Here is a 41,126-nt window from a genome sequence, read left to right as displayed (position 1 = left end):
TTGACCCGCCGCTCGAGTGACCGTTGGTAACTTTCGCCGAACGAACCGTGGTCAACGGACCTTCGGACGCTAGACTGCTTCCTCACGCGCGTCTCCCGGTGGCCGGGTGCGTGCGCCGTCGGGGGGCGGATGCACCCGGCCCCGGTCCTTCGCCTTCCTCGCTTCGATGACGACGTCCACCGCGCGCACCGGGTCGACGAGCGACGGCACCGGCACGTCGTCGATCTCCCGGCGCCACGCGCCCAGGAGCTCGCGCAGCCGGGCGTCGGCGGGATCGCGGCGGTCGATCATCGGTCCTCACAGGTCAGGCGGGGCGGCGCCCCGAGCGGCGGCAACTACTTAGAGTCATCGTCGAAATCGACCTTGCGTTACGGCTCGGCGATCATTCCCACCCGCCGCGGTGACCCCCTCGCGGAGGAGCGGGCAGGGGCGCGCGGACACCTCCACCTGGGGCAGCGGTAGCGTGGAGGCGCCCGTATGCGGCCGCCGGACCCGGCGCCGATCCGTTCTTCCGAGACGAAACCAGGGGACCCGACCATGAGCGGCACCCGGCCGGAGCCCGGCGCCAACCCCGTCGCCCACGCCCTCCAGCTCGCCCGTGAGACGCTGCCGCCGATGCACCCCGCCGGCCGCCCGTTCGTGGCCGGCGGCGTCGCCGCGACGCTGCTCGCCCGCCGGTTCTCCAAGCGCCTCGGGCTCGTCGGCGCGCTGGCGACCGTGGCCACCGCGGCGTTCTTCCGGGAGCCGAAGCGGGTCCCGCCGCCGCGTGACGGCGTCGCGCTCGCCTCGGCCGACGGCATCGTGTCGCTGATCGAGGAAGCCGTGCCGCCCGCCGAGCTCGGCCTGCCCGCCGAGCCGCGGATGCGCGTGTCGGTGTTCCTCTCGGTGTTCGACGTGCACGTCCAGCGCGTGCCGGCGAACGGCGTGATCGAGCGGGTCGCCTACCGGCCGGGCAAGTTCCTGTCCGCGGACCTGGACAAGGCGAGCGACGACAACGAACGCAACTCCGTGCTCATGCGCACCGAAGACGGCCACGAGCTCGTCGTCGTGCAGATCGCCGGGCTGGTCGCCCGCCGCATCCTCTGCGAGATCCGCGAGGGCGACAAGGTCGGCGCCGCTTCGACGTACGGCATCATCCGGTTCGGCTCCCGGGTCGACCTCTACCTCCCGCCGGGCTCGACGGTGCTGGTCAGCAAGGGCCAGCGCACGGTCGGCGGCGAAACGGTCATCGCCGAACTTCCCGCGCTCCCGAAGGGCTGACCGATGGTCCGCGTGACCACCCCGGGCGTCCGGCTGCTGCCGAACGCCATCACCGTGCTGGCGCTGTGCGCGGGCCTGTCGGCCGTGCAGTTCGCGCTGACCAGGAACTACGCGATGGCGATCGCCTCGATCGGCATCGCGGCGGTGCTCGACAGCCTGGACGGCCGGATCGCGCGTCTGCTGGACGCGACGTCGAAGATGGGCGCGGAGCTGGATTCGCTGTCCGACGGCATCTCCTTCGGTGTCGCGCCGGCGCTGGTGATCTACGTGTGGCAGACCGGCGCGGACCGGATCGGCTGGGTCGCGTCGCTGATCTTCGCCGTCTGCATGATCCTGCGGCTGGCGCGGTTCAACACCCTGCTGGACGACACCGAGCAGCCGCCGTACGCGAGCGAGTTCTTCGTCGGCGTCCCGGCGCCCGCGGGCGGCCTGCTGGGGATGCTGCCGCTGGTGGCCTACCTGCAGTGGGGTGAAGGGTGGTGGTCGTCGCAGTACGTCGTGTGGGCGTGGACGGTCGCCATCGCGGCCCTGCTGATCAGCCGCATCCCGACGCTGTCGCTCAAGACGGTCAAGGCGCCGCCGAAGGCGATCGCCCCGCTGCTGCTGGGCGTGGCGTTGTTAGCGGCGGCGATCATCCAGTTCCCGCTGGTCGCCCTGCTCGCGGCCATGGTGCTGTACCTGGCGCACATCCCGTATTCGATCTACCGGCACCGCTGGCTGGCGGCCCACCCGGAGGCCTGGACGGTCCCGCCGAGCGAGCGCCGCGCGATCCGCCGGGCCCGCTCCACCCGCCGCCTCGGCCTGCGCCGCCCGCTGCGCCGCCGCGTCGCGGGCGCCGCGATGCGCGCGGTCCGCCTCCCCCGCGAGACGGCCCGCGTCCCCCGCCTCACCTCCGAAAACGGCAACGGCCAGCGCCGCCGCTCCTGGCGCCGGATCGGCCTCCGCCGCAAGTAGTGTCGCCCCGCCAATCACGCGTGATGCCCCTTCAATCACGCGTGATGCCCGCCCAATCACGCGAGATGCCCCGCCAATCACGCGAGACCCGGCCCGGGTCACGCGAGATCGGGTCCTGATCACCCGAGTCGTCCGGTGATCACCGTGATCCAGCGGGCATCACGCGTGATCCAAGGGGCATCACGCGTGTTTGGAGGGGCATCACGGGGTCTGCGAGAGCGTCGGCTCGCTAGGGTGAACGGCGTGAGCCACCCGCAGATCACGCTGACCGTCCGGCACACCCCGTCCGCGCTGGACACGCGCCGCGGCGTCGTCCGGCTGCACCCCGAAGTCCTCGACGCGCTGGGCCTGCGGGCCTGGGACGCCGTCCACCTCACCGGGGCGCGGGTCAGCGCCGCGCTCGCCGCGCCCGCCGACGAGACCGGGGTGCCCGGGGTGGTGCTCACCGACGACGTCACCATGTCGAACCTCGGCGTCACCGAAGGCTCGGAGGTCGTCGTCGCGCCGGCCGAGGTGGCGGCCGCCAAGACCGTGACCGTCGCCGGGTCGCGGCTGGCCAGCGTCTCGCTGAGCCCGCACGTGCTTCGGCTCGCCCTGATCGGCAAGGTCCTCACCGTCGGGGACGCCGTTTCGCTGCTGCCGCAGGACCTCGCGCCGTCGCCCGGGTCGGACCCGGCCGGCCTGCGCGGCCAGCTGTCGCGCGCGATCGGCGCGACCTGGACGAACGAGCTCCTTACCGTCACCGCCACCGAACCGGCCGGCACCGTCGCCGTCGGACCGTCCACAGTGGTCACCTGGCGCGACGGCGCCCGGCCGGGAACCCCCGGATCCGCCGCGCCCCGGACGGCGACCGCGCTGGTCCGCACCTCCGCCGTGACCGCGGCCGAGGAGTGGATCGACGCCGAGGTCGTCGAGGACGAGGTCGCCGACGCGGTCGAGGAGACCGCCGTCCCGCTGGCCGACCTGATCGGCGCCGAGACCGCCGCGCGCAAGCTCGCCGAGTGGTTCGACCTCGCCTTCCACCGGCCCGAGCTGCTGGCGCGGCTCGGCGCGCCCGCCCACCTTGGCGTCCTGCTGTCCGGCCCGGAAGGCGTCGGCAAGGCGACGCTCGTGCGGTCGGTGGCCCACGACGCCGGCATCAAGACCATCCCGCTGGCCGCGCCCAACCTCGCGGTGCTCGACCCGAACGTCGCCGTGGCCCGCCTGCGCGATGCCATCCGGAGCGCCGAAGGTCCCTCCGTCCTCCTGCTCACCGACGTCGACGCCCTCCTGCCGGCGACGACTCCGCCGCCGGTGGCCACCGTCGTGCTGGAGGAGCTGCGGACGGCGCTGCGGCGCGAGCGCTTCGCCGTCGTCGCGACGACGGCCCGTGCCGAGTCGGCCGACCCGCGGCTGCGCGCCGCCGACCTGCTGGACCGCGAGCTCGGCCTGGGCCTTCCGGACGCGAAAACCCGCCGCGAGCTGCTGAACGTCCTGCTCCGCGACGTCCCGCTCGACACCGGCATCGACTGCGGCGTCCTCGCCGAGCGGACGCCGGGCTTCGTCGCGGCCGACCTGATCGCGCTGCGCCGGGACGCGGCGCTGCGGGCGGCGCTGCGCCAGCGCGACACCGACGAACCGCGCATCTCGCAGCAGGACCTGCTGGACGCGCTGGCCACCGTCCGGCCGGTCTCGATGTCCACTTCGGACAACCTGGCCACCGGCGGGCTGACCCTGGACGACGTCGGGAACATGGTCGACGTCAAGCAGTCCCTCACCGAGGCCGTGCTCTGGCCGCTGCGGTACCCGGACTCGTTCGCCCGGCTCGGCGTCGAACCGCCGCGCGGGGTGCTGCTCTACGGGCCGCCCGGCGGCGGCAAGACGTTCCTCGTGCGGGCGCTGGCCGGCACCGGCGCGCTGAACGTCTTCGCCGTCAAGGGCGCCGAGCTGATGGACAAGTGGGTCGGCGAGTCCGAACGCGCCGTGCGCGAGCTGTTCCGCCGGGCCGCGGAGGCCGCGCCCGCGCTGATCTTTCTGGACGAGATCGACGCGCTGGCCCCGCGCCGCGGCCAGTCGTCCGACTCGGGCGTGGCCGACCGCGTGGTCGCCGCCCTGCTCACCGAGCTCGACGGCGTCGAGCCGATGCGCGAAGTCGTCGTGCTGGGCGCGACGAACCGGCCGGAGCTGGTCGACCCGGCGCTGCTGCGGCCCGGACGGCTCGAGCGCCGCGTCTACGTGCCGCCGCCGGACGCCGAGGCCCGCGCGGCGATCCTCGCGGCGAGCTCGAAGAACACCCCGCTGGCCGACGACGTCGACCTCGCCGCGGTGGCGTCCACTCTGGACGGTTACTCGGCCGCGGACTGCGCGGCGCTGATCCGCGAAGCGGCCCTGACGGCGATGCGCGAGTCCCTGGAGGCCCGCGAAGTCACGGCCGCGCACCTGGAGACGGCCCGGAAGGCGGTCCGGCCGAGCCTCGACCCGGCCCAGCTCGCGACGCTCGAGGCGTACGCGCGGACCCAGGCCGGTGAATGAAGGGGCATCACGCGTGATCAGAGAGGCATCACGCGTGATCGGAGGGGCATGACGCGTGATTGGAGGGGCATCAGCGCGATGCCCGTTCCATCACGCGTGATGCCTGCTCGATCACGCGTGGAGCCCGTCAGCTGCCCTTGTGGGCGCCCTGGTACTCCTTCGTCACTATGACGATCACGCCGGGGCTCGCGCTCTGGATGCCCTCGAACCGGGGCTCGGCCTTGATGCCGAACTCCTGCGCGAGCTGCTTGGCCGCGGCTTCCTCGTCGGTGCCCGGGCGGTAGAACGCCGTCGTCGTCGGGATGACGCCCTGGGAGTAGTTGCCGACCTCGTTGACGTTCCAGCCGCTGCCGCGGAAGTCCTCCGCCGCCCGGTCCGCGAGTCCCTTGATCGTCGAGTTGTTGAACACCCGGACGGTCACCCACTTGTTGGACGCCTGCTGGTCACCACCCGGCTGCCCGGGCTGGCCGGGTTGCCCCGGTTGACCGGGGACGGCCGAAGTCGGCTGGCCGGCCGGTGGCGAACTCGGCGACGGCGGTACCGGCGACGAAGCGCTCGACGAGGTCGACGGCGGTGTGGCCGACGAAGACGAAGACGTCGAAGGCGGCGTCGAGCCGGACGTGCCCGGCTGCGTCGACGTGCCGCTCGGCCCGGCTTCGTTCGACCCGTTGCCCCCGCCCAAGGCGGTGATCCCGCCGATGACGGCGGCGATGATGGCCACCCCGATCAACGCGACGCCCGCGGCCTTCATCGGCCGGGACATTCCCGAAAACACACTCATTTCAGCTCGATCCCCAGTCGCCGGGCGCCTCGCTTGCGCTGGCGCGCGGCGCGGGTCTTGCGCAGCCGCTTCACCAGCATCGGGTCTGCTTCGATCGCCTCGGGCTTCTCCAGCAGCTTGTTGAGCAGCTGGTAGTAGCGCGTCGCGGACAAGTCGAAGCGTTCGCGGATGGCGTTCTCCTTCGCCCCGGCGTGTCGCCACCACTGGCGCTCGAAGGCGAGGATCTCGACCTCGCGTTCGGTCAGGCCGGGCACGGGCTTCGGCGGCGACGGCTGCGGCTCAGCCATCGACTCCGCGGCGTCCATCCGAGTCCCTCTCAATCGGGCGTCATGGCGAATCAGACCTAGCTCTTCCGCGGGCGCCATTCAACCACGGAAGCCACCACCCACGTGGGCATCGACGTCGGCGCGTCACGGTCTGATGCAGGTGTACCAGAGGGGTCCGACTAAACTGGCTCGCCGTGACCATCCACCCCATCGTTATCGCCGGCGAGCCCGTGCTGCACCAGCCGACTCGGGAGATCACCGAGTTCGACGAGAAGCTGCGCACGCTCGTCGACGACATGTTCGAGACGATGTACGCGGCCGAGGGCGTCGGCCTCGCGGCCAACCAGATCGGCCTCGATCTGCGGGTGTTCGTCTACGACTGCCCGGACGACGAGGGCGTGCGGCACAAGGGCGTCGTCGTCAACCCGAAGCTCGAGACGTCGGAGATCCCGGAGACCATGCCGGACCCGGACGACGACTGGGAGGGCTGCCTCTCGGCGCCCGGCGAGTCGTACCCGACGGGCCGCGCGAAGTGGGCGAAGGTGACGGGCTTCGACATCCAGGGCAACCCGATCGAGGTCGAGGGCACCGGCTACTTCGCGCGCTGCCTGCAGCACGAGACCGACCACCTGGACGGGTACATCTACCTCGACCGCCTGGTCGGCCGCCACGCGCGCGCCGCGAAGAAGATGCTCAAGCACAACAAGTGGGGCGTCCCCGGCAACTCGTGGCTGCCGCCGCGGACTCCCGAGGACGACGGCGCCGTCATCTGACCCGAAGGGCCCCTCGCGCACGAGGGGCCCTTCGGCGTTTCAGCAGCCGAGGAAGTGGCAGCGGACCACCTTCGGCGTTTCGAGGACCGAGCCCGCCTTGACGTCCCAGGCGAGCCGGACGTACTGGGCGTGCGTCCAGGCCAGCGGGGTCGCCGACGTCGTGGGCGTGCCGGCCGGGAAGCCCGTCTGCCCGGACGGCGGGTTCTCGTCCCACACCTGCTCCGGCATGGTCTCCGCCGAGCTGCTCACCCGGCCGAGGTCACGCAGCCGCCGCGCGGCCGAGGCCGGGTCGCCGAGCGCCAGTTCGTACTCGCCGCGTTCGCCGGCGAGCAGCGGCCAGAGCCGGCCGAACGTCGTGCGGCTCTCCGCGGGGAACGTGTAGTCCCACGGCGAGCCGTCGGCCTGCTCGCCGTAGCCGTCCTTCGTGTAGCGGTGCCAGAACTGGCCGGTCGGCGTGGTGAAGGCGATGTCGGAGTCGGTCACGCGCACGCTGTTGCGGATCACCGGGTCGTCGGCGCGGTAGACGCCGAGCCGGACCAGGTCGAGGAAGCCCGCGTCGGTGACCGCGCGCTGGTCCATCGTGACGCTCGAGTTGCCGAGGTTGTACGTCGTCCCGGCGTTGGCGTTCGCGTCCTTGGTCAGGCGGACGAAGTACGGGTCCTTCGACAGCGGCCCGTTCGTGGTGACCGTCTGCTTCGGCAGGTCGGCCTTCATCTTGTCGGCCGCGGCGAGGTACCGGGCCGCGTCGGCGGCCGCGCCGTTGTGCGACGCGAGGTCGGCGGCGCAGACGAGCCCGGCGATCACCGAGGCGATGGTCGACGGGGACCACCCGTCCTGCTCCTCCCAGCGCTCCTGCTGGGTGTACGGCGACGGCTGCCCGTTCGGTCCCTTGTACCCGAGGATGAAGTCGGCGGCCTTGCGAACACCGGGCCACAGGTCGTTCCGGCCGAGCTGCTGGGCCAGCACGATCGGGAACGCGGTCTCGTCGAGCTGGATCGACGTCCAGTACGGCACGCCGTCGACCCGGCTGTTCTGCGGCAGGTGCCCGTCGGGCTGCTGCTGCGTGCCGAACATGTAGGTCACGGCGCGGTTCGCGGCGGCCGTGTCGCCGCCGGCGGCCAGGCCGGTGGCGATCTGGTAGAGGTCACGCGGCCAGACCAGGTGGTAGGTGCCGGACGGCGACCACTCGGGGTCGTTGTTCCCGAACCGCCACGGCATGCTCGGCGACGCGATGAAGGCGCCCGGGTGGTGCTTGTCCTCGCTCGCGGCCAGCGTCAGCATCGACGCCTTGTAGAGATCGCGCTCCGCGCCGGTCTTCAGCGACGACGGCGGCTTGCTGATCCCGCGCAGGTACTGCTGCCAGCCGCGGTCGTAGGCGCGCGTGATGTCGCGGACGCCGCGTCGCTGCGACGCCTGCGCGCTCTTCAGCGCGTCGGCGGCCTTCGCGCCCATGCCCAGGGCGAGGGTGACGTGCCGGTCGCGGACGCCGTCGGCGTTCGTCTGCCCGGTCAGCACGACGTTGCCCTTGGTGGCGGTGTCGTAGGAGTTCAGCTTGAAGGTCTTGGTGAGCTGGGTGTTCCCGTCGGACCCGCCCGCGTAGCCGACGCTGGTCTTCGTGAACGCGGGCTTCGCGGTGAGCGCGGCGGCGTTGGTGGCGTCCTGCGCGGTGACGGCGTCGCCCTGGCGCGCGGCCGAGTCGTCCGAACCGTCGTTGGTGAGGTCCGGGTCGGCGACCGCGTAGAGCTGGTAGGGCCGCCCGGTGAGCGACTGGAAGTCGACGTCCACCAGCACCGTCGTAGCGGCCGGGTCGGTGACGTAGGTCTTGCGGAGGCGCCAGCGGTGCTGGTCGTCGGTGATGGTCTGCTCGTAGGTCAGGCTGTCGTCGTCGGTCCGCCGCACCTGCTGCGCCTTCGCGGAGTAGTCCGTGACGGCGAAGCCGCGGCCGTCCGTGACGACGAAGTTCAGCGAGCGGACGCTGGGTGTGGAGAGGTCCGGGTAGTAGACCTCGGACAGCTGGCCGCCTTGGAGGGTGAACCAGACGTTGCTGGACCGGTCGTGCGCGGTGCCGAAGCCGGTCTTGTTCGCGGGCAGCCAGCTGGGATGGGTCCCAGGCGCCCCGGGCGCCTCCCCCTGGGCCGCCGCGGTCGCCGGGATCAGTCCGGTGACGAGCAGCCCGGCGAGAGCGCCGAACATGAGTTTGCGCATATCAACCCCACAGAAGATCGCTTCTGCACCGTTACAGAAGCGACTTGGCAGTCTGCCGCCGATTTCTGCCGGATGCATGGTCCGATCCGGTGAACCACTGACCGTCACTGGTCCGGTGAACCGGTTCACGGACAGCGAACGGACATCCCGCTCGACCCGGCGCAGACTTGTAGTACCTGCAACGCTGTAATCGAGGTGCGCATGGACGACGCGATGGACGCCTACTCACGCGCGGTCAGCACCGTCGCGAAAACCGTCACCCCGCACGTCGCCGGGGTGCAGCTCGCGCGCGGCAGTGGGTCGGCCGTCGTGTTCGCCGATGACGGCCACCTGCTCACCAACGCCCACGTCGTCGGCGATCACCGGCAGGGCCTCGCCACCTTCGCCGACGGCAGCGAAGTGCCCTTCGACGTCGTCGGGGCGGATCCGCTGTCCGATCTCGCCGTGCTGCGGGCGCGCGGGGAGACCCCGCCGGCCGCCCGCCTGGGGGACGCCGACGAGCTCGTCGTCGGGCAGCTCGTCGTCGCCGTCGGGAACCCGCTCGGGTTCTCCGGGACCGTCACCGCCGGGGTCGTCAGCGCGCTCGGGCGGGCGCTGCCGGTGCGGCAGGGGCGCGCCACCCGCGTGATCGAGGACGTCATCCAAACCGACGCGGCGCTCAACCCCGGCAACTCCGGCGGCGCGCTCGCCGACTCCGCCGGGCGGGTCGTCGGCGTCAACACCGCCGTCGCCGGGTTCGGGCTCGGGCTCGCCGTGCCGATCAACGCGACGACGCGGCGGATCATCGACACGCTCGTCGTCGAAGGCCGGGTGCGGCGTGCGTACCTCGGCGTCGTCGGCGTGCCCGCGCCGCTGCCGGACGACGTCGCCGAGCGCACCGGGCAGGACGCCGGGCTGCGGGTGCACGAAGTCGTTCCCGGCGGGCCGGCGGACCGGGCGGGCCTCAAGAAGGGCGATCTCGTGCTCACCGTCGGACGCACCCGCGTCTCGGACGCGCAAGGCATCCAGCGGCAGCTGTTCGCGGAAGTGATCGGCACCGCACTGCCGATCACCGTGCTGCGCAACGGAGCCATGGTCGACGTCTACGCTACACCCGCCGAGTTGGTCGGGTGAGGTGACCGGGCTTGAGTCTCGCGGCCCGGCGTGGCATGGTCGGAGGCACAACACCAACGCGGGAGCTCGCGCCATGGCGGGCTGAGAGGGTGACTTGCGTTTCGCAGGCGTCACCGACCGCATGAACCTGACCGGGTAATGCCGGCGTAGGGAGTGAAAGTCGTTGACGACGCTTGAGAACAATGCTGCCGTAAAGGTCACCACCGGTCCGATCACCGGCTCGCACAAGGCGTACCACCAGACGGAATCCGGCCTCCGCGTCCCCGTCCGGCGGATCGATCTCTCCAACGGTGAACACTTCGACGTCTACGACACCTCGGGCCCGTACACCGATCCCGACGTCGAGATCGACGTCCACAGTGGACTGCACCGGCTGCGGGCCGGGTGGGCCGACGGGCGGGAGCACAACACCCAGCTCGGCTGGGCCAAGCAGGGCGTCATCACGCGGGAGATGGAGTACATCGCCGCCCGCGAGCGGGTTTCCGCGGAGTTCGTGCGCGACGAAGTGGCCCGCGGCCGCGCGGTGATCCCCGCCAACCGCAAGCACCCCGAGACCGAGCCGATGATCATCGGCAAGAACTTCCTCGTGAAGATTAACGCCAACATGGGCAACTCGGCCGTCTGGTCGTCGGTCGAGGAAGAGGTCGACAAGATGGTGTGGGCGACCCGCTGGGGCGCCGACACGATCATGGACCTCTCCACCGGCAAGCGGATCCACGAGACGCGGGAGTGGATCATCCGCAACTCGCCGGTCCCGGTCGGCACCGTGCCGATCTACCAGGCGCTGGAAAAGGTCGACGGCGAACCGGAAAAGCTGTCGTGGGAGGTCTACCGCGACACCATCATCGAGCAGTGCGAGCAGGGTGTCGACTACGTCACCGTGCACGCCGGCGTGCTGCTGCGCTACATCCCGCTGACCGCGCGGCGCGTCACCGGGATCGTCAGCCGCGGCGGGTCGATCATGGCCGCGTGGTGCCTGGCGCACCACCAGGAGTCGTTCCTGTACACGCACTTCGAAGAACTCTGCGAGATCCTGCGCCAGTACGACGTCACGTTCTCCCTCGGCGACGGCCTGCGTCCCGGCTCGATCGCCGACGCCAACGACCGCGCCCAGTTCGCCGAGCTGGAGACCCTCGGCGAGCTGACGCACATCGCGCGCTCGCACGACGTCCAGGTGATGATCGAGGGCCCCGGTCACGTGCCGATGCACAAGATCAAGGAGAACGTGGAGCTCGAGGAAAGGCTCTGCGGCGAGGCGCCGTTCTACACCCTCGGTCCACTCGCGACGGACATCGCGCCGGCGTACGACCACATCACGTCGGCCATCGGCGCGGCGCAGATCGGCTGGTACGGCACGGCGATGCTGTGTTACGTGACACCGAAGGAGCACCTGGGCCTGCCGAACCGCGACGACGTGAAGACCGGCGTCATCACGTACAAGATCGCCGCGCACGCCGCCGACCTGGCCAAGGGGCACAAGTACGCGCAGGAGTGGGACGACGAGCTGTCGAAGGCGCGCTTCGAGTTCCGCTGGAACGACCAGTTCAACCTGTCGCTGGACCCGGACACCGCGCGCTCGTTCCACGACGAGACGCTGCCCGCCGAGCCGGCCAAGACCGCGCACTTCTGCTCGATGTGCGGCCCGAAGTTCTGCTCGATGCGGATCACCCAGGACGTCCGCAAGTACGCCGAAGAACACGGTCTGTCCACTGTGGAGGCCATCGAGGCCGGCATGGCTTCGAAGTCGGCGGAGTTCACCGAGTCCGGCGGCAAGGTCTACCTGCCCGTGGTGCAGCCGTGACACCGAGGACGGCTCTCACCATCGCCGGATCCGACTCCGGCGGTGGTGCGGGCATCCAGGCCGACCTGCGCACGTTCTTCGCCCACGGCGTCCACGGGCTGGTCGCGCTGACGGCCGTCACCGTGCAGAACTCCCTGGGCGTGCAGGGCTTCACGGAGATCCCGGCCGACGTCGTCACCGCGCAGATCAAGGCGGTGGCGTCGGACATGGGCGTCAACGCGGCCAAGACGGGCATGCTCGCCACGGCGGAGATCATCCGCGCGGTCGCGAAGACCCTGGACGAGGTGGAGGTCGGCCCGTTCGTGGTCGACCCGGTCGCGGCGTCGATGACGGGTGACCCGCTGCTGCGAGAGGACGCGCTGGAGGCGATCCGCACAGAACTGTTCCCGCGCGCGACCCTGATCACGCCGAACCTCGACGAGGTCCGGTTGCTGACAGGAGTTCAGGTCGTCGACGCCGCTTCCCAGCGGGCCGCCGCCGAAGCCCTGCTGGAGTTCGGCTCGCGGTGGGTCCTGGTCAAGGGCGGCCACATGCAGGGCACAGCCGAGTGCGTGGACCTGCTCTCGGACGGCCGGGAGTACCTCGAACTGACCGGACCGCGGTACGAGACGGAGAACACCCACGGCGGCGGCGACACGCTGGCGTCGGCGATCACGGCGTCACTCGCGAAGGGCGCCTCGGTGCCGGACGCGGTGGCGGCCGGGAAGAAGTTCATCGAGCGCTGTGTCGCGGAGGGCTATCCGCTGGGCGCGGGGGTGGGGCCGGTTTCGCCGTTCTGGGTCCTGGACAAGAGCTAGCGGACGGGCTGCAGCTCGCGGCCGTCGTACTGCTCGCGGGCCGCGCGGATGCGGTCGAAGTTCGCCTGCGACCACGTGCTCAACGCGATCAGGTGCGCCCCCACCTCCGCGCCCATCTCCGTCAGCGCGTACTCCACCGTCGGCGGGGTTGTCGGGTACACCGTGCGCGTCACGAAGCCGTCGCGCTCCAGCTGGCGCAGGTTCTGGGTCAGCATCTTCTGGCTGATGCCGTCGACCGCGCGGCGCAGCTCGCCGAAGCGGTGCGGGCCGCGGGCGAGCGCGCCCAGCACCAGCGCCGTCCACTTGTTGGCCAGTAGGTCCAGCACGTCACGGCAGGGGCAGTTGCGGAGGTACACATCCCAGGGTCCGCCCTGGTCGCAGGTAGTTTCCATCAGGTACCTACTGTACAAGCAAGTGCCTTCTGGCGAAAAGTGACGAACGCTCCGAGGATGGAGGCGACCCCGAGATCCAAGGAGAGAACCGATGCGCATCGTGACCCAGCAAGCCCTCGGCGGGCCGGAGGTGCTCCAGATCACCGAGGCACCGCGCCCCGAACCCGGGCCGACGGAGGTCCTGGTGCGGGTGGCGGCCGCCGGCATCAACCCGGTCGACTGGAAGGTGCGGCGCGGCGGCGGGTTCCTCGGCGACCCGCCGTTCACCGTCGGCTGGGACGTCGCCGGTGTCGTCGAAGAAGCCGGCTTCGGTGCCACAGGCCTGGACGAGGGCGACGAAGTCCTCGGCATGCCGTGGTTCCCGCGACCGGCCGGCGCCTACGCCGAGTACGTCACCGCGCCCTCGCGGCACTTCGTGCGCAAGCCGGCCGGGCTGTCGTTCGCCGAGGCCGCCGCCCTTCCCCTCGCCGGACTCACCGCGTGGCAGGGCTTGGTCGACGTCGCGAACGTCCACAAGGGACAGCGCGTGTTCGTCGACGCCGCCGCGGGCGGGGTCGGGCACCTCGCCGTGCAGATCGCCAAGGCGCGCGGCGCGCACGTCATCGGCACGGCCAGCGCGGGCAAGCACGAATTCCTGCGCGAGCTGGGTGTCGACGAGCCGATCGACTACCACGACCAGGACGCCACCACGTCCGATGTGGACGTCTACTTCGGACTAGTCGGCGAGGAGAGCGACCTGCGCTGGCTGCCCGCCATCAAGGAAGGCGGCCTGCTGATCGGCGTCCCGAGCGGTGTGGGCGACCGCGTCGAAAAGGCCGCCGAAGCCAGGAACGTCCGGACCAGGCGGATCCTCGTCGAGCCCGACCGCGGCGGGCTGACCGGCCTCGTCGAACTGATCGAAGCCGGTCAGCTGAAGGTCCGCGTCGAGCAGACGTTCCCCCTGGAGGACGTCGCCAAGGCGCACGAGCTGGGTGAATCGGGCCGGGTGTCCGGCAAGCTCGTGCTGACCCTCTAACCGCGGGCGAGCACCTGGGGCAGCACCGTCGTGAGCCCGGTCCAGTCCGCGGTGACCACCGACGCGTGCTGCTTCGCCAACTCGGCGACGCGCTGGTTGGCCTGGTCGACCGTCGGGCTGTGGCTGTCGATGGCCGGCGCGACGTTCTGCGCGTCGGTCATCACCAGGTAGTAGTGGTTGGCGTCGTACCACCACGGCCCGGTCTGGGTCACCCAGGCGTTCGCGTCGCCGTCGAACACGACGAACCACGGCTTGAGGTCGGCGGTGTACTTGTCCCGCGGGTCACCGCCTGCCGCGCCGTGCACGGTCGGGAAGATGTTCGCGTCGCCGAGCTTGCCCGCGTTCTTCAGGCCGGTCAGGTAGCGCGCGTACTCGACGTCGGTCTTCAGCGTGTCGGTCGAGTTCCCCTCCTCCACCGTGCCCGGGATGATCTCGGTGATCACCCGGCCCCGCAACGCGTCCACGGACGGCCAGTTGTCCGCCTTGGCCGCGTCGTCCAGCGTCGCGTAGCCGCCGAGCAGCTCGGCCGGGCGGAAGGCGACGCTGCCGAGGTGCGCCCGGAACGTGGCGTCGAGCTCGTCCGGGCCCATGCCGGTGTTGTCCGAGAAGCCGGTCTTCATCTCGAGCTTGAGCGTGATCGGCGGGTGCCCGGGGTGGGCGGCCAGCCAGATCCGGATGTCGTCGAGGCAGTACTCGAGGTTCTTGTTCTTCCCGCCGGAGTACAGCTGGGCCGCCGACGTCGCGGCGACGCAGTTGTTGTTGTTCCCCAACGGGTTCGAGTGGCTGACCTTCCATTCGTGGGTGAAGAAGTCCGGCCACACGTCGAGCTCGATCAGCGACGAACCGGCGTCGAGCGCCCTGGCCAGGTAGTCGTAGGCCGCCGGGTCGTACGTGTTGTGCACGCCGACGGTGGTGACGTGGGAGAGCTTGGGACTGTCCGCGTTGGCGGCGGTCGCTCCGGAGAGCACGAGCGCGGCCGTGAGGAGTACCACCGAGGAGAGCTTCATCCAGACTCCTTCGAACGTGAGTAACCTTCACAATGTCGCACCGTGGTTGACTGTTGATGAAGCAAAAGAGGCTGATTGGCCTAGACCAGAAGTCGGGAAACCACCATGATTCCTTCGGCGCTCACCATCGCCGGGTCGGACTCCGGCGGCGCCGCCGGGCTGCAGGCGGACCTGCGCACCTTCCTGACCTGCGGGGTGCACGGCCTGGTCGCGGTCACCGCCGTCACCGTGCAGAACACCCTGGGCGTGCACGACCGCGCCGACCTCCCGCCGCACATCGTCGCCGGGCAGATCGAAGCCGTGGCCGCGGACATGGGCGTCGGCGCGGCGAAGACCGGCATGCTGGCCTCGGCCGAGATCATCCACGCCGTCGCCGCGGCCTGCGACAACGCCGAAATCGGGCGGGACGCGAAGATCCCGTTCGTGGTGGACCCGGTCGCGGCGTCGATGCACGGTCACCCGCTGTTCGACGAGGCCGGCCTGCACGCGCTGCGCGACGAGCTGCTGCCGCGCGCGACGGTCCTGACGCCGAACCTCGACGAAGTCCGGCTGCTCACCGGCATGACCGTGACCGACCGCGAGGGCATGCACACCGCGGCGGTGGTGCTGCACCGGATGGGCCCGCGGTACGTCCTGGTCAAGAGCGGCCACCTGCAGGCCGACCCGGAGTGCGTGGACCTCCTGTTCGACGGCTCGACGTTCGTGGAGCTGCCGGGACGGCGCTACGCGACCCCGCACACGCACGGCGCGGGCGACACGATGGCGTCGGCGCTCACCGCGGGCCTGGCCAAGGGCATGTCGGTGGTCGAGGCGGCGCGGTACGGCAAGTGGTTCGTGTCGCACGCCGTCGAGCACGCGTACCCGATGGGTGCGAAGGTCGGCCCGGTCTCGGCCTTCTGGCGGCTGGCTCCCGAGGAGCGCTGACGGTTCAGCCGATCTGCTGGTGGCCGAGCGCGCGCAGCACGTCGGCCAGCCAGACCAGTCCGTACCCGACCACTCGATCGGGGTCATCGGCCATCTCCGTCAGGTGCGCCCACGACTCGCTCAGCCGGCCCACGGTGTGCTCGGTGGGCGCGTGGCCGAGTTCGTGGCGCTGCTCCGGGAGGAGTTCCCAGAACAGGTCGTGGTCGAGCGTCACCGAGCCGCCGTCGCGTTCCGCGTGCGCCAGCAGGAGTTCGGTCACCTCGCGCAGCCGGGCCAGCGGGATTTCGGGGCCTTCACCCATGCGCTTCCCCTCTCTTCTCGCCAGCTATCTTGGCCGCCGAGCGGATTTACCGATCCTTGACCGAAGCGGGGGGTGCCCTTGACCGGGCGCGAGCGGGTGGCGGCGGTCCTGGAGGGCCGCCGCTTCCAGAACTTCATCATCGCCGTCATCGTCTTCAACGCCGTCACCCTCGGCATGGAGACGTCGAGGTCGCTCATGGACGGCTACGGCGGCCTGCTGCACGTCCTCGACCACCTCGCGCTGGGCATCTTCGTCGCCGAGCTGCTGGCGAAGTTCTACGCCTACCGCGGCGGCTTCTTCCGCGACAACTGGAACGTCTTCGACCTGCTGGTGGTCGGCATCGCGGTGATCCCGGCGACCGGGCCCTTCGCGGTGCTGCGGTCGCTGCGCGTGCTCCGGGTGCTGCGGCTGATCTCGGTCGTGCCGTCGATGCGCAAGGTCGTGTCCGGCCTGCTCGCCGCGATCCCCGGCATGGCGTCGATCGCCGCGCTGCTCGCGCTGATCATCTTCGTGGCCGGGGTGATGGCGACGAAGCTGTTCGGCGCCATCGACCCCGGCGACTTCGGCGACCTCGGCACGTCCCTGTTCACCCTGTTCCAGGTGATGACCGGCGAGGCGTGGCCCGACATCGCGAAGACGATCATGGAACAGGCGCCGCTGGCCTGGATCTTCTTCGTCGTCTACATCCTCGTGTCCAGCTTCGCGGTGCTGAACCTCTTCATCGCCGTCGTGGTCAGCGGCATGGAAGACGAGCTGCGCCAGGACATCCGCGAGGAGGAGGCGAAGCAGGCCGAAACGCAGGCCGCCGCCAACCAGGAGATCCTCGAAGAGCTCCGCGCCCTGCGCGCGGAGCTGGCCGAGCTGCGGAAAACGACCGCCTAGCTGGTGGCGATCAGCGCTTCTTCCCGGCCCGGCGACCCATGATGGTCCCCCCGATCACGGCCAGGATGGCGATCACCACGAGCACGCCGCCCATGGGGGTGTCGGGAGACGAGAACACAGCCAGCGTGGAGTCCACGTGTACCTCCCCAGGTGTGCCGGCCGACGGTCGGCCGGCGTGCTGCAGGAGTACCCGATCACCTGGCGCGCCACACCCGGAAGGGGTCCTAGTCGTCCGCGATCAGGGCTTCGAGCGCCGGCAGCGCCGCCAGCAGGGCCTCGCGGTGGTCGGGCGAGAGCCGGTCGAGGCGCCGGTTGAGCTCCTGCACCCGGGTCGACCGGACGCCGGACACCAGCCGCTCGCCCTCCTCGGTCGCCTTCGCCAGCCACGCCCGGCGGTCGACCGGGTCGGACTCGCGGCTGACGTACCCGGATTCGACCAGGGACGCGATGATCCGCGACATGGTCGCGGCGGCGACGCCCTCCCGGGCCGCGAGGTCGCCGAGCCGCAGCTGGCCCGCGTGCACCAGCGTCGCCAGCGCCGAGATGGCGCCGTGGCCCGGCCCGGGCACCCCGGCCTGCCGCAGTGACCGGGAGAGCCTGCCCACGGCGAGGTACAACCTGCCCGAGACGTCCTGGACCGATGTGCTCGTCACGGCTGGCTCCTTCTGCCTCACGCGGGCGCGGGTGCGCCGTAAAGTGCCGTCCACCTTACGGGGCGGAGGTCACGCTCGGTGTTAAGCCACCACAGCGTTATCCCCGGGGCTTCGCCCCGGGCCGGGGGCTCCGCCACCGGACCCCTCAAAAAAACAGCAGTTCACCGGGGTGGGCTCGACGCCTGCGCCCAGAAGCGCTGCGGCACGCGCCCGGCCTCGCGGGCCAGCCGCCCGGCGATGACGCCCGCCCGCATCGCCGCGGCCATCCGCTCGGGATCGGCCGCCCGGGTGACGGCCGTGGAGAGCAGGACGGCGTCGCAGCCGAGCTCCATCGCCAGCGTCGCGTCCGAGGCCGTGCCGATTCCGGCGTCCAGGATCACCGGGACACCCGCCCGCGAAACGATGAGCTCGATGTTGTGCGGATTCCGGATGCCGAGGCCGGTGCCGATCGGCGCGCCCAGCGGCATCACCGCGGCGCAGCCGGCCTCCTCCAGGCGCAGCGCGAGCACCGGGTCGTCGTTCGTGTAGGCGAACACGGTGAACCCGTCGGCGGCCAGCCGTTCGGCGGCGTCGAGGGTCTCGATCGGGTCCGGCAGCAGCGTCCGGTCGTCGGCGTGCACCTCGAGCTTGACGAGGTCGGTCTCCAGCGCCTCACGCGCGAGCTGCGCGGTGAGCACGGCTTCGGCGGCCGTCCGGCAGCCCGCCGTGTTCGGCAGCAGCTCGATGCCGAGCCTCTTCAGGAGTTCGAGGACGCCGGAGCCGCCTTCGGCGTCGGCGCGGCGCATGGCGACGGTGGTCAGCTCGGTGCCGGACGCGACCAGCGCGCGTTCCAGCACGGCGAGGTTGGCCGCGCCGCCGGTGCCGATGATCAGCCGGGACGTCAGCTTGGTCGTGCCGATGACCAGCGGTGCTTCGTCCATTTCAGCCTCCCTGGACCGCGGTGAGCACGTCGAGGACCGCACCCTTGGGCACGGGGGTGGCCGCCCAGTCGGCGCGGCGCACGACGACGCCGTCGACCGCGACGGCGATGCCGGGCCGTTGCCCGCCGGTGGCGTCGAGGACGTCGGCGACGGTCGCGTCGTCCGGGAACGCCGTCCACTCGCCGTTGAGCTTGATTTCCATCACACGGGCTCCTTCTGGTGCAGGCGGGCGGGGGACGCGGCCGCGGTGCCTTCGGGCGGCTCGTCCCCCTCGAGCCAGGCGACCACGGCGTCCGCGGTCACCGGGGCCATCAGCAGGCCGTTGCGGTGGTGCCCGGTCGCGGCGAAGACACCGCCGTCCAAGGCGCCGAGGTACGGCAGCGCGTCCCGGCTGCCGGCCCGCAGGCCGGCGGCGGTTTCGGTCAGCTCGTACTCGGTGATCGCGGGGAAGACGCGTTCGGCGCCTTCGAGCAGCTCGCGCACGCCGCGGGCGGTGACAGCCTGGTCGAAGCCGGCCTCGTACTGCGTGGCGCCGAGGACGAGCTCCTGGTCGCCGCGCGGGACGAGGTAGATCGGCCGGCCCTCGACGACGGCCCGGACGGTGTGCGACGGCGGCGGCAGGCAGCCGCGACGGGGCTTGAGCCGCAGGATTTCGCCCTTGAGCGGGCGCACGGCGCCGGCGAGCCGCGGGTGCAGCCGCCCGGTCCAGGCGCCGGCGGCGAGCACGACGGCTTCGGCGTCCGGGAGTTCCTCGACGCGCTCGCGCACGAACCGGACCTGGTGGTTGACGCAGGCCGCGTACAGCGCGTCGAGCAGTTTCCGGTTGTCCACGGCCAGGTCACCGGGCACGTGGAGTCCACTTCGGACGGAACCGATCCCCGGTTCGAGCCGCTTGGCCTCCCGGCCGGTGAGCCGCTCGGCCGCGCGGCCGAGGGAGTGCAGGTGGCCGGCCAGGATGTCCAGGTAGCCGGCGTCGGCGCTGTCGAAGGCGACGACGAGCGTGCCGTGGCCGGCCAGTCCGGGGTCGACGCCCTCTTTTCGCAGGTCGCGCGCGAAGCCGGGCCACCGGTTGAGCGATTCTTCGCCGAGGCGGAGGACGTCCTCCTCGCCCGGCCAGGCCTCGGTGACCGGGGCGAGCATGCCGCCGGCCAGCCAGGACGCGCCGCCGCGGACGGGCTCGGGGTCGTAGAGGGTGACCCTCCGGCCGGTGCACGCGGCTCGCCACGCCACGGACAGGCCGATCACGCCGCCGCCCACCACTGCCAGGTTCGTCATGGAATCACGCTCCCTGCGCCGGCATGACCCGGATCAGGTTCCACGGTCGGAGCGGCAGCTCCCTCTCAGCCCGTGCCCCGGGCTCCCGTGCGGACAGTCCCACCCTAACGCGGAGGGTACGGTCGCCGCTATGCCCGCCCTCTCCGGTGACAAGATCCGCGCCCGCCTCGACGCGGCGCGCCTGTACCTGTGCACGGACGCCCGCACGGACCGTGGCGACCTGGCCGCCTTCGCCGACGCGGCCCTCGCCGGCGGCGTCGACATCATCCAGCTGCGCGACAAGACCGGCGCACTGGAGGCGGCCGGCGAGATCGCGGCGCTGGAGGTGCTGGCCGAGGCGTGCGCCCGGCACGGGGCGCTGCTGTCGGTGAACGACCGGGCCGACGTGGCCCTTGCCGTCGGGGCCGATGTCCTCCACCTGGGGCAGGACGACATCCCGGTACCGCTGGCCCGCCGCATCCTCGGCGACGACGTCGTGATCGGCCGCTCGACGCACTCGCTCGACCAGGCCCTGGCGGCGGCCGCGGCGCCCGGGGTGGATTACTTCTGCACGGGCCCCTGCTGGCCGACGCCGACGAAGCCGGGCCGCCCGGCGCCGGGCCTTGACCTGGTGCACGCGACGGCGGCGTGGGCCCCGGACCGGCCGTGGTTCGCGATCGGCGGCATCGACGAGCCGCGGCTCGGCGAGGTCCTCGACGCGGGAGCGTCCCGGATCGTCGTGGTCCGGGCGATCACCGAGGCCGAGGACCCCGAGGCCGCGGCACGGGCGCTGCGGGCCCGGCTGCCCTGATCACGGGGTCGGCGTCGTCGCCGCGCCCTTGCTGGTCGGCGGCGTCGCCGTGGTGGCCGGCGCCGAGGTCGACGGCTGCTGGGCCGTCGTGCTCGGGGTGGTCGACGGGGTCTCCGACGACGTCGTCGGCGCGGTCGAGCTCGACGAAGGCGGCGTGGTCGCCGTCTCCGTCGGGGACACCTGCGTGTCGTCCGTGCCGGTCGGCGGCGTGGTCGACGGAGTCCTGCCCTGGTGGCCGCCGTCGCCGGTGAAGATCTTGCCGATGCTCGAGCCGGTTCCGCCGCCGATCTGGGTGCCCGTCGCCGACTCGAAGCCGACGATCGACAGGATCGCCACCGCGAACGCCGCCAGGCTCGTGCCGATGAGCAACGGCCAGCGCAGCTTCCGCAGCCGCGAGGACAGCCGTGACGGCTCGTCCTCCGGTGGCTTCAGCCGGACCGTCGGCTGATCGGTGACGTCCACGGCCTGCCCGCGCCGCCGGATCCCCGACGTCGCCAGCTCACGCGCCTTGAGCGCCGCCGCGCGGGTGCGTTCCAGCGAGCGCAGGTACAGCTCGCTGCCGACCGTCGACACCACGCTCGCCACGCCGGCCCCGATCACCGTGCCGGCCACGCCCAGTGTCGAGCCGAGCAGCGCCGCGGTCACCGCCGCCAGCGCCGCCGCCAGTACCTGCGCGATCCGCAGGCCCGACTTCTGTTCCTTCTCCTCCGAAGCCGCTACGTTCTCCTTGCTCATGATCCCGATCTAGGTAGTCCGTGTTCTCCCCTGTCCAACGTCTAAGGCGCGTGAGGCACTCCCCTCGTTGCCACGGCGTGAGGAGGACCACTCCGTCTGTCCATATTAGACACTCCGAACCGCACGTTTTCTTGACATACTCGGCACATGGAACTGGTGACGATCTCTGACATCGAGGCCGCCGCGAAGCGCGTCGAAGATGTCGCCGTACGCACGCCCCTGCTGCTCCAGACCTGGGATCCCCGCGGGACCCTGTGGCTCAAACCCGAAAACCTGCAACCGGTCGGCGCGTTCAAGGTGCGCGGCGCGTTCAACGCCATCGCCGCGCTCGACGACGCCGCCCGCGCCCGCGGCGTGATCGCGTACTCGAGCGGCAACCACGCGCAGGCGGTCGCGTACGCGGCGCAGCGGTACGGCGTGCCCGCGGTGATCGTCGTGCCGGACGTCGCGCCGCGGATCAAGGTCGAGGCCACCCGCGCCTACGGTGCCGAGGTCATCGAGGTGCCGATCGGCGAACACGAGGGCAAGGCGCGCGAACTGGCCGCCGAACGCGGGCTGACCCTCGTCCCGCCCTTCGACCACGCGGCCATCATCGCCGGACAGGGCACGGCCGGCCTGGAGATCGCCGAGGACCTGCCGGACGTCGACGTGGTGCTCGTCCCGATCAGCGGCGGCGGGCTGGCCGCCGGTGTCGGCACCGCGATCCGGGCCCGGTGCCCGCGGGCGAAGGTCATCGGCGTCGAGCCCGCGCTGGCCGCCGACGTCGCCGACAGCCTCCGGCAAGGCGAGCTGGTCCGGTGGCCGCAGGCCGACCGGGCCCGCACGATCGCCGACGGCCTGCGCTCGCAGCCGTCGGAGCTGACGTTCGCCCATCTGCGGGAGGTCGTCGACCAGATGGTCACGGTCACCGAGGACGAGATCCGCGAGGCCGTGCGGGTCCTCGCCCGCAAGGCCCGGCTGGTGGCCGAGCCCAGCGGCGCGGTGACGACGGCGGCGTACCTGTTCCACGCCGAGGAGCTGCCGCCCGGGAAGACGGTCGCGCTCGTCTCGGGCGGCAACGCCGACCCGGCGCTGTTCGCCGGAATCCTCGCCGGTTAGGAACCCGCGACCGGGGTCCCGCCGCTGCGGATGTGCGTCGGCGGGCCCTCGATGCCGCAGTGGTAGCACTCGCCGAGGTGGGGGCACTCGTCGTCGGGCTCGGCTTCGGCCGGCGGCGCGAGGACGCCGTTGTGGATGCCCAGCGCGATCAGCCCGCCCGCGATCGCCAGGGCCGCGCAGATGACCAGCGCCGTCCGCCAGCCCGCCGTCAGCGCCACCGGGTCCGCGTACGCCTCGCCGGTCAGCCCGGCCGCCGCCGGCAGCACGGCCACCGCGAGCAGGCCGCCCGAGCGGGCGATGGCGTTGTTGACGCCGGACGCGACGCCGGCGTAGCGGTCCGGGGCCGCGGCGAGCACCGTCGCGGTCACCGGGGCCACGACCGTCGCCAGGCCGAGCCCGAAGACCACGACCGCGGGCAGCACCGTGCCGAGGTAGGACGCGCCGGGGGCGATGCGCAGCATCAGCAGCATCCCGGCGCCGACGACGATCGGGCCGACGACGAGCTGCGCGCGCGGGCCGATGCGCTGGGCGAGCGCGCCGGAGCGGCCCGAGAGCAGCAGCATGATCACCGTCAGCGGCAGCCCGGCCAGGCCGGACGCGGTCGGCGAGTAGCCGAGCGAGACCTGCAGCTGCATGACCAGCAGCATCATGACGCCGCCGAGCGCGGCGTAGACGACGAAGGTCAGCGCGTTCGACAGCGTGAACGTGCGGTCGCGGAACAGCGACGGCGGCACGAGCGGTTCCGCCGAGCGGTGCTGGACGACGACGAACGCGACCAGCCCCGCGATCCCCAGCAGGCCCGCGACCAGCACCAGCGGGTCGCCGACGCCCCGGGCGGGCGCCTCCACCAGCGCGCCGGTGACCCCGGCGAGGCCGAGGGCGCCCAGGGCGGCGGCGCCGAAGTCCGGGTGCCCGGTGGCGTCGGGGTCGCGGGATTCGGGGACGAACTTCCGCGCCATGAGCACCACGGCGACCGCGATCGGCACGTTGATCAGGAACGCCAGCCGCCACGACCACACCTGCACGAGGAACCCGCCGAGCAGCGGACCGGCGGCGGCCGCGATGCCGCCGAGGCCGGACCAGGCGCCGATCGCGCGGGCGCGGGCGTCGTGCGCGAAGGACGACTGGAGGATCGCGAGCGACCCGGGCGTCAGGAGGGCGCCGCCGATGCCCTGCAGGATCCGCATCGCGACGAGCATCTCGGTGGACGTCGCCGCGGCGCACAGCCCCGACGCGACACCGAACCAGACGACACCGACGAGGTACATGCGGCGCCTGCCGTACCGGTCACCGAGCGAGCCGGCGACGAGGATGAGCGCGGCGAGCGCCAGCAGGTAGCCGTCGAGGATCCACTGGAGACCCGCCACGGAGGCGTTCAGCTCGGTGCCGATGCGGGGCAGGGCGACGTTGACGATGGTGCCGTCGAGCATCGCCATGCCGGAGCCGAGGATGGTGGTCGCGAGCACGCCGCGGGCGGCGTGGGTTCCCCACCGGATTCCGGTGTCTTCGGTGGCAGTCACCCGGTCAACTTCACCGTGACCGGGGACCGCCGTCAACCGCGGGCTTACGGCAGCAGCGTCGTCACGAACTTGTAGCGGTCGCCGCGGTAGACCGAGCGGGCGAACTCGACCGGCTTGCCGTCCGTGGCGAACGAGTGGCGGGTCAGCATCAGCACCGGCATGCCGACGTCCGCGCCGAGCATTTCCGCTTCCTGCGGCCCGGCGAGCGACGTCTCGATCGTCTCTTCCGCGCGCTCGAGTTCGACGCCGTAGTGCTCGCGCAGAACGGCGTACAACGAACCGCCGGCGGAGACGTGTTTGCGCAGCCCGCGGAATCGGCCGAGGGGAAGGTGCGTCGTCTCCAGCGCCATCGGCTGCGAGTCCGCCAGTCGAAGCCGTCGAAGGCGAAGAATTTTCGCGCCGGTCCGGATTCCGAGCAGCTTCGCCAGATCGCCCTCGACCGGCAGTTCCTCGACCTCCAGCAGTTTCGACGACGGCTTCAGGCCCTGCTTGCGCATGTCCTCGGTGTAGGAGGACAGCTGCAGCCGCTGCGCGAGCTTCGGCTCGGCCGCGAAGGTGCCTTTCCCCTGCACCCGGTGCAGGCGGCCTTCGGCGGTGAGGTCGGCCAGCGCCTGGCGCACGGTGGTGCGGGAGACCGTGAACTCCCCGGCGAGCGCGCGTTCGGTGGGGATCGGCGACCCCGGCGGCAGCACGTCCAGCAGGTCGAGGAGGTGCTGTTTCAGCGCCCAGTACTTGGGCTCGCGCTGCCCGCGCAGCCCCGCGACGGCGCCCGCCTCGCCCGTGGTGGTGGTCTCCAACATGCCCGGCTCCCTCTGTCTTCCCTCATCGCACGCCACGTCCCCGTAAGAAACGTACCCTTTTCCCCCAACGCGCCGCCCCTATAACATTGGTCTAGACCTGACCGACGCCGCCTGAGTCCGGTACATAATGCCGGAGGTGGAGAGGAAAATGATGACCGAACAACGGCCCGGCGCGCACATGGCCGCGGAGATCGCCCAGCAGCCGGACGTCTTGGCGGGACTGGTGGCGCGTCAGGCGGAAATCGCCGAAGTGGCGGAAAAGATCTCACACCACCCGCCGCGGTTCGCGTTGCTCGCCGCGCGTGGATCGAGCGACCACGCAGCGTTGTACGCGAAGTACCTGATCGAGGTACTCCTCGGTCTCCCGGCCGGTCTGGTTTCCCCGTCCACGGCGACCCTGTACGGCGCGCGGCCCGATCTGCGGGACGTGCTGTTCGTCACGGTGAGCCAGAGCGGCGGCTCCCCTGACCTGATCGAGGTCACCGAAACGGCGCGGCGCCAGGGCGCGCTGACGGTGTCGGTCACCAACACGCCGGACTCGCCGCTGCGAGCGGCGTCCGAGCTCGGCGTCGACATCGGCGCGGGCGTCGAGAAGGCCGTCGCGGCCACCAAGACGTACTCCGCGACGCTGATGGCGCTGTACCTGCTGATCGACGCGGTGCGCGGCGGCAAGGCGGCCGACGCCGAGAAGATCGGCGAGCTGGCCCAGCAGACCCTCGACGGCGCCGCCGAGGGCGTGCAGCGCGCGGTCGACCGGTACCGCTTCGTGGACCGGGTCCTCACCACCGGCCGCGGTTACTCCTACGCCAGCGCGCTCGAGGGGTCGCTCAAACTCGCCGAGACCAGCTACCTCGCCGCCCGCGCGTACAGCGGCGCGGACCTGCTGCACGGGCCGGTCGCGGCGGTCGACGGCGAGACCGCCGTCCTCGCCGTGACCAGCAAGGGACAGGGCGGGCAGGCGATGCACGAGGTCCTCGAGGCCGTCGGCAAGCGCGGCGCGGACGTCCTCGCGGTCGGCTCGGCCGCCGCCGAGATGCCCGCGGCGCTGCGCATCGACGTCGCGCCGACGGTCGAGGAGCTGGCGCCGATCCTGGAGATCCTGCCGATCCAGCGGATCGCGCTCGGGCTGTCGCTGGCCCGCGGCGGCGACCCGGACAGCCCGCGCGGCCTGCTGAAGGTGACCAAGACCCGGTGAGCTTCGCGGTGGGCGTCGACGCCGGCGGCACGTCGACCAGGGCCGCCCTGGTCGACGCCGCCGGCACGGTGCTGGGCACCGGGCGCGGCGAAGGGGCCAACCCCAACGCGCACGCGCCCGAGGTCGCCGCGGGCCGCATCGCCGACGCGATCACCGCGGCGCTCGGCGCCCACGACCCCGGCGCCGTGCGGGCGTGCGTCGTCGGCATGGCCGGGGTCAGCAAGCTGAGCGACCAGAGCGTGGCGGCGGTCTTCGACGCGGCGTGGACGCGAATCGGTCTCACGTGTGCGGTGCGGACGGTCGCCGACGCCGAAGTGGCGTACGCGGCGGCCACCCCGGCCCCGGACGGGACGGTCGTCGTCGCCGGCACCGGTTCGATCGTCGGCCGGATCCGCGCGCGGCGGCTCGCCGGCACGACCGGCGGCTACGGCTGGCTGCTCGGCGACGAAGGGTCGGCGTTCTGGCTCGGCCGCGAAGCCGTCCGCTCCACTTTGGAGGCACTCGGGCGCGGGCGGCCGCTCGACGGGCTCCCGGCGGCGGTGCTCGGCGCCGCGCTCGGACTGTCCGCTTTGGACGTCCACGGCGACGCCGGGCGGCTGGCCGCGTCCCGGGCGCTCATCACGGCGGCCAACGCCGAGGCGCCGGTCCGGCTCGCCCGGTTCGCCCCGTTGGTGAGCGCGGCGCACGCCGCGGGCGAGCCCGCGGCCCGGGAGATCGTCGCGCGCGCGGCCGGGCACCTGGCCGAAACCGCCCTCGCGGCGCGCGAGCCCGGCGAGTCGACCCCGGTCGTGCTCGTCGGCTCCGTGCTCACCGGAGCGAGCCCGGTCGGCGAGCTCGTGCGCCGCCGTCTGGCCGGTCTCGAGGTGCTGACCAGCTCCGATGGGGTGCTCGGGGCGGCCTGGCTGGCGGCCGTGGAGGCCTTCGGCGAGGGGACGCCGCGCCCCCGGGCGTGAGGATATTGAGCAAAACGCGGCGCAAAGACGCGAAAACGTCGACTGAACCCGGGTAGTCCGGGTACCGTAGGCAGTGGCCCCCGGACCCTCCCCCCTCGCCGGGGGCCGCCTTATGCCCCGGGTACGTCCTCCGAGCGGGTTTCCGGAGCCAGGCGCAGGCCGGGGTGCTCCGGCGGCAACGCCCGGTAGAGCACCCAGCCACTGACCGCGACGGTCAGCGCGACGAGCGGCCACGAGAGCACCGTCCGGGCCACGCCGAGCGCGATCACCTGGCCGGCCGACCACAGCAGGCCGTAGACCACCACGCGCAGCGTGTACTGGAGCACCCACACCCAGCTGGCCCGCGAGTAGGCCTTGAGCAGCACGCCGTCGCGCCGCCACCGCGTCTTCTGGCCCAGCAGCAGGCCGACGACGACGCCGAGCAGCGGCCAGCGCACGACGATGCTGGCCGCCCAGAGCAGGGCGCTGGCCACATTGGACATCAGCTGCAGCAGGAAGAAGTCCTGGGCGCGGCCGGTGTGCAGGGCGATCAACGCGGCGGCGACGACGGCGGCCAGGCTGACGACCAGCGCCCGGACCTTGCCGCCACGGGCGATCCGGTAGATCCCGACGGCGACGGCGACCACGACGGCGGCCGCGGCGCCCCAGGCGACGGACTGGCCGGCCGCGAGCCAGCCGGCGACGAAGCCGACGGGCGGGATGCTGGCGTCGAGCGCGCCCCGGCGGCCACCGAGGATCTGCGCGAGCGACTCACGGGGTTCTCCGGACACGTGTCCAGCCTGCCGGACCGGGGGCGGGACGCCCCGGCCGGGGAGATTTTCGCCACATCGGGTGCCGGATTTGCCTCCGAGTGTGCTGTTTCCCGGCATGCCGGAGGTGAAGACTACGTAATAGAGAGGCGCGGAAGGCCGACAAGATAAGACACTGTTACCGCAGGCTGAACGACCCGGGGGTGAGCGGGTGTGGGGCCGGTGGTTAGTTGAGGTGTACAACTACATGCCGGGGTGTGGCGGTCGCAGCATGGGAAGGGGACCCAACGTGTACGGATTCGACAGCTATGTGGCGCTTGGTGACAGCTTCACCGAGGGCCTGAACGACGACCTGCCGGACGGCTCCTTCCGCGGCTGGGCCGACCGGCTCGCCGAGGTACTGGCGGGGGGCCGCAGCGACTTCCAGTACGCCAACCTCGCCCTGCGCGGCAAGATGCTCGACGAGATCCTGGACGAACAGCTGCCGATCGCCCTGGAGCTGAAGCCCGACCTCGTCACGCTCTGCGCGGGCGGCAACGACATCATCGTCCCGGGAGCGGACGTCGACGCGGTGACCGAGCGCCTGGAGGAGGGCGTCGCGAAGCTGCGTGAAGCGGGCATCCCCGTGCTGATGTTCAACGGCCCGGACACGAAGGTCCTGTCGGTGATGTCGGTCCTGCGGGGCAAGGTGGCGATCTACAACACCAACCTGTGGGCGATCGCCGAGCGTTACGGAGCCCGCATGGTCGACCTGTGGACGATGGGCCCCCTCCACGACCGCCGGGCCTGGAGCGACGACCGGCTGCACTTCTCCCCGGAGGGCCACCGCCGCATCGCCCTGAAGGCGGCGGAGGTCCTGGGCATCCCGGTGGCGGCGGACTGGCGCGAGCCATGGCCGCTGGAGGACCACCCGAGCCGCTGGCTCGACTCGCGGCGCTCGGACCTGACGTGGACGAAGGTGCACCTGCTGCCCTGGATCCGCCGGCAGCTGCGCGGCCAGTCGATGGGGGACGGGTTGTCGCCCAAGCGACCGCAGCTGGCGCCGCTGCTTCCGCTGGATGCGCTCGACGTGACGGAGAGCGCTCCGCAGCAGCAGGCCAGCTGAGGTTTTTCGTCTTGGAGGGGCTTTCGGCGCAGATGGGGTTGGGTGCGCTGGAGGCCCCTTGAGGTGCTTTTCCGGCGGGTTATCGGCGGTTTCGCTGGGCGGTGGGTTTGGTGGGCGCGGGTGACCGGCGCCGGGGATAGCTCCGGGCCAAGACTCTCGGGCGACCAAGGCTGAGGTCGACGAGGTGAGCTCGCTCGGCGCCGGCCGCCCTGCGAACGAGCATCCCCGCCCGAAACCGCCCCCGGACCTGACCCACCCTCCCTGGGGGAACCACCCGTCTCCAGCCTATCGCCCACCTCCGACGGAAAGTGCCCGTCCGATCACGATCTCCGAAGTTGTCCACATGTCGACTTGCCTGGGGACAACTTGTGGATCACCACCCGGATTCAGCTCGCCAACCCGCCGGACCCGGCTTACAGTCCCCTTATGCGTCGGCGCTGGATCCTCGTGGTCCCGGTTGCGGTGCTGGTCACAGCGCTGCTCGCGGGAATCGCCACCTGGACTCAGTCCGGGGGCCTGGAACGCGACCTCGCCGCGCGCGCACAGGCCGCCCTCTTCGAAGCCGGCCTGCCCACCGGGGATGTCCGCTTCGACGGGCGCGACGCCACCCTCAGCGGCTTCCCGCCCGGTCAGGCGCTGCGAGCCCTCGAAATCGTGCAGCACGTCGACGGTGTCCGGGCCGCCAAAGTCACCGGTGATGTCATCCCCGTGGCGCCGAGCACCACCTCGAGCCCGCCACCGCCGCCGACGACCAGCACCACCGCGAGCCCGCCGCCCACCACCAGCACCACCGCTCCGCCGCCCACCGACAAGGCCGGGGTGCAGGCCGAGATCGACCGGCTGCTCACCGAGGCGCCCATCGCCTTCGAGCCCGACTCCGCGCGGCTCACCCCCGAGGGCGAACAGGCCGCACGCAGCATCGCGATCGCGCTCGCCAAAGCGCCCGCCGGCTTCCGGTACCGGGTCACCGGGCACGTCGCGCGGGGGCCCGGCGGGGAGAGCGCCGCCCTCAAGCTGTCGCGGGACCGGGCGCGGGCCGTCGCGCGGATCCTCACCGCCAACGGGCTGGCGGCCAAGCGCGTGACCTACCGGGGGCTGGGCGACACCCGGCCGGCCACCGGCGGCGAAGAGGACCGGCGTGTCGAGATCACGGTCGTTTGAGGGGTGATGAGCTGATGTTCTGGCTGTTCGGGCAGATCTGGCTGTGGCTGATCGTCGCCTTCGCCCTCGGGGCGCTCACCTCGTGGCTCGTGCTGCGCACCGCCCAGCGCCCGCGGCCTGAGCCCGAGCCCGAGCCGGAACCCGAGGAAGAACCCCGGTACGAGCCGCCCCCGCCGCTCTCGACCGAGCAGACGCAGTTCATCCCCGCCGCCTGGGTCCAGCACGCCCCCGAGCGGCGGACGGACCCCCACGACGACGAGGAACCCGAACCCGTCGGCCACCGCGAAGGACACCTGCCGCTGCCGCCGCAGCGGGGCGCGCAGGCCGAGGACTGGCCCACCGAGGAAGAGCCCGCCTGGCCGGAGTCCGAAGACGCCGCCCCGCGGTGGCCGCACCAGCCTGGGCGCGGTGGCTGACACCCATCCTGGTAAGTTCGGCTACGCACTGTGAGCGAGGGCTGAGGAGGGGGTGGAGTGGCGCTCCCCCATTGGACGCCGCAGCAGGTCCTGCCGCCGGGCCGGCACGCGGGCGATCTCGCCGACGTCTACGAACGGCTGGTGTTCGACGCCCCGCACCAGAACGACCGCGAGATCCTGTTCAGCGCGCTCAACAGCTACCTCGGCGTCGCCCGGCGGATCATCCCGTCCGGCCGCGCCTGGATCGGCGGCGAGCTCATCACCCGGACCGCCCACCCGCCGCGCAGCCTCGACGTCGTCCTCATCCCGGACGAGTGGGGCGCGCTCAAGCGGCTCGACGACGCCGGCCGGTCGGCGCTCTACGGCCTGCTGACGCTGCGCGGGGTCATCGTCGGGCAGCCGGCGATGTACCTCGACCAGGTGCAGCCGGTCGGCGGCATGCTGGACGGCTTCCTGTGCCGCCCCGGCGACGAAGACGTGTGGGCCGAGGTCTGGGCCCAAGGCGGCAGGGGCTACCCGGAGATGATCTGGTGAGGAACGAGTTCCGGCGCATCGCCGACGAGATCCCCGGCGGCACGTGGCTCGACGACCTGGCCCGCGCCTCGGCGATGGCGGCCAACGCCAAGTTCGAGCGGACGTCCCGTTCGCCGCTGCTGCACGTCTCGGTGATCGGCGAACAGACCATCGACGCCTACACCTTCTCCGACATCAGCCGCGCCCTGCAGGACGCGACGGCGAAGATCGGGCACATCATCCGCAACCCGTCCGGCGAGGTCACCCAGGTCCAGCAGACCGACCGGGACAAGGCGCCGCTGATCCAGCGCGGCCAGGCGGGCAACGCGATCTTCTTCGGCTTCCCGGAGCTCGACGTCTCCGACGACGCGTTGATCGTCGACGGCATCGAGACGCTGTCCGAGCGCGCGGTCAAGGAGCTGTGCGACTTCCTGCCGGCCAACGGCTCGGACGACGGCGCGCTCGACGCCGTCCTCCTCCAGCGCGACACCGTCCGCAACGCGGTGAGCGACATCGTCAACGCCGTGGCGAAGAACGCCGGTATCGGGATGGCGCTGACGCCGACCGCGGGCGAGCAGGTCACCCGCAGCATGACCACCGAGCAGGCGCGGATCCTGCAGGGCAGCCTCCGCGAATCCCGCGAGGAGGTCGGCTACGAGACGGTGCGCGGGCGGCTCGACGGCGTCCGCACCCGGCGGCGGATCTTCTACCTCGACCGCGAGTCGGGCGGCACGATCCAGGGCGCGGTGGCCCCGGACCTGCTCGACCAGATCAAGGAGAACCTCGACCGCCCGGTGACGGCCCGGCTGCGCGTCGTGCGCACGACGACGATCGACGGCCGCCGCGGCCGTCCGGTCTTCGAACTCCTCGAAATCACCCCGGAAGTAAGCCTTTTCGACTGAGAAGTCCGTTCTGCGACTTTCGTCGTGAAGCCACCGCAAGGTCGTGAAAAGGCACGGCGAACAGTGGGAACTCCGATATTCTTCCCATTGATCACCGGGTCACACCCTGCCCATGATGTCAGGAAATATCGATACCTGACGCCAAATGGTGGGACAATGACTTTTTCCGGAATGTAACAATTTCGTCCTGGGCCACACTTATGGGTTAACGTCGTCGCACTCCCACCCGAAGGGGTTCGCATGATGACCGACCCGCAGTACCCGCCGGCCACCGCGCGCCACGGGCGGCCCGCTCCGCCGGTGACGGCCACGGAGCGTCGTCAAGCCAATGCGAGGCCGGCACGGAACATCCTGGCGATCGTCGGCCTGCTGCTCGGCGTGGCCGCGCTGGCCGTCACGTTCGTGCCGGACGTCGAGTTCGTCGCGTGGCCGCTGGGCGGGATCGGGCTCGTCCTCGCGGTCGCCGGGCTGGTCCAGGCCAAGAAGGGCGCCGTGGGTGACCGCGGGGTGGCGATCACCGCCACCGGGGTCACGGCCGCCGCGCTGCTCACCGCGGGCGGCATGCTGCTGTACTCGACCTTCTTCGGCGGCGGCGAGTCCGGACTGCACCTGCCCGCGGTGGCCACCGACAAGCACACCGTCACCTTCCAGGTCACCTCCGCCGGCGGCGCGACCGTCCGCTTCGGCAGCCTCAACGACCAGCGCACCGAAAACGCGCCCGCCAGCACCGACGCGTGGCAGGGGCAGGCGTCGTACAACAATGGCTCCTACCTGCTGACGCTCACCGCGGACACCCGCAATGCGACGGTCAGCAACGAAATCCGCTGCGCCATTCTCGTCGACGGCAAGAAGGTCGCGGAAAACAGCGGGACGACGATCGCGCTCTGCACCGCGAACGTCGGCTGAGCGAACGCCGAGCGGGCCCGGCGAGCCCGCCTGGCGACCGGCCGGCCTACCCCCACCTCGGCCGGCCGGGCCGCCACGAGCCGCTCCTGGCGGCTCCGGGCCCCGGCGGGGGTTTCCCGCGCGGGGCCTGGCACCGGCGTCTCCGCCTGCCCCTCCCCTAGGGCTCTGCCGGCACCGCCGAACCTACGCGGACACCGCCCGCGCCCACTAAGAATCCACTAAGGATTCAGCGCCAGTACGGGGTCGTGACCCATTCGCAACGAAATTCCCGCGCCGCGAAAGTATCGGAAAGCGTTCACTGCAGATCGGCGAGCTCGGTTCGCACCTCACCGACGAGCTTCGGGTGCACGCGTTCGTAAATGCGCACCGACAACGCCAGTTGTTCACGAGCGCCGTCGATGTCGCCGCGGGCCCGCAGCACCCGGCCCAGTGTCAGCCGCAGGGCCCCTTCGCGCGCGACGAACCCCCGGCTGATCGCCAGGTCGATCGCCTCCCAGACGTACTGCTCGGCCGCCTCGTGGTCCCCGGCCCGCAGGCTCAGCTCGGCCAGCTTGTCCAGCGCGACGACGACCTGGGCGTCGTCGCCGAGTTCGCGGTCGATCCGCAGGCCGGCGCGCTGGTGGGCGATCGCGTCGGGCAGCCGGCCCGCCCGCTTCTCCGCCTGCGCGCAGGCGGCGAGCGCCTGCCCGCGCAGGGGGAGGCCGGGCGCGTTCGCGATCGCCGCGGCCAGCCGCTCGATGGCCTGCTCGTGGTCGCCGAGCCGGCTCAGCGCGCGCCCGAGGTGCAGGTCCACCGACGTCCGCAGCCGCTCGTCGGCCGATCCGGCGGCCAGTTCCGCCGCGCGTTCGGCGTCGGCGAGGCCGGACCCCGGCAGCTCGAAGGTCAGCGCGATCTCGCACCGCGCCAGCAGCAGCCAGCACTGCCCCTCGACGTCGCCCGCGGCTTCGGCGGCGGCGACGCCGAGGTCGGCCATCCGCGTCCACTCGTCCAGCAGCGGGCACGCGACGCGGTAGGTGTGCGCGAGCCGGGCCAGCCGCCAGACGTCGTCGTGGCGCCCAGCGGCGTACGCGGCGTCGAGGACGGCCAGCAGGTTCGGCCACTCGGCCGCGAACCAGTCGTGCGCCTCGGCGAAGCCGGGCAGCGGCGGCATCACGTCTTCGGCGAGCACGCGGGAGAAGTCGAGCGGGTCGGCGACCCGGCCGAGCCGGCGTCGCGCCCGGTCGGCCACCGCCTGGTAGTAGCGGACCGTCCAGCCGAGCGCTTCGTCGCGCTCCTTGTCGCCGAGCTCCTGTTCCGCGAGCTCCCGCAGGTACAGCCAGACGAGGTCGTGCGGCACGAAGACGTCCCGCTCGGTCTCGGCGATCAGGTTGTGCGCCGCCAGCGCGCGCAGCCGCCGCCGGGCCTCGGTCACGGTGATCTGCGCGACCGCCGCCATCAGGTGCGGCCCCACCATCACCCCGGGGACCGCGCCCAGCTGCAGGAACGTTTCGGCGACTTCGCCCGGCAGGCCGCGGAAGGAGACGTCGAACGCCACGCGGACGCTGTCGTCGGCGCCGTCGACCTGGAGCCCCGCCAGCCGGGTGCGTTCGTTGCCGAGCTCGTCGACGAGCTCCTCCGCGGTCCGCTGGGCGCTCGCCGAGAGCCGGGCCCCGGCGATCCGCAGGGCCAGCGGGAGGTAGCCGCAGAGCCGCGCGAGGGCGTGGTTGAGGCTCGCCGGGCCGGCCAGCTCCTCGATCAGCGCCACGGCGTCGTCGGGCGCGAGCGTGCCGAGCACGCGCTGCTTGGCGGCGTTCGACACGGCGAGCCCGTCGAGGCGCGAGCGGCTGGTCACCACCGTCATCGTCCGCGCGCTCGGCGGCAGCAGCGGGCGCACCTGCTCGGCGGTGCGGGCGTCGTCGAGCAGCACCAGCATCCGGCGGCCGGCGATCAGCGACCGGTAGAGGGCGACGCGCTCGTGCAGCAGCTCCGGGACCTTCGCGGTCTCGACGCCGAGGCCGAGCAGGAACTGGGTGAGCAGCTCGGCCGGCTCCAGCGGCGGGTGGTGCGGGTCGAAGCCGCGCAGCGACGCGAACAGGACGCCGTCGGGGAACCGCGACGCGACCCGGTGCGCCCACCACACGACGAGCGTGCTCTTGCCGACCCCGGCGGTGCCGGTGACCACGGCGATCGTCGTCTGCCCGGCCTCCGCCCTGGTCACCAGCCCGTCGAGCCAGGCCAGTTCCTCGGCGCGCCCGGCCAGGCTCGGCACCGCGGCGGGCAGCTGCGAAATCGCTTTCGCCGGCTCGGCGCCGGCGGCCGGGGCGACGACGTTCCGCGCCGGGAGGTCGTCGTTGAGGACCCGCTCGTGCAGCCAGCGCAGCTCCGCGCCGGGCTCGACGCCGAGGGTGCCCAGCGTGGCGCGGGAGACGGTGCGGTACAGCTCGAGCGCGTCCCCGCGGCGGCCGGCGTGGTACAGCGCCCGCATCAGCTGGCCCGCGGTCCGCTCGGCCAGCGGATCGGCCCGGACGATCGGGCTGAGCTCGACGATCAGCTCCGCGTGCCGGCCGAGTTCGAGGTCGGCGTCGACGCGGGCGCCGTGCACGGCGAGCCGGAGGTCCTCCAGCTCGGGCGCCTTCAGCGAGTCGGGCACCCCGCCCAGCACCGGGCCCTGCCAGAGCGCGAGCGCCTCGGCGAGCAGCGCGGCGGCGACCTCCGGGGTGGCCACCGACGCGCGGTCCAGCAGCGTGCGCGCCCGGTGGACGTCGATCCGGTCGGGCTCGACCTCCAGCCGGTAGCCCGGCGGGGTGGTGAGGATGCGCGGCCCGTCGAGGTCGCGCAGGACCCGCCGCAGGTGGGAAACGTTGCCGTGGACGATGGTGCGGGCAGTGGCCGGCGGGTCGTGGCCCCACAGGGCGTCGATGATCTCGTCGAGCCCGACGACCTTGCCGGGCTTCAGCGCCAGCAGCGCGAGCAGGCCGCGGACCGCGGGGCCGCCGATGGGGACGGGCTCGTCGCCGTGGAAGAGCTGGACGGGACCGAGCAGCTGGAGCCGGGTCTGGGCCATGCTCGCGCCCACCTCCCCGGGTCCACGTTCTCCCCCGGCGTCGCCCCCGCCGGAAAAGTCAACCTACCGTGATGGCCGCCCGGCGAATACCGCCCCACCGGGCCGGGACCAGGACGTTTCGTCCCGCTGCGGATTCCGCAGCCGGCGTGCGGCGGGCCTGCGATTGACGCCGACATGACAGAACCCCGCACCACCGGTCCCGATCCGGTGGTGCGGGGTCCTGCTGAAACTTCCGGCCGGGCCGCCAGGGGGCCGGTCCGCCCGTCCGCCACCGAGGGCAACCGGGCAGGTGAGCTCACCCCGAGCGAAGCACCCGCCGCCGGTCGTCCGCGAAGACGTGTTGCGCGAGCCACACACCCGCGCGGTGGCGACACGGTAACAGGGCGCACCGAGGCCGTCACCGGCGGGTCAGGCTCGGCGCTCCCTCAGCGCGTGATCGGCGTCGAGTCGCGGCCGGCGATGAACGCGGGCCGCGGCGCGCTCGCCGCGAACGGCTCCTGCAGGGCGTTCTCCACGCTGTTGAACACCAGGAAGATGTTCGAGCGCGGGTACGGGGTGATGTTGTTGCCGGAGCCGTGCATGATGTTCGAGTCGAACCACAGCGCCGAGCCCGCCTGGCCGGTGAACTGGTCGATGCCGTGCTCGGCCGCCAGCTTCGTGATGTCGTCCTCGCTCGGCACGCCCACCCGCTGGTCCTTGAGGGAGCTCTTGTAGTTGTCGTCCGGCGTCTCGCCGGCGCACTGGACGAACGTCCGGTGCGAGCCCGGCATGATCATCAGGCCGCCGTTGAACGGGTGGTTGTCGGTCAGCGCGATGGAGCAGCTGACCGCGCGCGGCGACGGCATGCCGTCCTCCGCGTGCCAGGTTTCGAAGTCCGAGTGCCAGTAGAACCCGGTGCCCTTGAAGCCGGGCATGTAGTTGACGCGGCTCTGGTGGACGTACACCTCGGAGCCGAGCAGCTGCCGGGCCCGGTCCAGCACGCGCGGGTCGCGCACCAGCTCGGCGATCAGGTCCGAAATCTCGTGGACGTCGAAGATCGACCGGACCTCGCCGGTCTTCGCCTCGGTGATCACCCGCTCGTCGTGGGCGAGCTCCTCGTCGGAGGACAGCCGCACCAGCTCCTGCCAGTACGTCTGCACCTCCCCGACGGAGAGCAGGTCTTCGACCACCGTGTAGCCGCGTGCGTCGTGGTTCGCCAGCGTGGCGGCGTCGATGGGGCCGTCGGCTTCGGTACCCCACACCGTGGGGTGCACGCGCGGCAGGTGCTCCGGCGTCCCGGTGATGCGGGTCGGGTAGCGGTCGTCGACCCGGGTGTCCGTCAGCGTCACGGGTTTCGCCTCCTGTTTCCTCGCCTCAGGGTTCCTCGGTGATGAGCGGGTACACACCGTTTTCGTCGTGCACCTCGCGTCCGGTCACCGGCGGGTTGAACACGCACACGCACTTGATCTCGGTCCTGGGCCGGACCTGGTGCTTGTCGTGGTCGTTGAGCAGGTAGAGCGTGCCGGGCTTGAGTTCGTAGACCTTGCCGGTGGCCAGGTCCTCGATCTCGCCCTCACCGGAGGTGATGAACACCGCCTCGATGTGGTTGGCGTACCAGAAGTCGTTGACCGTCCCCGCGTACAGCGTGGTCTCGTGCACCGAGAAGCCGACGCCCTCCTTGGCGAGGACGATCCGCTTGCTGCGCCAGTTCTCGGTCTTGATGTCGGCGTCGGTGTCGGTGATCTCGTCGAGCGTGCGGACGAGCACGGGCGATCTCCTTACTTGGTGAGGACGGCCTTGACGGACTCGTCGATGATCGACAGGCCCTGGGTCAGCTCGTCGTCGGTCAGGGTGAGCGGCGGCAGCAGTTTCATCACTTCGCCGTCGGGGCCGGAGGTCTCCATCAGCAGGCCGCGGGCGAACGCTTCCGCGCAGACCCGGCCGGCCAGGTCGCCGTTCGCGAACTCGAGGCCGCGCGCCAGGCCGCGGCCCTTCGCGGCCAGGTTCGCCTCGGGGTAGGCCTCGACGATGCCCGAGAACGCGGTCTCGATGCGCTCGCCCTTCGCCTTGGTCGACTTCTCGAGCGCGTCGTCGCTCCAATAGACGTCGATCGCTTCCTTGGCGGTGACGAACGCCGGGCTGATCCCGCGGAAGGTGCCGTTGTGCTCGCCCGGCTCCCAGACGTCGAGTTCCGGCTTGATCAGCGTCAGCGCCATCGGGATGCCGTAGCCGCTGATGGACTTCGACAGGCAGACGATGTCCGGCGTGATCCCGGCGTCCTCGAAGGAGAAGAACGGGCCGGTGCGGCCGCAGCCCATCTGGACGTCGTCGAGGATCAGCAGGATGTTGTGGCGCTTGCAGAGGTCGTCGAGGCCCTTCAGCCACTCCAGGCGCGCGGCGTTGATGCCGCCCTCGCCCTGCACGCCTTCGACGATCACCGCGGCCGGCTCGTTGAGCCCGCTGCCGGAGTCCTGCAGGAGCTTCTCGAAGTAGAGGAAGTCCGGCATCGCGCCGTCGAAGTACTGGTCGTACGGCATCGGGGTGGCGTGCACCAGCGGGACGCCGGCGCCGCCGCGCTTCATCGAGTTGCCGGTGACCGACAACGCGCCCAGCGTCATGCCGTGGAAGGCGTTGGTGAAGTTGATGACCGCTTCCTTGCCGGTCACCTTGCGGGCCAGCTTCAGCGCGGCCTCGACGGCGTTCGCGCCGCCCGGGCCCGGGAACACGACCTTGTAGTTCAGGGCGCGCGGGTCGAGGACCTTGTCGCGGAAGGTCTGCAGGAAGTCGCGCTTGGCCACGGTGAACATGTCGAGGGCGTGGGTGACGCCGTCGCGCTGGATGTAGTCGACCAGGGCCTGCTTCAGCCGCGGGTTGTTGTGCCCGTAGTTGAGCGCGCCCGCGCCGGCGAAGAAGTCCAGATAGGGCTTCCCGCTTTCGTCGTAGAGGTGACTGCCCTGCGCGCGGTCGAAGACGACCGGCCAGCCGCGGCTGTAACTGCGTACTTCGGATTCGAGCTCTTCGAAGATGCTCATGTGTTTCTTTCTCTCCTAAACGCCCGGATTCGTCGGCGCCGTCAGCGGACCGATGCGGTAAAGCTCTTCCGGCAGGTGGCCGTCTTCGGGGAAATCCTCGCCGCCGAACAGCACACTGGTTTCCACCGCGGCGTTCCACCGCTTCGCGAACGACCCGAACAGCCGGATGGACGCCTCGTTGTCCGGGGTGATCGTGGTCTCGAGGTAACGCACCCCCTCGCCGGTCAGCCGCGTGTACAACGCGTCGAGCAGGGCCCCGGCCAGGCCTTTTCCGCGCTGGGACGGATCGACCGCGACCTGCCAGACGAGCGCTGCCTCGGGCTCGTCCGGCCTGCGGTAGGCGATGACGAATCCGACCGCTCTGCCGTCCTCGCGCGCGACCACCGAAGACCCGGCGAAATCGCGGCACCACAGCATGTATGCGTACGGCGAGTTGAGATCGAGCTTGGCGGAATCACGCGCGATTCGCCACAGCTCCGCGCCGTCCGACTTGGTCGGGGATTCGATCAAGTGCGTTACGGACATACTCAGGAAACGTAACAGAGAATTTTCCGCATGCCAGCGACGCAGCTCACGACCCCCGCGATGACCTGCGACGACGTGAAGTACCCGGTGAGCAGTCACACAAACATGTTTGGCGTCGCCGGAACCGGGGCATGAGGGCGCCCGGGGCGCGGACTCGCGGCCTGTGACCTATCCGAACGATGGACCTTCGCGCCCGTGATCGCAAGGCGACGGGCGGGAAGCGCTCAGTGCGGACTCGGGGTCCGGGTCCGCGCGGCCGCGGGCTTCACCGTCGTCCTGCGGGGCGCTCGCCCGGCCACTTCGAGCACGACGCCCTTCGCGGCGCGGGTCCGGGCGCGGCGGTGGCCCAGCCGGCGCCACAGGGCGCTCACCGGCGTCACGACCGCGGGCAGGATGAGCAGGCCGGCGACCACCAGCCACCACACCGCGCCCTCGCCGCGGCGCCACCCGGCCACGACGTCCCCGAGCCAGCCGAAGAACGGCCGGGCCAGCGGGGGCAGGAACGCGGCCAGCAGCAGCGCCGCGACCACCAGCGTCCCGAGCGCCGTCAACAACCAGCGCACCTTGTGGCCCGCCGTCAGCAGCGCCGTCGCCAGGTAGACGGCCGCGCCGGCCAGGACCGGGAGGCCGGCCCACTGCAGGACCGCGCCGCCGTTGCTGCCGATCACCAGCCCGGCCAGCAGCGCCAGCACCCCCGCCGCGAGCGAACCCCCGGTCCCGAGCCGGGACGCGCCCCGCGAGACCCTCGCCGTGCTCCTGGCGACCGTCCGCAGCAGACCCGCGACCGTCTGCGGCCACCCGCCGGGCAGCCGGAACGCGACCGTGCCGGCGTTGACCGTGGCGGCGCCGACCGCGACGAGCGTCCGGGTCAGCCGGGCCGTGCCCTGCTCCCCGGCGAGCTTCTCGGCCGAGACGCGGCAGGCCTGGAACCGGGCCTGCGCGGCACCGGCGTCGACCCCGGGCAGGTCCTCGGCCAGCGCCTTCCCGATGTCCGGGCGGTCGTCGGCGTCGTAGCGCGAGGCGAGCGTGACGACCGGGAGCTCCTCCGCGGCGATCTCGGCCTGCCGCGTCCGGGCCAGCACCATGGCCGTCACCGGCAGGCTGACCGGGCGGCGGTCGCCGAACGCGACCGGTTCGAGGTCGGCGTCCAGGCCGAGGAAGGCCAGCTCGGCCGTCAGCTGGTCGCGCAGCTGCCCGATTTCGGCCGGGGTGCACCGGTCGCGCTCGTCCGGCTTGCGCCACCCTGGCTTGAGCGCGGCGGCGAACTCGTCGCGGAACCGCTCACGCCCGACGACGTCACGCAGCGTCGCCAGGCGGACCGGGTCGAGCAGGCACTGGACCAGCCAGCCCGCGCCGTCGACGCGGCCCCACATCCAGTCGCTGGCCCGCCACGACGCCTTGTAGAACGCGCCGAAGCAGCTCGCCTGCATCCCGGTCAGCTTGTCCCACGACCGGCGCCGCGTCATGTCGAGCAGCGTCCGGGAATCGGCGCTGACCTGCACGAGGTCGACCCGCTGGTCGACCGACGGCGCCTGGGCGAGCAGCCCGCGCGTCGCCACGTGCAGGGTGAGCAGGCGCGCCTGGACCACCTCGTCGGCCGCATCGGGCGTCAACGCGAGCCAGTCCAGCAGCGTCGTGACGGATTCCGCCTTCCCGGGTGCGGCTTCGGCCAGCGCCCGCAACGCCGGTGCCGCGGACCGCAGCCCCGCGACCAGCAGCGGCCACGCCTCGGCGACCGCGGCCGTCTTGGCCGGTTCGACCCATTCCCGGGCGAGTGCGCCGATCCACGTCTCGAGCGAGCTGCCGCCGGGCCCGGGGTGCGCGGTGACCCACTGTCCCAGCCGGACACCCCGGCCGGCGGTCCGGCGCGCCTG

The 41,126-nt window shown here is 71.8% G+C and carries 42 protein-coding genes and 2 riboswitches (1 of these 44 cut by a window edge); of the genes, 20 read left to right on the top strand and 22 right to left on the bottom strand.

The genetic code is table 11. From position 1 onward, the window contains the following. Nucleotides 1–69 precede the first annotated feature (69 nt). On the bottom strand, nucleotides 70–291 hold the full coding sequence (locus tag DV20_RS20955) for a hypothetical protein (RefSeq protein WP_043782738.1): 222 nt from the start codon (nucleotides 289–291) through the stop codon (nucleotides 70–72). Between the two features lie 246 nt (nucleotides 292–537). Here DV20_RS20955 and DV20_RS20950 point away from each other — a divergent pair, with 246 nt between their 5' ends. From DV20_RS20950 to DV20_RS20940, 3 genes are all read left to right on the top strand, one after another. Then, nucleotides 538–1,260 carry a phosphatidylserine decarboxylase gene (locus DV20_RS20950; RefSeq protein WP_043782803.1) on the top strand — a complete coding sequence of 241 codons (723 nt, stop codon included), beginning with the start codon at nucleotides 538–540 and terminating at the stop codon, nucleotides 1,258–1,260. A gap of 3 nt (nucleotides 1,261–1,263) precedes the next feature. Then, nucleotides 1,264–2,214, top strand: a complete 951-nt coding sequence (pssA, locus tag DV20_RS20945; protein WP_043782736.1) for a CDP-diacylglycerol--serine O-phosphatidyltransferase — start codon at nucleotides 1,264–1,266, stop codon at nucleotides 2,212–2,214. 243 nt (nucleotides 2,215–2,457) lie between these two features. Further along, nucleotides 2,458–4,725 (top strand): AAA family ATPase, encoded by a 2,268-nt coding sequence (locus tag DV20_RS20940; protein ID WP_043782734.1) that lies wholly within the window; start codon nucleotides 2,458–2,460, stop codon nucleotides 4,723–4,725. Between the two features lie 127 nt (nucleotides 4,726–4,852). Here the strand turns inward: DV20_RS20940 and DV20_RS20935 are convergent, their stop codons facing one another. Beyond that, a complete protein-coding gene (locus tag DV20_RS20935; protein WP_235190899.1) occupies nucleotides 4,853–5,506 on the bottom strand; it encodes a LytR C-terminal domain-containing protein in 654 nt (217 codons plus the stop codon). Next, nucleotides 5,503–5,811, bottom strand: a complete 309-nt coding sequence (locus tag DV20_RS20930) for a DUF3263 domain-containing protein (RefSeq protein WP_003101701.1) — start codon at nucleotides 5,809–5,811, stop codon at nucleotides 5,503–5,505. Before DV20_RS20930 ends, DV20_RS20935 begins: the two co-directional genes overlap by 4 nt. A gap of 155 nt (nucleotides 5,812–5,966) precedes the next feature. Here DV20_RS20930 and DV20_RS20925 point away from each other — a divergent pair, with 155 nt between their 5' ends. Further along, nucleotides 5,967–6,545 carry a peptide deformylase gene (locus tag DV20_RS20925; protein WP_043782732.1) on the top strand — a complete coding sequence of 193 codons (579 nt, stop codon included), beginning with the start codon at nucleotides 5,967–5,969 and terminating at the stop codon, nucleotides 6,543–6,545. A gap of 39 nt (nucleotides 6,546–6,584) precedes the next feature. On the opposite strand, the gene DV20_RS20920 is transcribed toward DV20_RS20925, so the two are convergent. Continuing rightward, nucleotides 6,585–8,750 (bottom strand): glycoside hydrolase family 15 protein, encoded by a 2,166-nt coding sequence (locus DV20_RS20920; protein WP_043782730.1) that lies wholly within the window; start codon nucleotides 8,748–8,750, stop codon nucleotides 6,585–6,587. A 201-nt stretch (nucleotides 8,751–8,951) separates the two neighbouring features. Between DV20_RS20920 and DV20_RS20915 the strand changes: the two genes are divergently transcribed. From DV20_RS20915 to thiD (DV20_RS20905), 3 genes are all read left to right on the top strand, one after another. Further along, nucleotides 8,952–9,863: a S1C family serine protease gene (locus DV20_RS20915; RefSeq protein WP_043782728.1), complete on the top strand. Its 912-nt coding sequence runs from the start codon at nucleotides 8,952–8,954 to the stop codon at nucleotides 9,861–9,863. 48 nt (nucleotides 9,864–9,911) lie between these two features. Next, nucleotides 9,912–10,033, top strand: a riboswitch (TPP riboswitch). Next, complete coding sequence (gene thiC, locus DV20_RS20910) at nucleotides 10,027–11,664, top strand: phosphomethylpyrimidine synthase ThiC (protein ID WP_043782725.1); 1,638 nt, start codon at nucleotides 10,027–10,029, stop codon at nucleotides 11,662–11,664. Its footprint overlaps the riboswitch before it by 7 nt. Continuing rightward, complete coding sequence (gene thiD, locus DV20_RS20905) at nucleotides 11,661–12,461, top strand: bifunctional hydroxymethylpyrimidine kinase/phosphomethylpyrimidine kinase (protein WP_043782723.1); 801 nt, start codon at nucleotides 11,661–11,663, stop codon at nucleotides 12,459–12,461. Before thiC ends, thiD (DV20_RS20905) begins: the two co-directional genes overlap by 4 nt. Here thiD (DV20_RS20905) and DV20_RS20900 read toward each other — a convergent pair. Beyond that, nucleotides 12,458–12,853, bottom strand: a complete 396-nt coding sequence (locus DV20_RS20900; protein WP_043782720.1) for a winged helix-turn-helix transcriptional regulator — start codon at nucleotides 12,851–12,853, stop codon at nucleotides 12,458–12,460. The two genes, thiD (DV20_RS20905) and DV20_RS20900, sit on opposite strands and share 4 nt — an antisense overlap. Before the next feature lie 91 nt (nucleotides 12,854–12,944). Between DV20_RS20900 and DV20_RS20895 the strand changes: the two genes are divergently transcribed. Continuing rightward, a complete protein-coding gene (locus DV20_RS20895) occupies nucleotides 12,945–13,868 on the top strand; it encodes an NADP-dependent oxidoreductase (protein ID WP_043782718.1) in 924 nt (307 codons plus the stop codon). Here DV20_RS20895 and DV20_RS20890 read toward each other — a convergent pair. Beyond that, on the bottom strand, nucleotides 13,865–14,875 hold the full coding sequence (locus DV20_RS20890; RefSeq protein WP_043782716.1) for a phosphatidylinositol-specific phospholipase C domain-containing protein: 1,011 nt from the start codon (nucleotides 14,873–14,875) through the stop codon (nucleotides 13,865–13,867). The genes DV20_RS20895 and DV20_RS20890 overlap by 4 nt on opposite strands. Before the next feature lie 105 nt (nucleotides 14,876–14,980). Here DV20_RS20890 and thiD (DV20_RS20885) point away from each other — a divergent pair, with 105 nt between their 5' ends. Continuing rightward, nucleotides 14,981–15,799, top strand: a complete 819-nt coding sequence (gene thiD / locus DV20_RS20885; protein WP_043782714.1) for a bifunctional hydroxymethylpyrimidine kinase/phosphomethylpyrimidine kinase — start codon at nucleotides 14,981–14,983, stop codon at nucleotides 15,797–15,799. A 4-nt stretch (nucleotides 15,800–15,803) separates the two neighbouring features. Here thiD (DV20_RS20885) and DV20_RS20880 read toward each other — a convergent pair whose 3' ends face one another. Further along, nucleotides 15,804–16,100, bottom strand: a complete 297-nt coding sequence (locus tag DV20_RS20880; protein WP_043782711.1) for a hypothetical protein — start codon at nucleotides 16,098–16,100, stop codon at nucleotides 15,804–15,806. Nucleotides 16,101–16,178: 78 nt separating this feature from the next. On the opposite strand from DV20_RS20880, the gene DV20_RS20875 reads away from it, so the two are divergent. Continuing rightward, a complete protein-coding gene (locus DV20_RS20875) occupies nucleotides 16,179–16,982 on the top strand; it encodes an ion transporter (protein WP_043782710.1) in 804 nt (267 codons plus the stop codon). 10 nt (nucleotides 16,983–16,992) lie between these two features. Here the strand turns inward: DV20_RS20875 and DV20_RS47030 are convergent, their stop codons facing one another. From DV20_RS47030 to thiO, 5 genes are all read right to left on the bottom strand, one after another. Continuing rightward, complete coding sequence (locus tag DV20_RS47030; protein WP_268747437.1) at nucleotides 16,993–17,118, bottom strand: hypothetical protein; 126 nt, start codon at nucleotides 17,116–17,118, stop codon at nucleotides 16,993–16,995. An 88-nt stretch (nucleotides 17,119–17,206) separates the two neighbouring features. Continuing rightward, a complete protein-coding gene (locus tag DV20_RS20870; protein WP_043782708.1) occupies nucleotides 17,207–17,635 on the bottom strand; it encodes a MarR family winged helix-turn-helix transcriptional regulator in 429 nt (142 codons plus the stop codon). Between the two features lie 161 nt (nucleotides 17,636–17,796). Continuing rightward, on the bottom strand, nucleotides 17,797–18,555 hold the full coding sequence (gene thiG / locus DV20_RS20865) for a thiazole synthase (protein ID WP_043782707.1): 759 nt from the start codon (nucleotides 18,553–18,555) through the stop codon (nucleotides 17,797–17,799). A 1-nt stretch (nucleotide 18,556) separates the two neighbouring features. After that, complete coding sequence (gene thiS, locus DV20_RS20860; RefSeq protein ID WP_043782706.1) at nucleotides 18,557–18,757, bottom strand: sulfur carrier protein ThiS; 201 nt, start codon at nucleotides 18,755–18,757, stop codon at nucleotides 18,557–18,559. Then, nucleotides 18,757–19,830 (bottom strand): glycine oxidase ThiO, encoded by a 1,074-nt coding sequence (gene thiO / locus DV20_RS20855; RefSeq protein WP_043782703.1) that lies wholly within the window; start codon nucleotides 19,828–19,830, stop codon nucleotides 18,757–18,759. The genes thiS and thiO overlap by 1 nt, the downstream gene beginning before the upstream one ends. After that, a riboswitch (TPP riboswitch) is annotated at nucleotides 19,824–19,929 on the bottom strand. It overlaps the preceding gene by 7 nt. Before the next feature lie 31 nt (nucleotides 19,930–19,960). Here thiO and thiE point away from each other — a divergent pair. Further along, nucleotides 19,961–20,620: a thiamine phosphate synthase gene (thiE, locus tag DV20_RS20850; RefSeq protein ID WP_043782701.1), complete on the top strand. Its 660-nt coding sequence runs from the start codon at nucleotides 19,961–19,963 to the stop codon at nucleotides 20,618–20,620. On the opposite strand, the gene DV20_RS20845 is transcribed toward thiE, so the two are convergent. Continuing rightward, nucleotides 20,621–21,355: a hypothetical protein gene (locus DV20_RS20845; RefSeq protein ID WP_043782699.1), complete on the bottom strand. Its 735-nt coding sequence runs from the start codon at nucleotides 21,353–21,355 to the stop codon at nucleotides 20,621–20,623. It abuts the gene before it with no gap. A 147-nt stretch (nucleotides 21,356–21,502) separates the two neighbouring features. On the opposite strand from DV20_RS20845, the gene DV20_RS20840 reads away from it, so the two are divergent. After that, the gene (locus DV20_RS20840; protein ID WP_043782697.1) at nucleotides 21,503–22,453 is read left to right on the top strand and encodes a threonine ammonia-lyase; all 951 of its coding nucleotides are present in this window, start codon (nucleotides 21,503–21,505) and stop codon (nucleotides 22,451–22,453) included. On the opposite strand, the gene DV20_RS20835 is transcribed toward DV20_RS20840, so the two are convergent. Together DV20_RS20835 and DV20_RS20830 are read right to left on the bottom strand one after the other, a co-directional pair. Next, entirely contained in the window at nucleotides 22,450–23,973 is a 1,524-nt protein-coding gene (locus DV20_RS20835) for an MFS transporter (protein ID WP_043782696.1), read from the bottom strand. The two genes, DV20_RS20840 and DV20_RS20835, sit on opposite strands and share 4 nt — an antisense overlap. 44 nt (nucleotides 23,974–24,017) lie before the next feature. Then, complete coding sequence (locus tag DV20_RS20830) at nucleotides 24,018–24,773, bottom strand: GntR family transcriptional regulator (RefSeq protein ID WP_013230307.1); 756 nt, start codon at nucleotides 24,771–24,773, stop codon at nucleotides 24,018–24,020. 148 nt (nucleotides 24,774–24,921) lie between these two features. Here DV20_RS20830 and DV20_RS20825 point away from each other — a divergent pair, with 148 nt between their 5' ends. Together DV20_RS20825 and DV20_RS20820 are read left to right on the top strand one after the other, a co-directional pair. Beyond that, the gene (locus tag DV20_RS20825; protein WP_084093578.1) at nucleotides 24,922–25,968 is read left to right on the top strand and encodes an SIS domain-containing protein; all 1,047 of its coding nucleotides are present in this window, start codon (nucleotides 24,922–24,924) and stop codon (nucleotides 25,966–25,968) included. Next, the gene (locus DV20_RS20820) at nucleotides 25,965–26,921 is read left to right on the top strand and encodes an N-acetylglucosamine kinase (protein WP_043782695.1); all 957 of its coding nucleotides are present in this window, start codon (nucleotides 25,965–25,967) and stop codon (nucleotides 26,919–26,921) included. The genes DV20_RS20825 and DV20_RS20820 overlap by 4 nt, the downstream gene beginning before the upstream one ends. 110 nt (nucleotides 26,922–27,031) lie before the next feature. On the opposite strand, the gene DV20_RS20815 is transcribed toward DV20_RS20820, so the two are convergent. After that, on the bottom strand, nucleotides 27,032–27,691 hold the full coding sequence (locus DV20_RS20815) for a DUF3159 domain-containing protein (protein WP_043782693.1): 660 nt from the start codon (nucleotides 27,689–27,691) through the stop codon (nucleotides 27,032–27,034). Between the two features lie 268 nt (nucleotides 27,692–27,959). On the opposite strand from DV20_RS20815, the gene DV20_RS20810 reads away from it, so the two are divergent. The 6 genes from DV20_RS20810 to DV20_RS20785 all read left to right on the top strand — a co-directional run bounded on the left by DV20_RS20810 (nucleotide 27,960) and on the right by DV20_RS20785 (nucleotide 32,673). After that, nucleotides 27,960–28,775, top strand: coding sequence for an SGNH/GDSL hydrolase family protein (locus DV20_RS20810; protein WP_043782692.1), 816 nt, complete (start codon nucleotides 27,960–27,962; stop codon nucleotides 28,773–28,775). A gap of 426 nt (nucleotides 28,776–29,201) precedes the next feature. Continuing rightward, nucleotides 29,202–29,936 (top strand): OmpA family protein, encoded by a 735-nt coding sequence (locus tag DV20_RS20805; protein ID WP_235190898.1) that lies wholly within the window; start codon nucleotides 29,202–29,204, stop codon nucleotides 29,934–29,936. 14 nt (nucleotides 29,937–29,950) lie between these two features. After that, complete coding sequence (locus DV20_RS20800; protein WP_043782690.1) at nucleotides 29,951–30,352, top strand: hypothetical protein; 402 nt, start codon at nucleotides 29,951–29,953, stop codon at nucleotides 30,350–30,352. A gap of 57 nt (nucleotides 30,353–30,409) precedes the next feature. Next, complete coding sequence (locus DV20_RS20795) at nucleotides 30,410–30,886, top strand: DUF6932 family protein (RefSeq protein ID WP_043782688.1); 477 nt, start codon at nucleotides 30,410–30,412, stop codon at nucleotides 30,884–30,886. Further along, nucleotides 30,883–31,767 (top strand): hypothetical protein, encoded by an 885-nt coding sequence (locus DV20_RS20790; protein WP_043782686.1) that lies wholly within the window; start codon nucleotides 30,883–30,885, stop codon nucleotides 31,765–31,767. Before DV20_RS20795 ends, DV20_RS20790 begins: the two co-directional genes overlap by 4 nt. Before the next feature lie 240 nt (nucleotides 31,768–32,007). Continuing rightward, entirely contained in the window at nucleotides 32,008–32,673 is a 666-nt protein-coding gene (locus DV20_RS20785; protein ID WP_043782685.1) for a hypothetical protein, read from the top strand. Nucleotides 32,674–32,968: 295 nt separating this feature from the next. Here DV20_RS20785 and DV20_RS20780 read toward each other — a convergent pair whose 3' ends face one another. From DV20_RS20780 to DV20_RS20755, 6 genes are all read right to left on the bottom strand, one after another. Beyond that, nucleotides 32,969–35,716, bottom strand: a complete 2,748-nt coding sequence (locus DV20_RS20780) for an AfsR/SARP family transcriptional regulator (RefSeq protein WP_043782796.1) — start codon at nucleotides 35,714–35,716, stop codon at nucleotides 32,969–32,971. Nucleotides 35,717–36,141: 425 nt separating this feature from the next. Beyond that, nucleotides 36,142–37,044 (bottom strand): ectoine hydroxylase, encoded by a 903-nt coding sequence (gene thpD / locus DV20_RS20775; RefSeq protein WP_043782683.1) that lies wholly within the window; start codon nucleotides 37,042–37,044, stop codon nucleotides 36,142–36,144. 25 nt (nucleotides 37,045–37,069) lie between these two features. After that, on the bottom strand, nucleotides 37,070–37,462 hold the full coding sequence (locus tag DV20_RS20770) for an ectoine synthase (protein WP_043782681.1): 393 nt from the start codon (nucleotides 37,460–37,462) through the stop codon (nucleotides 37,070–37,072). An 11-nt stretch (nucleotides 37,463–37,473) separates the two neighbouring features. After that, a complete protein-coding gene (gene ectB, locus DV20_RS20765; protein WP_043782679.1) occupies nucleotides 37,474–38,727 on the bottom strand; it encodes a diaminobutyrate--2-oxoglutarate transaminase in 1,254 nt (417 codons plus the stop codon). A gap of 15 nt (nucleotides 38,728–38,742) precedes the next feature. Further along, nucleotides 38,743–39,252: a diaminobutyrate acetyltransferase gene (gene ectA / locus DV20_RS20760; RefSeq protein ID WP_043782676.1), complete on the bottom strand. Its 510-nt coding sequence runs from the start codon at nucleotides 39,250–39,252 to the stop codon at nucleotides 38,743–38,745. A gap of 224 nt (nucleotides 39,253–39,476) precedes the next feature. After that, on the bottom strand, nucleotides 39,477–41,126 hold the 3' portion of the coding sequence (locus DV20_RS20755) for a patatin-like protein (RefSeq protein WP_043782673.1). It continues 1,392 nt past the right edge of the window; only the last 1,650 of its 3,042 coding nucleotides appear in the window; the start codon falls outside the window, past its right edge; the stop codon is at nucleotides 39,477–39,479.

Source organism: Amycolatopsis rifamycinica (assembly GCF_000695625.1).
Classification (GTDB): Bacteria; Actinomycetota; Actinomycetes; order Mycobacteriales; family Pseudonocardiaceae; genus Amycolatopsis; species Amycolatopsis rifamycinica.
The sequence above is the reverse complement of the archived record's forward strand: the minus strand, read 5'-3'. Positions and strand labels throughout refer to the sequence as shown.

Bases quoted from the DNA above. Each gene is read 5' to 3' on its own strand.
- DV20_RS20920 (WP_043782730.1), bottom strand. From the start codon at position 8,750: ATGCGCAAACTCATGTTCGGCGCTCTCGCCGGGCTGCTCGTCACCGGA.
- thiD (WP_043782714.1), top strand. From the start codon at position 14,981: ATGATTCCTTCGGCGCTCACCATCGCCGGGTCGGACTCCGGCGGCGCC.
- DV20_RS20805 (WP_235190898.1), top strand. From the start codon at position 29,202: ATGCGTCGGCGCTGGATCCTCGTGGTCCCGGTTGCGGTGCTGGTCACA.
- DV20_RS20895 (WP_043782718.1), top strand. From the start codon at position 12,945: ATGCGCATCGTGACCCAGCAAGCCCTCGGCGGGCCGGAGGTGCTCCAG.
- DV20_RS20935 (WP_235190899.1), bottom strand. From the start codon at position 5,506: ATGAGTGTGTTTTCGGGAATGTCCCGGCCGATGAAGGCCGCGGGCGTC.
- ectA (WP_043782676.1), bottom strand. From the start codon at position 39,252: ATGTCCGTAACGCACTTGATCGAATCCCCGACCAAGTCGGACGGCGCG.
- DV20_RS20955 (WP_043782738.1), bottom strand. From the start codon at position 291: ATGATCGACCGCCGCGATCCCGCCGACGCCCGGCTGCGCGAGCTCCTG.
- thiG (WP_043782707.1), bottom strand. From the start codon at position 18,555: ATGGACGAAGCACCGCTGGTCATCGGCACGACCAAGCTGACGTCCCGG.
- DV20_RS20890 (WP_043782716.1), bottom strand. From the start codon at position 14,875: ATGAAGCTCTCCTCGGTGGTACTCCTCACGGCCGCGCTCGTGCTCTCC.
- thiE (WP_043782701.1), top strand. From the start codon at position 19,961: ATGCCCGCCCTCTCCGGTGACAAGATCCGCGCCCGCCTCGACGCGGCG.
- DV20_RS20785 (WP_043782685.1), top strand. From the start codon at position 32,008: ATGATGACCGACCCGCAGTACCCGCCGGCCACCGCGCGCCACGGGCGG.
- pssA (WP_043782736.1), top strand. From the start codon at position 1,264: ATGGTCCGCGTGACCACCCCGGGCGTCCGGCTGCTGCCGAACGCCATC.
- DV20_RS20840 (WP_043782697.1), top strand. From the start codon at position 21,503: ATGGAACTGGTGACGATCTCTGACATCGAGGCCGCCGCGAAGCGCGTC.
- DV20_RS20900 (WP_043782720.1), bottom strand. From the start codon at position 12,853: ATGGAAACTACCTGCGACCAGGGCGGACCCTGGGATGTGTACCTCCGC.
- thiO (WP_043782703.1), bottom strand. From the start codon at position 19,830: ATGACGAACCTGGCAGTGGTGGGCGGCGGCGTGATCGGCCTGTCCGTG.
- DV20_RS20825 (WP_084093578.1), top strand. From the start codon at position 24,922: ATGATGACCGAACAACGGCCCGGCGCGCACATGGCCGCGGAGATCGCC.
- thiS (WP_043782706.1), bottom strand. From the start codon at position 18,757: ATGGAAATCAAGCTCAACGGCGAGTGGACGGCGTTCCCGGACGACGCG.
- DV20_RS20880 (WP_043782711.1), bottom strand. From the start codon at position 16,100: ATGGGTGAAGGCCCCGAAATCCCGCTGGCCCGGCTGCGCGAGGTGACC.
- DV20_RS20950 (WP_043782803.1), top strand. From the start codon at position 538: ATGAGCGGCACCCGGCCGGAGCCCGGCGCCAACCCCGTCGCCCACGCC.
- DV20_RS20800 (WP_043782690.1), top strand. From the start codon at position 29,951: ATGTTCTGGCTGTTCGGGCAGATCTGGCTGTGGCTGATCGTCGCCTTC.
- DV20_RS20845 (WP_043782699.1), bottom strand. From the start codon at position 21,355: ATGAGCAAGGAGAACGTAGCGGCTTCGGAGGAGAAGGAACAGAAGTCG.
- ectB (WP_043782679.1), bottom strand. From the start codon at position 38,727: ATGAGCATCTTCGAAGAGCTCGAATCCGAAGTACGCAGTTACAGCCGC.
- DV20_RS20780 (WP_043782796.1), bottom strand. From the start codon at position 35,716: ATGGCCCAGACCCGGCTCCAGCTGCTCGGTCCCGTCCAGCTCTTCCAC.
- DV20_RS20830 (WP_013230307.1), bottom strand. From the start codon at position 24,773: ATGTTGGAGACCACCACCACGGGCGAGGCGGGCGCCGTCGCGGGGCTG.
- DV20_RS20930 (WP_003101701.1), bottom strand. From the start codon at position 5,811: ATGGACGCCGCGGAGTCGATGGCTGAGCCGCAGCCGTCGCCGCCGAAG.
- DV20_RS20915 (WP_043782728.1), top strand. From the start codon at position 8,952: ATGGACGACGCGATGGACGCCTACTCACGCGCGGTCAGCACCGTCGCG.